We start from the raw sequence: 57,671 nt of genomic DNA on the forward strand, positions 1-57,671 counted from the left end.
TGTACACTGGACTTGGTAAGCTTAACCTGTAAGCTCGATCTGGCTGCCTCCAAATTAAAGGAATGGACCGATTCTAATGAAAAACATATTGCTGATTGAAGATGAGAAAAACCTGGCTCGCTTTATAGAACTGGAACTGCAGCATGAAGCCTACACGGTAAGTGTAGCCTACGATGGAAGAAACGGACTTGAACTGGCACTCGAAAAGGAGTGGGATCTGATCCTGCTCGATCTCATGTTGCCCGGCATTAATGGCGTAGAAGTGTGCCGAAGAATACGCAATATCAAACAAACGCCAATCATCATGATTACGGCACGGGATGGCGTTATGGATCGAGTCATGGGGCTTGACAGTGGAGCCGATGATTATATTCCGAAGCCTTTTGCCATTGAAGAATTGCTGGCACGGATGAGATCCTTATTTCGTCGTTCCAGCACGGTCAGCGAACATTCTTTACTTATACATCAAGGATTGCAGCTGGATCTGGAGGGACGCACTTTTCAGAGATACGGAGAGGCTGTTGAATTAACGAGACGCGAATTTGACCTGTTAGTGATCCTCATGCAAAATATCGGCCGTGTCATGACCCGGGAAATGCTGCTTGATCTGGTGTGGGGATACGATGCTGACGTGGAGACGAATGTAGTGGATGTGTATATCAGTTATTTGCGTAGTAAAATCGATGCTCCGGGTTCCCCCAGCTTTGTTCAGACGATACGCGGTTTGGGTTACGGGATTCAGAAATGATTCGCCGGATTCGAAAATATCTTCCCCGTGCCCATTGGTCTATTCGCTGGAAACTGACGATCTGGATTTCACTCTTGCTTGGCGCATTGTTTATTGTCTATAACATTGTCCAATACTTTGTCATCAACGAATGGCTCATTGTTCAGGAAAAGCAAAACATTGAGAAAAGCATGAATGAGATCGAAAGTTACCTGCAAGAGAAAGAAGTGTCAGCAGCGCAAATTGCAGATAACCGTTCTTTAATTACCAAGTTAAATCAGGAGAATCAGATGATCCGCATTCTAGACCAGAAAGGAACTGCACTGCTTGAAGTAACCGACCGCCTTCCTGAACAGTGGGTTGAGCCGCAAACGGTGCAAAAACGCATTTTGATCACTGCATGGCATTACGAAGATCACCTGCTTATTATGAGGTCTCCACTCATGACCACCAAGTTTAGCGGGACGATTGAAATCGTGACTAACCTGGAAACTACGGACAAATTAAGCGATATGCTGTTGCTGGTGATGTTTGCCGGGGGGATTGCAGCTGTGGGATTAAGCATCCTGGGCGCATTTCTGTTATCACGCCAATTCGTCAAGCCCATTATGACTATGAATGCAACGATGATCCAGATCCAGCAGAAAGGACTTCATGAGCGCGTCGATGTGCCCGATCAACATGATGAACTGTCCAATCTCGCCCGGATGTTCAACCGCCTGATGGATGAACTGGAGCTTTCGTTTCAGCAACAAAAGCAGTTTGTCGAAGATGCTTCGCATGAGTTGCGTACACCCATTGCCATCATTGAAGGACACATTTCCCTGTTGAACCGTTGGGGCAAGCATGACCCGGACGTCTTGAATGAGTCCCTGGATGTCTCGGCCGAGGAACTTAAACGGTTGAAAACCATTGTGAATGAACTGTTAATGCTCAGCCAATCCGAGTCCGGGCACATTGCAGTAGACACTGCGGTCGATCTTCGCCAGACTGTCCAGCATGCGCTCACCAACGTTGTGCAGTTGCACCCGGCCGCTGCCTTTGACATTGATCTGGAGCACCTATCCGGTATTGAAGTGGAGATCCTTCCTCAACATCTGGAGCAGATTCTGCGGATTTTGGTTGATAATGCCGTTAAATATTCACCGCTGACCAAAGAGATTCAGGTCTGCGGAACGCGACGTGACAACGATATCTGTATTCAGGTTGCCGATAAAGGCATGGGGATTCCAAGAGAAGACTTGCCTTTTGTTTTTGATCGTTTCTACCGTGTCGATAAAACCCGCAGCCGTGAACAAGGCGGTACTGGCCTGGGACTCGCCATTGCGGAACGTCTCGTCAAACGGTACAACGGAAAGATATTCATCGATAGCCGGGAAGATGAAGGAACTACCGTGACCATTCTGCTTCCCGCATACCTGCCTTCTGAAAGACGGCAAACCGAAACTGCTCATGCATAAGAGGGCTGTCAAACAGCCCTCTTATGCACCACACTCCAGCATGGAATCCTGATTCTGGAACAGCTGATCTGAAGCATCGGATGAACAGCATTTTATTTGCTTTTTTTTGAATGGGATGCATTGGCCTGTGAATGGATGACCAGCGCTGGAAGTTTCAACCAGATGAAGATCTGTCTGACTCCCCACGCACTTCCCACACCAAGGAGTGCTCCGGCAGCTACATCCGAAGGATAGTGTACGCCAGACCATACTCGGGCAAATGCAATACAAGCGGCAACGAAAACCCAACCCCATCGGTACCTGACGTGACCCAGCCAAAAGGCAGTGGCACATGCAAATGCAACCGTCGCATGATCACTTGGAAAGGAAGCATCCGCACTATGGCTGATTAATTGAATGACCGAATGAGTCACAAATGGGCGATCTCTGTACAGCAAGTGACCTATAATAAAACTGGCGGCGGTACCGGCACATGCTGCCAGAATGGCTTGCAGTGACATCAGGAGGTTTCTACGATTCTTCGATACCCCATACGCAAATATGCCCACCGGGAACATAAAAATCGCAAATTTCGCAAAGAATATCATGATGCCATTCAAGTATGTGAGCTGTCCCGACTGCAAGTTAATCCAGTGAAAAAGCTGGTAATCTATTAATATGAAAGACATAGGCAATCCCCTTTTCCCATTTTTAAAGAACCTGCATTTGATCATAGCCCTCTTTTCTGGGAACAGCTTTAAGGGGGGATTAGAGAACGATAAGAAAAAAGACACCCTGGAGGAACATAACTACGGATGCAAAATTTAAAAAAGAACATTTCCATCCCACTGCTCGCCGCAGCACTGAGCCTTGCTGTATTTGCAATCATTGCCCTGTCCATCAGCGATAACCAGATCCATCAATTTGACGATTCTCTGATTGCGTGGATTCAGGGCATGGAATCCCCCAGCATGACCCGGTCAATGGAGTTCTTTACCTGGATTGGCAGCGGCTTGCCCGTCATCGGTATTACAATCATTTCAATGATCGTGTTGTATGTCTTTTTGAGGCACCGACGGGAGCTTCTGTTTCTGGGCTGTGTCATCGCAGGTTCAGCGATACTGAACACCCTGCTGAAGCTCGTGTTTCAACGTGCGCGACCAACCATTCACCGTATCATTGAAGTAACCGGATACAGCTTCCCCAGCGGACACTCCATGGCAGCGTTCAGCCTGTACGGGGGACTGGCTTTTCTGATCTGGAAGCATATACCTACAGCAGCCGGACGTGTACTGATGATTATCGTGAGTGCAGGCTTCATACTGACGATTGGCATGAGCCGCATTTATTTGGGCGTGCATTATCCCAGTGATGTAGTCGGAGGTTACTTTTTAAGTGGATGTTGGCTTGCCACATGCATATGGTTCTACCAGCGCTATTTGGAACGAATCTCCCTGCTGCAGTCCAGGAAGCTGGCCTAGACCTTGTCTCTTTTCACAAGCACTTTTCAGGAGGTTTTACGCTAATCCGCCAGCGCACATCCTTGATTACACCCTTGTCGAATACAAAGAACCTCATGGGCAATCCTGCACCCGTGAGGTTCTTTTACGTCATTATGATTCCATTTTATCGTGGCAACTTAAAGCTCCTCGCCATTGGATTCAATGACTTTTTTGTACCAGTGGAAGCTCTTCTTCGGTGTTCTGCTGAGATCACCATTACCGTCATTGTCCTTGTTCACATGAATGAAGCCATAACGCTTCTTCATCTCGCCCGTGGATGCGCTAACCAGATCGATACATCCCCACATCGTGTAAGCGATAAGATCTACTCCATCGGCAACGGCTTCTTTCATTTGTTCAATGTGACCCTTCAAATAATCAATACGATAGTCATCCTGAATGGAGCCATCTTCCTCGACCACGTCCACTGCACCCAGCCCGTTCTCCACGACCATCAATGGAATCTGGTAACGGTCATACAGGTGGTTCAGGGTGTAACGCAATCCTTTCGGATCGATTTGCCAGCCCCAGTCGGAAGCCTCCAGATAGGGATTTTTGATACCGCCAAGAAGGTTTCCTTCTGTTTTCTCCAACGAATCATCAGCACTTTCAACCATCGACATGTAATAGCTGAACGAGTAGAAGTCCACGCATCCTTCACGCAGTGTTTGCTCATCTTCCGGCTGCATCTCGATCTGGATGCCCTGTTCCGCAAAGAAGCGTTTGGCGAAGCCGGGATACGCTCCTCTAACTTGTACATCGCCGCAGATCATGTTGGAAATTTGATCCTTCTTCTGTGCCAGCAAAATATCGTCTGGATTACATGTGTTCGGATAGGTTGTCATGAAAGCGACCATACAGCCGATTTGGAAATCAGGGTTGATCTCATGTCCCAGCTTCACCGCTTTTGCACTTGCTACAAATTGGTGATGCAGCGCCTGGAAGCGGGTCTGTGGATCATCAACGCCATCGATCAGTGTCTCTTTACCTTCAAACAGGATACCTGCAGCCATATAAGCCCCCATTGGCATCGTCAAACAGTTAATCTCATTGAAGGTCAGCCAGTATTTCACCTGATCTTTGTATCGGGTAAAGAGGGTTGTACAATATCGGATATAACAATCAATCACTTCGCGGGAAGCCCAGCCGTTATATTTCTGGGTCAGACCAAATGGCGTCTCGTAGTGAGAAATGGTCACGAGCGGTTCAATGTTGTACTTTTTCAACTCGGCAAAGACGTTGTCATAGAACTGCAATCCCTCTTCGTTTGGCTCCAGATCATACCCGTTCGGGTAGATTCGGGACCAGTTGATGGACATGCGGAACATTTTGAAGCCCATTTCGGCCATCAGGGCAATATCCTCTTTGTAATGACCGTAAAAATCAACCGCTTCGTGGCTCGGATAATATGTGCCCTCTTCCAGTACTGGTGTAATGCGTCGTGGTGTTGTGTGAGTACCACCTGTCATCATATCGGAAGTGCTTGGGCCTTTGCCACCCTTGTCCCATCCACCCTCAAACTGATTGGCAGCCGTTGCGCCACCCCAGAAAAATCCGTCTTTCATCGACATCATTCATTCCTCCTTATGATCTTCGTAACACTGTACATCCAGTGTACCACCCATACCCTGACACCTACTGTCATGGTATAATATCGGCATGGAAAATAACCGATTATTCAGAATGCTATTGCTGTTATTGGAGAAAAAGAAAGCTACCGCTCCCGAGCTCGCGCGTTTGTTCGAGATATCCGTGCGCACGGTGTACCGTGATATCGACAGACTGAGTGCAGCGGGTATTCCCGTATACACGACAACCGGAAAGCATGGCGGCATCCATCTCATGGACAACTTTGTCATGGACAAATCCTTGTTATCCGAGGATGATCAGAATGAAATTTTGCTTGGATTATATAGCGTCAGCGCCATCCCTCACCTTAACACTGCCCATATGCTCAAACGTTTAACCGCCCTGTTTGATCACAAGCTGGATTGGATCGAGTTCGATTTCTCACCCTGGGGCAGCATTCCACAGCAGGAGAGGGAACTGTTCAATCAGGTCAAGCAGGCGATCTTCACGAATCAATGGATTACGTTTCACTATGTCAATTCGGATGGAGAGAAGAGTGTTCCGACCGTTGAGCCGCTCAAACTTTTGTTCAAGAACAGTACCTGGTATTTCAAGGGGTATATTCACGACGAGCACGACCGGAACGAATTTCAGACATTCAAAATGAAACGCATTACCCAGCTGAAATTTCTGCCGAGGGTTCCCCGAAACAATATGAACATCGGATTACCGGAAAATGAGACTCAAGTCGCTATCAATCAAATCGCTCTGGAACTGTCGTTCTCCTACGCTATTGCGTATAGGGTGTATGATTTTTTTGAACCCTCCCGCATTGAAAAAGAGCCCGATGGCAGGCTGCGCGTTGCCCTTGAACTGAATGAGGGAGAATGGCTGTACTCCTTCCTGATGTCGTTCGGATCGGACCTGACCGTAGTCAAGCCTCCACACATTGGACAGGAACTGCTCAGACGACATATCAAAGCGGTAGAACATTTGCAACAGGTCGTTAACAATAGGTTGAAGAATGAATGATATAATTGAGCTCTGATCATCTGTTGATTCTTTTGCTTGGCTATCGATCCATTTCCTGAAGGAGGTTTGTCCATGCAAGACATTAGACGTAACAATGTGGAACGATTCAAGGGTTTCGGTACGTTATATGACCAGAACCGGCCTGCTGCGCCCACCGAGGTCGTGGATATTCTGACGAATTATTTGGGCAGCAAACCTCGCATGGTCGCAGATGTTGGCTGTGGTACCGGTTTATCCTCGTGGATTTGGCTGGATCAGGCAGAACGAGTTATTGGTGTGGAACCGAGCGACGACATGAGAGCTGTTGCGGAGTCCAAATGGGAGGCGGCAGGCAAGCCGGACCATCTTCGCTTTGTGTCCGGGCTGTCTCATGAACTGGGACTGCCCGATGGCAGTGTGGATATTGTAACCTGCTCACAGTCGTTCCACTGGATGGAACCCGAGTCCACACTACGCGAGTTCGCGCGTGTACTTCGTCGGGGAGGCATTTTTGCCGCTTACGACTGTGACTGGCCCCCTGTGCTGGATTGGCAACTGGAGCAAGCGTATCTACAGCTGAATACCGAAGCCGATCATCGAGCAGCCAGTCTGGCCCCCCATGAAAATCAGGCACATAAATGGAGTAAAGACGGACATTTGCAGCAGATTCAGCAATCCGGCTTATTCCGTTATTCGCGTGAAATTGTGTTTCATCACCGGGAAACATTCGATGCAGACCGATACGTCAATCTGGCCCTGAGTCAAGGAGGATTGCAAACGGCGGTTAAGCTTGGAGCCACTGATCTGCTCGCGGCAGCAGACGAGTTCAGACATTTGGCTGCCCGCATATTTTCCGGTGAATCCAGAGAAGTTTTGTTCTCTTATCGGATGCGACTTGGCATCGTCTGACCTCAAGCTAAGCTCATCCAGATTCCCCCTAAAATAAAATACACAAAAGAAACCTGCCCATCACTTGAATCGTGATGGTACAGGTTTTTTGTTCAAACAGCATCAGGATGAGAACAAATTGCTTAGTTGTTCTTCCTGTACACTCAGTGCCAGCATCAACTTTGACGGGTCCTGCTTCGAATAGATCACGTTAATAATATGACCTTGCTGAACCTGAGGTAGGACAGATGGATAAATTTCCTTCGGTATCGTCACCTTAAACGTCTCTCCATTTGACTTCGTTACACTAAGCGTTAGCTGAAGTTTTATTTTGCCATTACCTCCGCTTCCAAGTGGAGTAACATCCAAAATTTTGGCCATCGCTTTCTCGCCCGTTCGTGCAATATCCATCATCTCAGGTGCCACGCCATGCTGCACCATCTTCTCATTCAGCAATTGCTGTATATCTTCCTGCGATAGCCTCCCCTTCAGATCAAGCCCTACCTTGTGTTCATCCTTCACAGAGACCACTAAGGGAATTAAGCTGCCCGGCTGGAACTGAGCCATAGACGTTAACGGTATAATGGTTCTTAACTCGGTATCGTATTTCTCCCGTCCTTTGCGGGAAACGGTCAGAGCCAATCGAACTTCCGGCTGCTCATTAATATACGTTCCCGTCTGCTGGACGCTCTTAATGACACCAACCGCTGGTAAACCTGATTTCACCCGTCCTACGCCAAAGATATTACCCAAAATGGAGGGGATAAAGATCAGCCCAAATCCGGCAAAAATGGCCGGTGTATACCACCATGCCTGCATAATGATAAAAGGATCATTCCACAGCTGCTGTGCCAGAAACGGGGAGAACCCTACCCCAAATACAGTCAATACGCCAATGAATCTCAGGAATCCTACCATATCCCCCACCCTCTCTATCTCTCTTTTACACGTTGTTAATTGCATTATTGAACTAGTAGACTACCCTCTCGTAACCCGAGCACCTTCTAGACGGATAACAGTCCCATATAGATCAGCTCAGAGGGATTCGCTGGATTTTGGCCCAATCCTACCCGATCTCCCACGCGTGGAATCTGCATCTTGGACACCAGAGTCTCCAGTGTTCGCTGATACTGATTGCCGTTTGTCTCTGTCACATCCAGAACAAGCACAACAATCGGATCAAAATTGATCAATTTACCTGTATCCGTAATCGTGAGCACCGTGGCAGTTGCAGTTAATGGAAGAGCACCACTTGCTGCCAGTTGCGCCTGCTTCGCTGAATCCAGACTCTGATTGATGGCCTCCCGGTGTTCCTTCGATACAAAACCTTTCATCATCATGCCGGTGAGTCCTTTATTCATCATTTTATCCGCTTTGGCAATCGCATCTTCCTGCTTGTTCTTTTTACCAAACCATCCCATTGTGAACACCTCATTTGTTTTATTGTTGGTTATAGTTAAATTATAATCACGAGGGCTTGTCCTTGAATACCCTTCTGGCCGCATACAAAAGAAACGAAAAATTCGGCAAATGAAACACAGAATGATCGTCTCTTTTGTATACATTGGAGTTAATTCCGCAAAAAAAGAGCCGCTACACGGCTCTTGAATGAAGGATCAGCAACTATATTTTGTGCCAGATCCGTTGTTGACGTACAAAACCCACCCTGAAAATGGCCTTTTCAAGCTGATTTTCCATTTATTTTTTGCGTAACAGATAAACCAGCTTCCGATAGTACATGGCAGCTTCCTTATATTTACGCTGATCCTCAGACACCACGGCCATTCCCTCATATAACGGTTCAAGCCGCATGAAATGCTGTACGGACTCAAAGTAAGGCAGACATGCAAGTGCACGCTCCATAAACACTTCGCGATCTCCATGCGCTAGAGCCAGATGACTCTGGTAGAACGTTCCGCTCATCTGCTGATCCTGGGTCATTGCACATTTCAATAGTTGATCCACACTCTGCGCAAGTACACCCCAATTCTTCCGTGCCAGTGCCACTTCACACCGATACACACTCACTAACGGCTTCATGGCCTGCTGGGTTTCTTCGAGTTCCTGCTGCAAAAGGGATTCGAATCGCTCGATCTCCGACTGCGCCTGATCCAGCTCCCCCGTCATGGTTAACATGACAATTCGATTATTCGCAATGGCAGTGACCAGATCTCCCTGATTCCCGGCATACACCAGATTCGCCTCCGCCATCGTCAATGCCGAGAGCGCCTCCTGTACCAGTCCCATCGCAAAGCAATATCCGCTGTACGCCACATATAAGCCGGACAACCGATGAAACAGCCGCTGATCATAGACATGTCTCATGGTGAGATCGAACACCTGCTTGGCATCTTCGTACTGTTTGACTTGAATGTAGGCTTCCATCTTGATATTTTGCACAGACAGCCAGAATTCACTACCAGGAAGGGCCAATTCACTGAGCCTCGTTGCGTGCGTTAACACATCCACATAGGCAAGCTTGGAACGATAGTATTGCACTTTGTAATATAATAACGCCTTCGCTAACGGACGCGGCAGATCAACATCGTCAGGACGGCCGTATTTCTCCAAATAAAAATTCAAATAGGATGTATGTATATATTCATAAGCTGCTGCATCATTTAATTGCTGATAATAGACCGCCTTCATCAAGGCCGTGGTCAGCTCTACTGTCAGCGAATCATCCCGATCCTCCAGCCCGTGCACGATATCTTCCGATATAGCGGAAGCCGGAACTGACATTTGTTCAAAGATGGCTTCAGCCCGTTCCAATGTTTCATCATCCTGCGCTGAAGCATTCACCAAATAGGCTGGTTTAACGCCCAGCCGTTCAGCAATAGCTGCAGCCAAGTCTTCAGGGAGTGGATAACGATCCGCCAGAATATTGGCAAAGTGAGCCTGCGTGACCAGACCTTCTACAAGGTCTTTACGGGAGATTTGTTTTCTTTTGCTCAGAAATTCAATCCGTTCCTTCAGCATGGCTCGTATTCCTTTCGTTTCAATCCTTAGAATCTTCTATATAATATCATCCCGGAAGAGAAGCTGGAATACCTGGATGTAGGCCATATCCATCGAAACGGTTTCCGTTTCGGGGGCAATTGTTTTACAATAAGGAGGTATGTACAGGAATATGATCCATTAATGATGACAAGAGTTGACTATGAAAGGATGCAAATGAATGATTATTAAACCAAGAACACGTGGTTTTATTTGTACGACTTCCCATCCTGTAGGCTGTGCTGCACAAGTACAGGAACAGATTGATTATGTGAGATCCCAGCCAAAGCTGGACGGACCGCGTAACGTACTCGTTATCGGGGCCTCTACGGGATATGGACTCGCTTCGCGCGTCGTATCCGCATTTGGTGCCGGAGCCAACACCATCGGCATTTACCGCCCAAGCAGCTCTACAGAGAAACGTACGGCTTCAGCAGGCTGGTACAACTCTGCTGCATTTGAGAAAGCTGCGGAAGAAGCAGGACTGAAATCGTACAGCATCACAGGTGATGCCTTTGCCAATGAAACAAGAGAAAAGGCCGTTGAACTGATTCGCAGTGAACTCGGTCAAGTCGATCTGGTCGTTTATAGCGTAGCCTCCGCACGCCGTACCGACCCCAACACAGGTGAAGTATTCAACTCCGTGCTCAAACCGATTGGGCAATCGTACACGAACAAAACAGTCAATTTCCATACCGGAGAAGTGACGTCCGTTACGATTGATCCGGCATCCGATGAAGAAATCCGCCAGACGGTGGCTGTGATGGGCGGAGATGATTGGGAACTGTGGATGGATGCCTTGCAACAAGGTGGTGTACTCGCCGACAACGCAACAACCATTGCCTTTTCTTACATCGGTCCTGAACTTACGCATGCGATCTATCGTGATGGCTCCATCGGCCAGGCCAAAAACCATCTCGAAGCGACAGCACACAAGCTGAATGATCGCCTGAGTGCAACAGGTGGACGTGCTTACCTCACCGTAGCCAAAGCTCTGGTAACCCAATCGAGCTCTGCCATTCCTGTAGTGCCGCTGTATATCTCTGCATTGTACAAAGTCATGAAGGAAAAAGGCTTGCACGAGGGCTGCGTGGAGCAGTTACAACGCTTGTTTGCTGAACGCCTGTATGCGGGAGGAGAAGTTCCAACCGATGAAGCAGGGCGCATTCGTATCGATGATTGGGAGATGAGAGCAGACGTTCAGGAAGAAGTGGCGAAGCTCTGGAGCGAGCTGACCACAGAGAACATCTACGATCTGTCCGATCTGGAAGGTTATCGCCGTGAATTCTTCCAGCTGTTTGGTTTCGAGACCGACGGCGTGGATTATGAAGCAGATGTTGATCCAAACGTTGAAGTACCGCACTTGCGTTAATTGAAATGCATATTAACCTACGTGGGCTGGAGAAAAAGCAAGGTTTGCGTTTCATGGTGAAATAGTAATTAGAGGGAGCCGGCATGGCTCCCTTTTTAGTTTCATTTTACAGGACTGGTGTACACTCTTTTCATCCCGCTTTCTTGTTTTCCGCTACTTGAATCAGATTGACTTGAGCAGCTTTTTCAGTTCATTCGGGACTGTCTTCTCTACCGTAATAGAACGCGCTCCATGCATCGTTGCAAAGAATTGGAGCCCCTCCCGAAAATCCGCGATCCATTCCTCCACAGGCGGAGCGGCCTCTTCCATGGATAACAATCGAACCGTCAGCACGCCCGTTTTGCGATCCAGTCGCGGGTCCATGCGTCCAATCAGCCGATCTCCGTGAAGAATGGGCATCGCGTAATATCCGTAGGTGCGTTTCACCTCTGGTGTGTAAATTTCCCACTTGTAATGGAAATCAAATAAATCCACAATCCGTTCCCGTCTCCACAGCAGGTTGTCCAGCGGGGGCAGGAATCGTACCGGACCTGATGGATCAAAATGCGATTCTTCTTTTTCCATCTCAAGCAACAAAGCTTCATCTTCTGCACGGATGTAATAAGGCGTCGCAACGTCCTCTACCTCCAGCGGGATCATGCGACCATCTGCCACACGTGCAGCAATCTCATTCCGACGTTCAGCAGCCGTGGATTTCGTCCAGCCCAAGCGCGGATCTCGGACGTCCACAACCCGATAGGCGTGAATGTACTTGTCCATCAGAGCCTGCCTTTGAGTCAAAAGATCGATCTCCGCGGTCATGGATTGGCCCTGCTCCATCAATCCGGATTCCGTAATGTGAAAATAACGTTCATTCCCCTGCCTTGCCACAACACGAATGGCAGCTGAATCCAACAGCAAGTTCAACGCGAGTGTGGTGTCCTTCGTTTTCGGTACGTCGGGACTGTCCCAATATCCACTTACCCGTTCGACGGCACGAAAGGCTCTTGAGGGTAACGGTCCTTCTTCTTCCAAACGCTTCAGCACATGCTGGACAGTCTTCTCCAGCCTTTGCAGGGAAGGAGCCAGACGATCCCGTAATCGGGCACGCACAGGTTCGAACAAAGCATAGTCTTCAATCGGAATAACACATGCGGCATTGGCAAAATATTCGAACACTTGATGATTACTCAGCAAGGTATGTAAATACTCGGAGGTATAGCCCGGATCACGAGCGCCAAGCACCAAATGTTGATTTCCGGTTACGGCTGCGACTGGATCAATCTGAACGCAGCCAAGGGAGCGGATCAGCTGCATGACCTGTTCGGGTCCCGAGGGCAAGGTAGCGGCAGGCCAACGTGCCAATAAAGATTGCGTTTGCAGCAAAAAACGCCGAACGATTCTTTTATTCATGCGCAGCACTGTGGTCATATGTAGGGTTCTTCCCTTCAATTAAGATATGAGGAAATATAGCGGCAGCTATTCAAATTCAAATTCAAATTCAAAAGATATATTGATTTTAACAGTCCAAAGGGTACATTCCAACCAAAGGAAGAGCTTTACTATAATGATGCTACCCAGCCATTCGCACCCTAGAGACAAAATAAAAAGAAGCACCACCATCCTGGGTCCGCTTCTTGTGTTTGACCTTTTGCAATTTTTCCTGTTTCGTGGGCATGAGTCGAACATGCTGGGATAACGCTCCATAATCTCCGTTTACTCTTCGACTTTGCTCAGGGCACCATTGTCCTGACCGTTCTGCTTTGCGCAATGCTTTTTGCGTTTGTGTACGTGCCATTGTAATGAACACACTCCCTTGATTGGTATGCACTCAATATATCATGTGCAGCCAGACAAGTGAAGGTGATTAACGTGGAACTCTTTTGCGCCTCGATTGCCACGTTTCCACAGGTTCATGATCATCTTCCTCGATCAGTTCCAGTGCCTCTTCCATTCTTCTGGACTTAAACAACATGATCAGGTCTACTAAATCTTCCCGATCCAGCAGCTTCACCCCGTTGACCGCCGCCAGCGTGCGGCATGCTTCCGTATATCTGGCTGAGGTGAGCACGATGGAGCGGTCTGCCTCATAATAGCGCATGGACGTGTAGATTTCCTGCACTGCGCTTAGCCCTACCGGATGATTTGCTCCGTAACGCTTGGCCTGAATGACATTACGTCTGCCTGCTCTATCCACAAATACAAGATCCGCACCAAAATCCCGGCTGCTTGTCGTCTTATGTACTTCGTCATAACCGAGCTGTTGGAATAAGTGATACAGATACAGTTCAAACTCCGATCCATCCTGCATTTTATCGATATCCTTAATCGTAATCTTACGCGGATTCGCTTCACTTCGTATACGTTGCCCTCGACGAATCCCACGGCGAATGATCCAAGCGATGAGTAGTAAAAGGACAATTACACCAATACCCACAGTGGTCATATTTTCATTCCAGTTCATGTCTGTTCTCCTTGTCGTTCCTCTAATCTGTCTGGCTCTTGCCTGATTAGCCAATGTCACCGGACTAAATATAGCAGACTTCTCCCCCAACAGGAAGAAGATGAATTCCCTGTAACCGTTAAAATTCGCAAAACAACAATAATCATATATTCTAATGATAAAAGGTTACAGACACTCAGGTTGAATTACACATGCATGAAATGGTAGAATTCAACAATCGGTTCTATTTTGAATCGAAGAAAGGTGGTTTGTAACTTGCATACATCCAACAAACGAAAGTCCAAAACATGGGCTGCCCTCATTCTCAGCGGCACGCTCCTCTTCAGCCTGCATACACCAAGCTACGCAGCAGACTCAAGTGCCCCACTGCCAAAGGCTGCCTGGACCTCATCTTCACTCGCACTCACTGAAGTGAACACGGAGAAAGACGTCATCATCAAGGAATTGAATGCTGTTCCGTCCAAAAACCTGGTGTACGTTCATTCTTCACAGCCCGTGATCAAAACAAGCAGCAATACCAAACTGGATTGGCAGCTGGATTCGCTCCAGGCACTGGATGCCACGACAGGACAATTGAAGTGGAACGTTATTTTCCATGAGAAAAGCGGCCCTTATACGACGTACTCCAACTCCCTCTATTCCAGCTACGGCACAGCCTATGTATATATGGAATATTCCGATGGAACCAAGAAAGTATATTCGTATAATACAACCGGCAAAACCAACTGGGTCAAGACCCTAAATAATTCATCTTCCATCTACCTGCTGGATAATGATACATTACTGGTTGCCTCAAGCGCAGGTGTGCAATCGAATGGTTCTGTGCGTTCGGCTATCTCGCTATATGACAAAAAGGGCAAACTGATCACGGAAAAGACCATTAACGGCGCTGTGCTCAAAGCAGGCAGCAATCGAATCGTCGTAGACGCCAGCAAACAAACCAAAGTCGGCAACTTCTGGCAAGCAGCGGCCAATCCCAAAGTGGAGATCTATGATCGCACGCTGAATCGTCTTTCTTTCTATCAGTTCCCAAGTAATGCCAACACCCTGGGAGACGGCGGCGGTGAATCACTGGCCATTCTGGATGATGGCTCCGTGATCATGCGTGCGAATTTCGCGAACACAGGCAACAAACTGATGGGCTTTGGCACCGATGGCAAGATGGCCTGGGGCCGTGCCATTGCCGGTGATGCCTATGTTCAAACCGCTGGCAACGGATATACCGTGTTTACAGGTCAGAAGCTGGAGCTGTACACCATGAAGGGTAAAGTCACAGAGCGAACGTTCAAAGATCAGCAGGAAGCGTTGATGGTTGTTGAGCGTACACAGGATCAAAATTACAAACTGAATTTTGCCAAAGCAGGTTATATCCTTGATCCGCAGACATTGGACACCGAACATGAATATGTATTTGCTTCCTCTCCTGGATTGCTCGATGGATATTCAACGTACAATGATCATATCATCTATCAAATCAATAACGATGCATTATCCAAGTATGTATTGAAGACAACCTCAGCTAAATAGAAAATGGAGCGCTCTGGTTGACCGACTAACGGTTGGACAGGGCGCTCTTTTATTTCACAAACGGTGTAATCCCCTCTCTTTTATCCTCTCTGCGCAAACTGTTATAATAGTATCGTTAACTTTTTCACCCTACTCTTCATTGGCAAAAGGAGCGTAGCCCTCCCATGATTATTCAATTCATTCGGTACAGATAACTGCGGGCATAACATCAACCTCTTTTTTTTAAAATGTACGATATAGAGGTTTATTTGTTATGCCCTTTTCTTCAGTTATCCAGATCTGAATGAATGGGGTGCTATTCCATGTCAATCCATCGCAGAGAACGTAGTGCTGCGCTTATTCAAGCCTATATCCATATGCTTAAATGTCCCGTCTGTCATCGTACAATGACAATGATTAGTCGGGACCATATTCAATGCAGTTCCAGACACAGCTTTGATTTGGCAAGACAAGGCTATATCAATTTTATGACACGCTTTTTCAAGGGCAACTATGACAAACGTTTATTTACGGCCAAAAGGAATATTCTAACTCAATCTGCGATCTATACGCCTCTGATTGTACTCATTCGCAATTGGATTGAAGATTATACTACTGACAGCAGTCAGCCCTTGCATATTCTGGATGCAGGTGCAGGAGAAGGGACCCTGTTGGAGCAGATTACACAGAATACTCCGGCTGTAGGCTGGGGGATCGACATCGCCAAAGAGGGGATTGCCATGGCTTCCTCTACCTACGACCAGCAAATCTGGTTTGTCGGTGATCTGGCTTACAGTCCTTTTGCAGAGGGGCAGCTGGACGTGATCCTGAATATCCTCTCCCCTTCGAACTATGAAGAGTTTGGACGGATTATGAAGCCTGATGGCTTGATCATCAAAGTGATTCCCCGTGAGCAATATCTAATGGAACTGAGGGAGCTTTTGCTCCCGGAACGACAAGACCATATAGACAGCCGGGAGTATGTATTGGACCGCTTTCGCAACCATCATCACCTTATAGAGAGCATTCCGCTGACATACACCCTGCCCGTAACGGAAGTTATGGTGAATTCAATTATTCATATGACACCCCTCTCTTGGCATGGAACAGAAACAGCCATAGCCAGCGTTCAAAAGTCCTTGTCGCAGATCACCATTGATTTAGAAATACTTGTGGGGAAACGCAGATAAGAACTGTAGCCATTGAGGCTGGAACAAACATCCTCAGCATTCTCCTGTTCATTGAACAACCCAATAAAGCCGGGATAGTTCCTGTTGGAACTAATCCCGGCTTTTCCATGCAAGCTGATGACACCTGACTGAAGTACTGAAATCAATTATTTCCAGTTTTCTTCAATGAATTCATCCCGTCCGGATAACGCACGGTCTTCTTTATAATGCTTCTGATTCTTTTTGTGGTAATCTTGATGGTAGTCTTCTGCTGGATAGAATACAGCAGCGTCCCGAATCTCGGTGACTATCGGCTGCACGAATCGTCCACTGGCTGCAAGTTCCTGTTTGGACTGCTCAGCCAATTCACGCTGACGCTCGTTATGTACAAATACAGCAGTTCTATATTGAGTACCCCGGTCCTGGAATTGCCCTCCGTCATCGGTTGGGTCAATCTGAGGCCAGTACAGCTCCAGCAGTCTTTCGTACGGGAATACCTCTGGATCAAATGTAATTTCAACAACCTCAACATGACCGGTCTCCCCTGTTTTGACCTGCTCATATGTTGGATGATCGACATGACCGCCAGTATAGCCGGATACAATACCATGAATGCCTGGCTGCTCTTCAAACGGTGTAACCATACACCAGAAGCATCCCCCGGCAAATGTTGCTTTTTCCATTCAGATTCATCCCTTTCTTTTGTACATCTATATCTTAAAACAAAAAGAGGTTGATGGAAAGCCACCTCGTGGACTTCCATCAACCTCTTAAGATCATTTGTTACATTAACCGTCATTCAAATTGCTCGTTGCCGACTTGATATATATTCAAGAGATCTTGAATGCGTTACCCGCGGCTGCGACCCATGGAACGGAAGATCAAACTTACGATCGCTACAAGTACGATAGCACCGATTAATGCCGGCACAATGTAGAATCCGCCCATTTCAGGGCCCATATCTCCCAGAATCACTCCGCCTAACCATCCGCCGATAAAACCGGCAATGATGTTACCGATAACGCCGCCGGGAATGTCACGACCAACAATCAGACCTGCCAACCAACCAATGATACCACCGATAATTAATGACCATAACCAACCCATATCATTCACCTCTAATTAAAGTTTTTGTTGTTGTCTGTCTACTATTAACCGCTACAGAAGGATTTAAACAATTGGCATGAAAATTGTTGTATATTACCTTTTGTTCATATGCTCTTTCCTCTGTCATACAACATGTAACAAACCACTGAAAACAGTTCGCGTCACTTTCCGGCATCTTACACAGTTCAGGACTGCGATATGTACCTCCCGAAAGTCATTGTATGTTGGATCAGACAGCCTTAGTATACCCATTTGAGGTGATAATATTTTTGGTCTATTTTTAAAATTTAACATAAAAGCAAAGCAGCCGTTCCGGTTACAGTTACCCAAAAAATTTATAGTCTATTAATAAAAACCTGCACGTCCCTTGCCTGGCTGTGTCAACCAGTTATGTTTATGACTCTTATCCAGCTCTCCCCGCATCGACTGAATGATTTGCACAATGTCCGTATGTCCATTCTGATGCCATTCCAGGGCTGCGCTGACATACAGTTCTCCCAGCTGTGCCAGAGAGAAGGTATCCGTCAATCGGGCGGCTTCAAGCGTTCCCTCTTCCCCCGCAAAGGTTTTGAAACCGCGCTGATGCAAATACTGCAGACGCAGCGCTTCGTCCGGCAGCGGTATCTCATAAGCCCGATCAAACCTTCCGGCACGGTTCATGAGGCCAGGGTCTATTTTCTCCGGATAATTCGTTGTGCCAATCAGGAAGATCCCTTCTTTGGACGTTGCCCCATCCAGTGTATTCAGGAAAAAGGAACGCACTTCATCGGGCATGGAATCAATATCCTCAATGATCAGCACCATCGGTGCCAAACGTTTGGCTGCCTCAAACACTTCACGCACCGATTCACTGTTTGTGTATTCTGTAATTTGCCAATATGCAGCAGGCCCCGGTACGCTTCCCGCAATGGACTTCACAAGGGTAGTCTTGCCATTTCCAGGGTGTCCATAGAGCAGAATCCCCCGCTTATACGGAATATCGTAATCTCGATAAAAGGAGCGATCCGCCTCGAAAAACTGATCCAGCGAGCGGAAAATATCCTGTTTAATTTGCGGAGAAAGTACAACCTCATCTCTTCCCACAGCCCGGGTAATGGATTCGACATGACGGTCACTGCCATTGCGTGCATCCGTGTAAACCGTAACTTTTTTCATATTTTGCTGCCGTTCCCGTTCCCGCACACTGCCCAGAAAATCCTTTAATTCCTCTTCTCCTGTAGCAAACACAAAATCCTCTTGGTAGATCCCGTTCTCCCGGAAGAATGGAATGCGGACGAGCGCTACGCCCCACTGGGGATAGGCAAATACATTGTTACGAATCGAATAATGCACACCATACGATGGTGTATCTCCATCGTCCTCATAGTGCAGTGTACGCAGCTCAAGGTCTTCAAAAATCCGGGCAACCAGCTCCACTTCATCACTGTTGCTTTGCAGATCTTCTTTGAGTAGATCCCAGTATTCACTGTTCGGATCATCGCTGGCATAAAGTTCATAACGAACACCGTAACGATTGCCGAGCGCTTCAATGATGCCTCGAATCAGGCGGGCATATATGGCATAGCCTTCGTTTCGAATATGACTGTCTAGTTGCTCCTCATAGGAATAGATGACTTGATTATGATTCGTTTGTTCTTTCTCTATGGTCATTACTTCGCTCCCTTCACAGCGGCAAGTGGTTTACATTTGGCTACAACTTGAGCCAGACCTGCGCCAGTAACACTATCGATAATTTCATCGACATTTTTATACGCTTGCGGAGATTCATCAATAATGGATTCAAGTGAACGCTGATTCACCACGATCTCATCTGCTGTACCCACACCCAACGCCGTGGCAAAATCCTCAACGGTAACCAGACGCTTCGTGGCTGTACGTGAACGAATGCGTCCTGCACCATGGCAGATTGAATAATAGTTATCGGCTCCCTCGGGTTGACCCACCATGATATACGAAGCGGTCCCCATCGAACCAGGAATAAGAGCGGGATGACCTGTTGCCAGGTATGGCTTAGGATTATCCGGATGTCCTGCAGGCAATGCTCGTGTAGCCCCTTTGCGATGAACAAAGACCGAGCCTTGATCCGCGTGTGATTCCTCCCATGCATAGTTGTGCATCAGGTCATATAGGGTACGGAATTCGCATTTCGGACCAAACACATCCCGAAACGCTTCGCGAATGGCATAAGCAATCAGATGGCGGTTAACCACGGCATAATTCAGCGCAGAATACATCATATTGACGTAATGGCGACCTTCCGCATGTTCAAGCGGCGCAAAAACCAGTCTTGGGTCGGAAGTTCCCAGCCCATTTCGCTGCATCACTTTAGCTATAGCCGATGAACTGGTTTGGCTTACATACCCTCCCCAGGCCCGTGAACCGGAATGGATCATGACAACAATTTGTCCATCGTACAAGCCCCAAGTTTCGGCGATCTCTCGATTTTCCTCGGCAATTTCAATCGCTTGAATCTCGGCAAAATGGTTGCCTCCACCCAAGGTTCCCAGCTGACGATGAGCACGATGCCACGTCATATCTGGTACATGGTTTAACACTTCCTCATCATAGCTAAATTTACTGCTTTCTACATGGGTGATGGAAGTCGATTTTTTCGGTGTATAACTGTCCGGAATATATTTTTTGGGTAAGCCATGTAAACCCTTGCGTACAATATGCTCCAGACGGATATCCGAGTAATGACCACGCTGATTCGCCTCCATCGGCAGCACTTTTTCAATGGCTTTCACAAGTTTGCGGCGCAGCTTCACGTCTTTCAGATCGTCCTTATGCAAATTGGTCATATGCACCCGCATGCCACATCCGATGTCACTGCCCACGATGGATGGAGATACATAGCCACTCTTGGCGTCCCATACCGCCGTCGTTCCGATGCAGGTACCTACTCCGACATGCACGTCAGGCGTGTAACTCATGTAGGAGATGCCCGGAATTTGCAAATTGTTATTCGCCATTTCAAACACCTTGTAATCCAGCGAGGAGAACAGCTGTTGTGCCGCATAGACGGTTAAATCTCCAGCAGGCAGCTTGACTTCATGTCGGTAGCCACCTGAGATTTCATTTGGACTTGTAAATAAATGAGGTTGTGTATTCATAAATGTTTATTATTCCTTCCTGTACGTTCAGCTAATTCGGTTCATTTCAAAAATTGAACCTAACGTTCTTCCGAATTCATATCCATATTCAGTACAACAAAAAAAGAAGTCACGGACAGTTCGCCCGTGACTTCTTCATGACAATAACGGATAACAAAGCAGCATGAACATGCCGCGTCTGTTCTCCATTGCTATATAAGCCGAGAGTAGCATATCGATTAATAACGCTCCAACCATAAACGATATGCATCTTCCCCTATGTCGCCCGTATGAGGCCAAAGAGACGATGAACTGGATATACAATTGTGTCTGTGCTTCGTAGTGTCATTGTGGATTTCAAATCATAACCAACCATCATATCTCTCGGCCTCCCTTCATTAATATTATGTTTATATTAAGCGGACTCGTTTCAGTGTGTCAACCCTTTTCTTGGAAAGTCCCCTATTCTGCATATGTATTGGATTTAACCTTCGTGCCAATCAATTATATAAAAAAAGCAGGGTCTGTAAGGAACAGACCCTGCTTACTCAAGCATATCATGATGTTAGATATCGATTATTTAGGGTACATGTTTTGACAGATTAGACTTTACATCTTGTTATTTCCCTGCTTGTTTTTCCAGATCTCCCACAGGGTTCTCATCTTCTTTTTCAGGAACTTTGGAGGACAGGAACCAACCGCATACTGCAATGGTAATCAATACGATATAGAATCCAAATTTCCAAATTTTATTTTCCGGGAAATGCTCATCGAGTACGCCAAGTGATGGGTGTGCCAATGTAATGACTGCCAGCTTAACCCCAACCCAACCTACAATAACGAAGGCTGCAACTTCAAGCCCTGGACGGGAATGAAGCAGCTTGACGAAGAACGAAGCCGCAAATCGCATAATCACGAGTCCGATGAATCCACCAAGGAAAATGACGATAAACTGTCCACCGTCAAGTCCGCCAATAGGAGGCAATCCACTTGGTGGCAATGCCACAGCAAGGGCAACCGCTGCCAGTATGGAGTCAACTGCGAACGCGATATCCGCCACTTCCACCTTGAATACAGTCATCCAAAAACTGGATTGTTTTTTTGGTTTTTTGGGCGTGGAATCAGCCGCTTCATCTGTTTTGTTTCGGCTTCCCAACACCTTTTTGACAATGTGGTTTATTGAGATGTACAAGAGGTACAGGGCACCAATCGCTTGAACCTGCCACACGTCCACCAGGAATGAGATCAGGAACAGTGAACCCAATCGGAAAATGAACGCCCCCACCAAACCATAAAACAACGCTTTTTTGCGTTTATCATCAGGTAAGTGCTTAACCATAATGGCAAGAACTAGTGCATTATCCGCTGCAAGTAGCCCCTCCAGGACTACTAGGACGACAAGTACCCACCCATACTCCAATAATAATGATAACTCCAAAATTGACTCCCCCTTAGTTTCCTTATGATGTACAAAAAAAGGACCTTTACCATCGCTGGTAAGGTCCTTTATATTCACAAAAAGAGACCTTTACCCAGCATGAAAACTTGGTAAAGGTCTCGCTAACAACAAAATTGCTGCCAATAAAGCCGGGGATATAATCCCGAACTGACGACTTTACTGTGAAAGCTACTCCCCTTTAACATCAGGAAATATGTAGTTTTTAGTTGAAACGGGTTTAATAACCTGTTCTCATCATATTCATAACGATATGCAAAGTCAAGCTTTATTTGACTGTCTGCGATCCAACTTGCGAAAGACGAACCAATCATAGACAAAATTGCCCAGCGGGACAACCGAGACAAAAAATATAGCAATCGGACGGCGTAAACGCCACTTTTGCGTAGTATACAGACTAACCATAAATAACATATACATCAGAAATAAAAAACCATAAATATTGCCAAACCATACGACCGCCTGAGGCATAATCCCCGCATCACGTAAGGGAAAAGCAATAAACAACAACAGCACATATGAAAGGCCCTGCAACCACATCATCAGTCGAAAACGCCCAAGTGGTGAATGTAACATCATTTTCCTCCTGCTTCTCATACACATCACAAATTACTTGCAACCTGTTCAGTATATCACAAAAAGGCAGTTCCCTCATGCTTACCGATTTAGCATATTATCCCTTCCATATTGTTGCCATTTAGACTCTTCGTTCTTTTCAAATATTTTAATTTCACGCCCATATTTCATAGGAGCCAAATCCTCTCCTAACGCATAGGATACATGACGAAGATTGTTACGGATGTCGGACAAGGAGGAGCCTGTTGATGAAAATAGCTATGGTTGCGCCTGAAAAACTGCCTGTGCCGGGTAACGGTTCAGTCGAAATCTGTATTCTGGGTATTGCTCGCGAACTTGCACTCCATCACCAAGTGACAATCATTAGCCGTCAGATGCCAAACCTTGCTATCACAGAGCGAATGGACGGCATTACGATCCGACGCGTGCCCGCAAGCAGCCCTACCGAGTACACCAAGTCAGTCATCCGTTTATTGAAAATTCACCCCTTCGATCTTATCCAGGTAGACAACAGACCTTATAGCATGGCTGCCGTTAAACGCGCTTTTCCCCACTTGCCTGTGGTCCTCTATCTTCACTCGTTAACCTTTGCTCAACCTGGACCTGCAAGATTAGCGCTGTTAAAACAAGCCAATTGGATTGGCGTCAATAGTCAATCCCTGAAACAAAGGCTTGGTCGCAGATTTCCTTCCCTGAAAAGACGTATGGGTGTCGTACCCCTGGGCGTGGACCTAGACCGCTTCTCGCCTGCAAATAAAGGAGAACAGCAGCTTCTGCAGAAACAGTTCGGAATTACGGGGTCATCATTCTCCATACTATATGTGGGCAGACTGATTCCCGGGAAGGGCGTGGATGTGCTGATTCGCGCAGTATCCCTTCTTCAACCTCAGGTACCCGTACAATTGATCGTTGTTGGAAGAGGACCTCAAGCGTACGTTCGTAAACTGCGACAGCTTGCAAAAAAATTAAAGGTTGATGCATCCTTTCGGGGTCAGGTCGCCCATAAACATATTGAACGTTTGTACCGGGCAGCCGATTGCCTGGTTTGTCCCTCACAGGAGCATGAGGCCTTTGGACTGGTTAATGTGGAAGCCATGGCTTCCGGACTGCCTGTCATCGCTTCGGACAATGGGGGCATTCGTGAGATCATTACATCCGGAAGTAACGGATACCTGGTGAAAGAGTATAACGATCCCCACAGTTTCGCTACCTACCTGTACAAACTGGCAGACAATCCTTCACTTGCCCGTTCCCTTGGAGAAGCTGGTCGTGTTAGTACCGTTGAACATTTCAGTTGGGCCCAAACAGCTATGCATCTTGAATCAGCCTATACAAGACTCATCCGCGGATAAATGTTGGTGCACCTGTGCTTTTCGTCAAGCTTTTTCACGTGACTGCCAATCTGAAATAAAACGGTCCATATGCGGAACAGGCACATACATCATTTCAATTAACTCCACAATAATCATATCTTTCATGGCAAACCTCACTTTAGCACAGGTCTGTTGGCGGAAAGCATCATAGATTCCCGAGCCTGTCCAGCAGCCGTGAGGAGTAAGATGTGGATGATTAACAATATATCCAACCGTCCCAATGGGCGGAACTACGACCTTAATGGCTTCGCGGTCCACTCGATTATCGGGATCTTTGACCAGAAAGAGGGTATCGCCTACATTTAAAGCTTCTACGCCATGATAATGTTCCATTCCATACATGGCTGCAAATAATTTGGTACTCATCACAAAAGCTCCTTTTACCCATTTTTTTTCGAATTTAGAAGGGGTTGAAATTATTGATCTTCCTCATAGTGCTTCATCCACTCTATGAGTTGTTTACGAATTTCTTTACGATATTCTCGGGGCTCAAGGACCTCCGCTTCGGGACCAAATTGATATAACCATTTCAGAAATTCACGACTACTGTTCAGCGTAACTTCGAATAACAATCCACCATTCGGCAAATCCGTCATTCGTGGACGAACAAACATCTCTTCTTCTTTTATGTAGGGGGCCACTTTCTCAGTGAATCTTACTTTGAAATGAATAAGTTTATCCCCACGATCAATGGACCATGTGTTTTTCATGAACTGCGTTATGTTGAAATCACCCATTACAAAATGGGTATTGGTATGTACAACGTCCAGAAAGCGACTGAGCCTAAACAAACGTACTTTCTTCAGCAAGTGGCAGTAACCAATCAAATAGAAACGCTGATCACGCGGAATGAGGAAATAGGGATCAATGTCCCGGACCGTAATTTCATTTTTCGTAAGCGTGTGGTACTCGGTTCGAATCGTTTGCTGGTCCAGAATGGCTTCAATAACTGGAATAAGCAGATTCGGATATTTCCCTTCTTCCCGATATGCAGGCGTGCCCATACGAATAATACCTGCAATATTCTCTACTATTTCGCTGTTTCTCGTTTTTAATTTGGCGTGGGCTGACATTACCTTATCAAAAGCCGAATCGAATTCAGCGGGAAGTTGTGAGGTATCCACTACGGATGGAAGCATGGAGAAGACCATCGCTTCCTGTTCCGTAAAATCCAGAGGATACATGGCAAATTCACCAATAAACCGATACCCCTTGCCATAACCTTCGTTCATAATAGGGGCAACCCTGTCCAAAATTCGGAGATCGCGATAAATCGTGCGTACAGTTGTACCGCATTTCAACGCCAATTCTTTGGCGGAAATTCCGGGATTCGCTTGTATAGCCTGAAGTATACGCAGCAGACGAATTAATTTCTCTGTCATGTCGTTTCTCCCCTTCGATATTTTATCGGCAAGGAAAACTAGTTCCTTTAGTACAGTACTAAATCTTTAGTCCCAAATTCATTTTCGCAAATTCACCTTACATGTATAGTTCAATCGGACTTATTCGGCTTATTAAATATACATTCTCTTACTTGCTTGCGTAAAATGTTAACCTCAAGTCCTTATACCTACGCCTGATAGCCTATGTAGAATTCAAAAAAATGAAAAAAGTCTTGTCTCTTTAACCAGAGACAAGACTTTTTCCGTTGTTTAATTGTGCAATTGCAATAATTCATTCAGCACATTCACCATATGTTCGCACAGAGCAGGGACATCTCCCATCTGATCTTCATTCACACTGCGGTCAAAATGGACTTCAGCTGTGACATCATACGTTGCTGGCTGCTCTTCAAATATATAATGAATATGCTGCACCCTTCGTTGTTCCGGCCAGCTCTGTTGTAATACAGAGTTAATCGCCGGACACTGGATCTCCGGCTCCTTAATCATCATGCCAAACCGCAATTGCAAACGGCAACCCGCTTGGCCACCCGATATCTCCAGAATCTCAGTTGCCAAGTCCTCGAGCGAGGTGCTCAGTACTACTTCACCTGTGACTTCCGGGCAATCTCTCAGGCAGAACTGCAACGTGAACTCTCTGGACATGTGCGCCATCTCCAGCTGATCCTTACGATCCGTTATGGAAATAAGTTCATCCAGATTATCGAGATCATACAAGTGATTTTCAAAGCCTACTTTCAAATTGTCATATATCGTTGGATCAAACATCATGTGAAACCTGCTTTCCTGTGAAAATTATACCTGGTTACTCCGATCATCATATACGGCAACGTTATGCTCGTAAATGACGTCCGTCCCCAAACAAAGCTCAAGTCAACAATTAACCACCTGCGGGAATGATACATGTATCTAAACCATCATAACGAATAATGCGACTGTGCAGCAATCTGTCATCACTCAAAACCACATCTCGATCCATCCTTTCCCCGGGCTCCACGTAAGGCCTGCTCCAACATAAAAAGCCCGGTCATCATGACCGGGCTTGCGTAAAGTACAGCATATTGGACATGCTGATCCTCTATTCTTCTTTGGCTGTTTCCGCTTCTGCTGCCGGTACAGCTTCATCAGCAGAAGCCGTAGGCTCTTCCTCAGCTGCTTGTGGAGGCATCACGGAAGCGATGATGGAATCAGCTGACGTCACCAGAGTCAGACCTTTATCCAGCTTGATATCTGCCGCCGTCAAGCGATCACCAATTTCCAAGCCGCTAACATCCACCTCAATGGAGGTTGGCAGATCAGCTGGAAGCCCTTCGACCTCCAGTTGAGTTTCCTGTGTTTGGAACACACCGCCTGCTTTGGAACCAGCAGCGGTACCTTGGAAGTCGATCGATACACTTACACTGATCGGCTTGTTTTTGGAAATTTGCAGGAAGTCCACATGCAATAGACGTCCATTACGTTCCTGCTGATCCTTGATCAGCACCGGAACCGTTTTGCCACCCTCCACTTGGAGATTGAACATCTCGGAGCGGCCTGTACGTGCTACTTTCAGCATTTCTTTTTCATCCACATGTATCGCGGAACCTTCCAGTCCCGGGCCATAAACGACAGCCGGAACGCGTCCGCCTTGTCTTAACAGGCGCAATGCTGCACCTTTCTTTTCAGTTCTTGGTGTTGCCGTAAGTTGAGCCATTTTTCCGTTGGATTTCATGATTGAACATCCTCCTTCAAGGGATCCTTACTTCATATTTGGTAGGAAGCATAAGCTTCTCTCTTCGACCAGAATGGCCTTTGAATGCTGTGGCCGAATCTGGGGCCATATCTATATTTACCCCAATGATAGACCATCTCAAACACTGGCTTGTATAGTTTTTTTATTTTCCCGGGCAACATGTGCCCTTTTGTTGAACAAAAAGGCAGCCGGAATACCATCCGACCGCCTGTAAATTATGCACTCTTAACCCCTGTATAGAGCTATAGCCTAGCCATTTTAAGCGCTGTTACGATCTTCCTCTTCCCCGCTTTCACGGATAACTTGCATCTGATCCGATCCGCTGTGAACGACAATCTGCACATCTCCGTCTTCAGGAACAATGTCTACATATCGATCTCCGCAGGTATCCTTGGCCTCCCACTCGTTCAGCCGAATAATGAAGCCCAGATGTTGCAATCCTGGAGCCACCCGAAAGCGGGCTTCTGCTCCATGGCCCACTCGCTCCAGCGGGAAAGCTCCATCCTCCATGCCTGTGCCCCATACCCAGACATCCCATCCCTCATAACGCTGATCTTCCCGTTCATATCGGAGTGTGACAATACGCGAAATCGGTTTGTGGATCTTGATATTCAGTGATGCCTGAATCCCACCAGCCTCCGCGATAATCTGAGTCTCCCCTGCTGCCAAAGCACGAACAATTCCTGCTGTACTGACAGCAGCATGATCTGGACGAGTCGAGCTCCATCGTATCTTCATGCCTTGCAAAGGCTGGCCGAATTGATCCAGAACCAGAGCACGGAATCGACTGACACGTGTTGTGTACATGACTGATTCCCCTACTATTTCAATTCGTTCCGGGTGGAGGTGATCGACCTGCAACGAACACTCTGAAGTGATCGCACCACATTGGACGCTAATGATCGCTTCCCCGGTCTCCCCCGTGTGAATGGTTCCATCAGACTGAATCTCGATAACGTGCGGGTCCGAAGATCTCCAGGTCACAGAGGCGTTCTCCATCACATTGCCGAGGCTGTCTTTTACCAATGCTCGCAATCCGGCAATCTCTCCGGAATTGTATACTAGACGGGGCGCGTGGATCTCAATTACAGCGGGCTCGGCACTCACAGCATACTCAGTGTCATACAGTACCATCAAGGACCATCGTTCAACCAACACAGCACCCGTCACGGTCTCAATTAAGTCCGTTCCCGCCTGATGATCATTCACCACGACATGCCAATTCCCTTCCGGCAGACTCACCTGCTGTTGCTGCCCTGTTCCGTTGTAGATCACAACGATCTGATTCCAGGTATCCTGATTCGCTCCGTCCTCCAGGATAAATGCAATTACATTTCCTTCTGCACGCATGATGCGAAGATGATTCCGTACCTGCTCGGCGTTAATCATCCGAAAAGCAGGATGTGTGCGGCGCAGATGAATCAGGCCGCGATAATAGTCAAAAACAGGTCTGAAGCGAGCTTTGTTAGCCCAAGTGATCGTATTCACGGCGTCCCCGCTGCGATAGCTGTTGTGATCTCCTGCTTTGGATCTCAGCATCTCATCCCCTGCATGGAGGAATGGGATTCCCTGTGAGGTAAGCAAAATCCCTGAGGAAAGCAAGGAACGACGGACCATCTCATGATTAAGCACATCATCTGCATCAACATACCGATAGGGATCTGCTGCTTTTACCGCTGATTCCGCACTTCCGCCCTCCAACGGCTGCCCGTCTCTCCATACCGGGAACCCAAGAGCATGTCTGAGATTCATTGTTGTCGCGATTTTGTCCCAAAGGTTCAGATTATCATGGGCTGTCACATAATTGACGGATTCCACAGGAGAAGATGTAAAGTCATCCAGCGCTCCGGCTACACCCATCGCAATCTCGTACTCTTTACCGTCCGCTCCAGTAACAAATCCTTTACCGAAACCATCACTATCCCCTTTGATGGCACTGCGGAAATGGTCATTAAAAACGGCAAATCCCTGGCCGCGCTGTGTTCCTTTTAACGTTTTCCGCTCCAGTGGTGAATCTCCGCCTGTCCACGGTTCTCCGTAGATCATAAAAGCTGGATCAATCTGTTCTCGCAACTCGCGGGTCAGTTCATTCATGGTGTCCGTATCGATCAGACCCATCAGGTCAAAGCGAAATCCGTCCACATGGTATTCCTCTGCCCAATACAAGAGGGAGTCCAGAATATATTTTCGCACCATGGGCCGTTCCGTAGCCAGTTCATTGCCTACACCCGAACCATTGCTCAGTGTCCCATCCTCACGGTAACGATAATAATAACCTGGTACAATTCGTTCAAAAGGACCCTCATCTACGCCATAGGTATGGTTGTAGACCACATCCAATACGACGCGAATGCCTTGTCGGTGCAGAGATTGAACCAATGCCTTGAACTCCCGGATTCGGACCGCAGGATCACGCGGATCAGTCGCATAGGAGCCTTCCGGCACATTATAATGCTGCGGGTCATACCCCCAGTTGTACGGGACTCTGCCATTCAAACCAACGTCCATTGTTGTCGCCAATTCATCAACCGTCTGATAATCCGCTATGGGCAGAAGATGCACATGGGTGATACCAAGTTCGACAAGATGGTCTATACCAATGCGGTTACCACCTCTGTCCGTCAATCCCGAGGCGGTAAATGCTAAATATTTACCCTTATATGGAATTTCAGCATGGGGGTCGGAAGAGAAGTCGCGCACATGCAATTCATATAGAACAGCATCTGCCTGACGCAGAAATACGGGCTTCACATCCTCTTCCCAATCCACTGGATTGGTTGTACTGGGATCGATTATAGCCATACGCTGTCCATTGGCCGATACTGCACGAGCGTAAGGGTCTGGTGCCACTTCAACTCGCTGATCATCATGCATAATGTGATACATATAATAATGTCCTGCCCAATCCCCTTCAAGCTGTACGCTCCATATTCCATCCGGGTCACGGGTCATCGACCTTTTCTGTCCGTCATCATGTTCGGTTACTTTCCCACTTGCATCGTAGTTGCCTTCATTCTCAAAAATGAGTATGGATACCTGCTGTGCTGTAGGTGCCCACACCTTGAATGTGCTTGCCGCACGAGTATATGTTAAGCCAAGATCGTTGCCTTCATAACAAAAAGATGTCCATTCCGGCATCGTTCCCACCGCCTTTATATCCATTGATTTCGTGTTGTCCCGATGTTACGGAGCGAGACGTCATTTGTCAACCCGGGGTTGTCTGTACTCAACATATCGGTTGAACAGAGGCTTTCAATTAGCATTTTAGAATGCAATGAACATACTCATAGCAATCGCTTTCAAGATACATCATATGTAAACAAGCGCCATAGATTGACAGCATTTGTACTGTCCTGATGAAAAAAGATGCAGAAAAGAAGAAACACCCTCGCTCCACATGGGAGGAAGGTGTGGTACGAATGCTCACTCACCTGAGTACATAACTGTCATGGATAAAGGGTGAACGCTGACCTGACCGTCTTTGATCGTACGCAGCGTCTGTACACCTGCTTTTCCTTGCTCTACAACCACATTCCATGCATGTGGGGAAACAGAGATGGTACGCATCTCTTTGGCAGCATTGTAGATGATGACCAGCCGGCCCCAGGAATCTCCGACAGGCGCGCCCGCCAGTTCATAGGCCAGCATTCCTTTTCCTTTTTCAAGCCACCGAACATGCTGCTCAATCTCTTCCCGGGTGCGGAGGCGAAAAGCAGGATGCTCGCGCCGAAGACGGATCAGGCCACGATAATAATCGTATACAGGTTTAAACTGCTGCTTTTGTTCCCACCGAATGGCATTGACTGAATCCCCACTCTCATGACTGTTGGCATCGCCGTATTTGCTTCGCAGAAATTCATCTCCAGCAGCAAGCAATGGAACCCCCTGGGAAGTCAATACGATGCCATTAGCAAGCAGACAGCGCCGGACCGTTTCGTTCTCCAGTATGCGATCCGGGTCAACGTGCAAATACGGCTTCGCCTGCTGTACAGCCTCTTCCACGCTGGCGCTGCCTTTCACACGACCATCCTCGCTATATGTTATAAATCCCAGCGTATCGTGCAATCCTTTTGTCTGGGCGACTTTGTCCCACAGGTTGAGATTATCATGTACGGTGACATAATTAATCGTTTCCGATGGGCCCGCCGTAAAATCGGTAATGGCTCCCCGTACGCCTGTCCATATATCCTCTTCCTTTCCCTCCGCTCCTGTAGCAAAGCCGGTTCCCGTTCCATCACTGTCGCCTTTGATCGATCCACGTAAATTATCGTTAAATACCGCAAATCCGGCTTCACGCTGATCTCCCTTAAGTGTCATCTGATCCCCAAGCGGTGATTCCAGCGCTCCCCAGGGTTCACCGTACAAGAGGATGGAAGGAGAAACCTCGGCATGCAGTTCTGCTGCGAGCTCTTTCATCGTTGCCGTGTCAATCAAACCCATCAGGTCAAAACGAAACCCGTCCACATGGTATTCCTCTGCCCAGTACCTTACGGAGTCGATAATAAACTTGCGCACCATCGGGCGCTCAGTTGCTACTTCATTGCCTGTACCCGATCCATTGCTGTACGTGCCATCCGAATTGTGACGGTAGTAATACCCTGGTACAAGCTTTTCAAATGAGCTGCCAGCGGTGTCAAACGTATGATTGTACACCACATCCATAATGACCCCGATGCCCTTCTCATGAAGGGCGAGTACCATCGATTTGAACTCACGAATTCTGGTCTCCGGCTCGTCTGCACTTGAAGCATAGGAGCCCTCGGGAACGTTATAATGGAGCGGATCATACCCCCAGTTATAACGTGAGCAATCGGAAGTCCCGTCATCTGCCTTCGATTCATCCACTGTCGCAAAATCAAATACCGGAAGCAGATGTACATGCGTGATTCCCAGCTCAACCAAATGGTCGAGCCCCAGCGTATTCCCGTTTGAATCGTGCAGACCTGTCTCGGTAAAAGCCAAATATTTTCCTTTGTGCCTCATGCCGGATGACTCATGGATCGAGAAATCGCGCACATGCAGCTCATATAAGACAGCATCTACCGGGCTCTCCAGTTCTGGACGAATATCCTCATTCCACCCCTTGGGGTGGGTCTGTTCCAGCCTGACGATGACACCCATTTCTCCATTCATGGTCACTGCCCGTGCATATGGATCAACCGCAATCTCCTGCCGTCCGTCATCAAAGGTGACCCTGTACATAAAACGATAACTGTTCCATTCGCCTTCGAGCTTCAGGAACCAGATGCCTTGATCCTCCCTGTTCATAGGTATTTCTTGCTGTACCTCCTGATTCTTCGGTTCATTGGGACTTCCCCCTGTTGAAGGCGGGTAGATCAGTACATCCACCTGCTTTGCGGAAGGCGTCCACACTTTGAAACTACAGGCTTGTGGTTCCATCGTGACACCCAGATCTCTTCCTTGGTATGTATCCCATGCTGCAAGCTTGTGATGGTCGTGAATCATGATGTATACTCCCCTCTCGATAAGCAATATAATGGATGCGGAACGAATGCTCCTTACTTTTTATACCCCTTCTGTCCCCTAACCATAATCCCGGGGTGAAAAAGACTATAAAAAAACAAGCCATGTTTTACGTCGTTCCACGTAAAACACAGCTTGCTCCATTGTGCCTCTATCACTTTCCGTTCAGCTCCGCATACGATGCTTCCAATTCGGTGATGAGCTGGTCGCCACCGGACTTTCTCCAGTTCGCCACTTCCTGCTCCCAGCCGGCATCATCGATTTTGCCCATAATGTACTTGGTCTGTGCATCCCAGATCATCTGGTCCAGCTCCTGGCCACGCTCGGTATAGATGGCAGAAGACAAGGTCAACGCCGGATTCGGAATGGCATACTGCTCATTTTCTCGCGCCATCTTGGTGCCCTTCATACCGATCGGTACATCGACAAGTTCAGGCACGTTATAGCCTTCAATGCTTAGTAGGTTGTCACGATAAGGCTTCACTTCGCGTTGATAGGCGTCGAAGTCTTTGAGTTCGGTTTTGCCATCAGCAGTCTTGGTGTAGTGTACATCGAGCAGTCCGCGCAGCTGCAACGTGCTCAGTTCCTCATCCATCAGCTGATCCAGGAATGTGAGCACTTGCTTCAATTGCTCTTCGTCCGGTACAGACGCCTTTGGTATAACAAGCATTCCGTAGTTCCCCGGCTCCCCGGCTATGCGAATACCATCCGTCCCCTGGAACGGAGCCACATCGATCTCTCCATCCGGTACATTAGGCGTAAGGCGCTGCTGTGAGGACTTTCCATTCTGTGCTACACCGTTCAGCTTCATCCCGATCAGGCCCGAGTCCATTTTTTTGTCCGCATCGGAAGGATCAAGTGCAGGAAAGTCACTGTTAATCAGCCCCTCACTAAACAGTCGCTTGAACAGCTTCATGGTGTCCACATATTCGGTGGTCAGGAATTCAGGTGTAAGTTTGCCCGCATCGTCCACACCCCACTTGTTCACCCCACCAATACTTACGGCAATCCGCGTCAGCGGAGAGGATACGCCTTCGTTGTACTTTTTGAATAATACCGTTCCATACGTATCTTCCTTGCCGTTGCCATCAGGATCATCCTTGCGAATGGAACGCATCACTTCGTACCAGTCATCCAGCGTTTTTGGTACATCCAGCTTTAATTTGTCAAACCAGTCCTTACGGTACACGATAGCTGTACGCCCGATATCGCGGAAGTTGGGTACCCCGTAGATTTTTCCCTCAATTTTGATATTGTCAAAATAAGCCTCGGATTGGGCAGACAGGTTTTTGTAATCTTTCAGGTAAGGTCCAATTTCCCAGAACAGCCCCGTTTTGGCTGCGTTAAATGTTGTGGGCACATAGTTCACTCGCATGATGGTCGGCATCTCGCCCGAAGCTACCATGACGTTTACTTTATCATCAAAAGCAGACTGCGGAATCCACTGTACACTGACATCCGTATTGGTATATTCCTCAATCTTTTGTTCAATTCCGTTCTCTTTGGCCGGCACATCACCTACCTGCATCAAGGAGATCGAAATGGGAAGCTTGCCTTCCCCTGCCGCAGGCGCTTTTTCTCCCCCACAGCCTGCGAGCAGTCCGGCGGACATTGCACCAACCACAACCAAACCGCCTAAACGGGACATCCGACTTTTTGGACTCATGAACCATCTCTCCTTTGGATAACCAAATTGTTCAGTAGCACACACGTGAATGCGCTATCATTAATGAGTCTGAAGATACACTCTAGCGTATCGCCAGCTCCATCTCCACTCCTGCCAAAATAAACGGAGCTACCGATTTCGGATCATTAATCCGAATCGATTCAGTCACATAATACTCGTATGACCCGTCACGATACGGAGTACCACCGAGACCCGCACCGCCGTTACATTGCGTCAGGGACATTACGCCCTCCCGATCGGTTTGCAGCAAATGCAGCAACAGACCCTGATACCCCTTTTCTGCAATCGCCTTGAATTTGCCACTCAGGTAACCCTTACGTACTCCCTTCGCCAGTGCGTACACAAACATTGAGGTTCCCGAAGCCTCCAGATAATTGCGTTCACGCCCTGGCTGATCGAGCAACTGAGGCCATAATCCGGATTGTTGATCCTGAACATGTACAAGTGCATTCGCCACACGTTCGAAGATTCCCACAATCTGTCCGCGCTGCTCATGATCTATAGGCAGATGATCCAGTGTATCCACTACCGCCATCACATACCAGCCCATCGCCCGGCTCCACACATGTGGAGAACAACCGGTTTCTCCCGAGCTCCAGCGCTGCTCCTTGCTCTCATCCCAGGCATGGTACAACAGACCACTGCGTGAATCACGTGTATGCTTCTCCACCAGCAGCAGCTGTAATGCCGCCTTGTCAAACCACTTCTCCTCGCCAGTAACCGCGCCATACTGCGTGAGGAACGGAGTCGCCATATACAATCCGTCCAACCACATCTGGAACGGGTATATTTTCTTGTGCCAGAATCCGCCCTCACTCGTACGGGGCTGTCCTTTAAGCTGGACCATGAGCAGATCTGCGGCTTTCCGGTATTTTTCTTCCCCCGTTTTATCCAACAACAGGAACAGTGAATTTCCCTGGTTAATCTGGTCCAGATTATATTCCTCGACTGTATAGGAGCGAATTGACCCATCCTCCTGAATAAAGTGATCCATCAGCTCCCGGATGTAATCGAAATATTTTTGTTCTCCAGTATGGGTGTACAACTCTTCCAGCGCTTTCAACAGACAACCATTCTCGTAATGCCAGGTGGGATACAACTCATGATTGCGATAACTTTCCATGAACTGTTCGGCCATCCGTACCGGTGTGAATTGCAATGTTTCTTTCATGGGGTTCCTCCGCTTCCGGCTCTTTATTGAGCCTGTTTTTTGTAGTCTTCCGCATATTCCTCACGAATTTTGGTTCCGCCCGCGTTAGCCCAATTCTCGATTTCCTGTTTCCAGCCATTTTCATCGATTTTGCCCATAATATATTTGGTCTGTGCATCCGCAATCATCTGATCCAGATCCGCACCGCGATCACCATAAGTAGGCGAGTATAATGTCAGCGCAGGATTCGGCACAGCATGCTCTGCCAGCTCTTTGGCAAGATCCGTACCTTTCTCGCCGAGCTCAGTATCCTTCAACTTCGGAACATTGTAGCCTTCAACATAAGGCAGGTTATCACGATAAGGCTTCACTTCACGCTGAAACGCATCGAAGTCACTCATCTCCACCTGATCTTCGCCAGCTTTCTTGTAATGTTTGTCTTCAATGCCACGCATCAGCAGGGTCGCCATCTCAGGGTCCATCAATTTATCCAGGAAAGACAGGAGGTTTTTCAGCTCTTCTTCCGACTTCACCGTCGCTTTCGGGAATGCCAGAATACCGGAGTTACCCGTCTGCCCTGCCACACGATCTCCATTCGCTCCCAGCAAACCGGCGATATCTACAACACCATCCGGGTCGTTCTTGGACAGACGCTCTTGTTGGCTCTTTCCGTTCTGGGCCACACCAACGCGCATGCCAACCACGCCTGAATCATACTTTTTCTCCGCTTCCGTAGAGTCAAATACGGCAAAGTCCTGATTCAGCAATTTCTCGCTATACAAACGTTTCAGCAAATCCAGCACCTGCATGTATTCCGGTGTCATGAATTCAGGCGTAAAGCTGCCGTCATCCTCTACCTTCCACTTGTTTGGTGCACCAAAACTTACGCCAAGACGTGTGGTGAAGGAGTATTGATCCTCATTATATTTTTTGAAAAGCATCAGTCCAAACGTATTATCCTGACCGTCTCCATCCGGATCGGAGGTCGCCAGCGTTTTGATCGTTTCATACCATTCATCCGGCGTCGTTGGCACCTTGAGATTGAGCTTTTCAAACCAGTCCTTGCGGTAAATTACCGTTGCCCGGGCAATATCAGAGAAAACCGGAACCCCGTAGATTTTGCCTTCCACCTTGATATTGTTAAAGAAACGCTCGTTCTGCGCCGACAGATTTTTATAATCCTTCAGCAAAGGTCCAACTTCCCAGAATACATCGTTACGCATCGCACTGGTTACGGTTGGGTTATACTGTACTTTCACAATTTTGGGCATATCGCTCGATGCAATCATGACATTAATTTTGTCATTGTATGCCGAAGCCGGAATCCACTGAATGTCCAGTTTGGTATTCGTGTACGCCTCAATCTTCTGCTGAACCTCATTGCCTTTGCTCGGCACATCTCCTACCTGTGCAATTGCGATGGACACATTCTGAACACCGCCCTCGGCAGCCTGACCTTCATCCGATCCGCATCCTGCCAGCAGACCTGTAACCAGTGCCATTGTGCTCAGGACAGCTACGGCTTTCTTTTTTGCTGCTTTCATTAAACGAAAACCTCCCTTTTTCTTAGTGATAACCGTTCCAGTATTCAAGCTATTGCAATCTCAGCCTTTCACCGAACCCAGCATCACTCCTTTGGCAAAGTGTTTTTGCAGGAACGGATAGACCAGCATGATTGGAATGGTGGAGAACACGATAACCGCCATGCGAATGGTGAGCGGCTGAATCTCGGTCTCTTCGATACTGGTATCCCCGATCCGGCTCTGGGCCAGAATGACAATCTCGCGCAGCCACACCTGTACAGGCCACTTTTCACTATCATTGATATAGATTACGGCGTTGAAGAAGCTGTTCCAGTGAGCCACCGCGTAAAAGAGGGAGAATGTAGCCATTGCTGGCATCGACAAAGGCAGAACAATTCGGAACAATACGCCCACATCGTTACATCCATCGATTTTGGCAGCATCCTCCAATTCATCCGGAATGGCCTGGAAAAAGTTCTTAAGTACGATCAGGTTAAACGCACTGATTGCGGTAGGCAGCATCAGGGACCATAACGTATCGGTTAGATGCAGGGATTTGACGACAAAGTAGGTTGGAATCATCCCGCCGCTGAACAACATCGTGAACAGTACCCCCAACAAGATGGGCTGACGTCCACGCAAATATCTTCTCGAAAGCGGATACGCCATGAGCGACGTGAATAGCAGGTTAAGCAGTGTTCCAATGACGGTGATATAGATCGATACGCCCAGACTGCGAATCAAGGTGTCTGTAGAGAAAATGTAGCGATAAGCGGCAAGCGAGAATTCTTTAGGAAAAAGAATGAAGCCTCCCTTGGCCACTTCATGAGGGCTGGTAAACGAGACCGCCAAAATATAAATGAACGGGATGACGGTTACGATTCCGATCAACAGCAGCAAGCCATGATTGACAATATCAAAAATCCGGTTGCCCCACGTTTTATCCTGTTGCATCTTAATGTTCACTCCTGTCTGGTGAAGAACGTCTGCTGCCAAGTGTTAGTAGACGCCTTCCTCCCCGAATTTTTTGGCCATCGTATTGGCACCCAGTACAAGCGCCAGCCCGACAACTGATTTGAACAAACCGACAGCAGCACTATAACTGTATTGTGCCTGTGTGAGACCTTTGGTGTAGACATAGGTATCGAATACCTCACCCACATCCCGGTTCGTCGGTGTCAGCATCAGGAAGATCTGTTCAAAGCCTGTATCCAGGAAGTTGCCCAGACGCAGAATAAGCAAAATAATGATCGTACTGCGAATGGCAGGCAGCGTAATGTGCCAGGTCTGACGCCAGCGATTGGCGCCATCCATCCGCGCAGCTTCATAGAGCTGTGTGTCTACACCGGACAGGGCCGCCAGGAAAATAATGGTTCCCCAACCTACCTCTTTCCAGATGGATTGTCCAACAATCATCGTTCGGAACCAGCCAGGCTCAAGCAGGAAAGCTACTTTTTGTCCCGTTAGGCTGTAGAGCAATTCGTTAATGGCACCGCCTTCAGTTGTGAACAGCATGTAGAACACACCAACCACAACGACCCAGGAAACAAAATGCGGAACATATACAAGAGTCTGTACAAATCGTTTGAACCGTTCGCGGCGAACTTCATTCATCATGAGCGCTAGCACAATGGGCAGCGGGAAGAAGAACACCATGTTATAGATTGCCAGTAAAAATGTATTCCGGAATAAGGTCCAGAACTGTGGTTCTCCGAAGAAACGCTGGAAGTGTTTGAACCCTACCCAGTCACTGCCCAGAATGCCCTTGTAAGGCGTGTAATCCTGAAAAGCCATCGTAATGCCATACATGGGTATGTATTTGAAAATAACAAAGTAAAGCACACCCGGTATCAACATAATGTAGAGCCACCGGTTTTTGATGATGTCCCTCCACAGCAAGTTTTTGTCACTGCGGGTAGCGGGCCGTGTCCGAGCCGCCGTTTCGGCTTTCATAGTGTCTTCCTCCCCACTTTGGAAACGATTACAAAATATCACTTCCTGGATTCATGTCTTTATTGTGGAGGATAAACGGATAACTGGCTATCGTCTCGTTTTAGCTTCCTGTTTTCCCTTATGCAGCAAGGTTTCTGGGCATTATCGAAATCGGTTAACACTCATCGATGAACCGCATTTAACCCCGATACTCCTGTCTTAACTCTGTTCCATTGATGCAACGAAGCATCGCCAGGAACAAAGAAAAACCTGCCTGCCATAGCAGGCAGAGCAGGCCTTTCGTTTATCGCTGCTGTTCCCGATATTTTCCGGGAGTGGTTCCTGTAATTTTACGAAATGTGCGAATAAAAGCGGTAGGGTTCGTGTAATTGAGTTTCTCGGCAATCTCTGATATTTTCAGATTCGTTGTCTGCAGCCAGGTCTTCGCTTTTTCCATACGGTACTGTGCGAGGTATTCGGTAAAGTTTACTCCGGCTTCCTTCTTGAACACACGGCTCAGATAGACCGGATGAAAATTCAGTTCTTCAGCGCAGGCTTCCAGCGATAATTCGCGATCATACCGTTCCTCGATCAGTCGTATCATGCGTCGGGCAATGTTCAGATATTGTGATTCTTCCTGCTCGCGCCAGTATCGAATGACAGGTTGAAATAAACATTTGCGGAACCAATTCGTCATCTCATCCAGTGTGGACAACTTCAGCAGCCGTGCCATGGATGCTTTCTCGCCCAATACTTCAGCGACATCTCCTCCTTGCTCCTGAACGAGCTGATACACACGGGATAACAGTTGAACCATAATCACGGGGTACTCGCTAAAATGCAGCTTCTTGTCTGCGAGCAGACCCAGATATTGTGTAAAGTATGCATTGGTTTTCTCCTCGTCTCCTTGCTTGAGCGCTGAAGCCAACTGATCTTCAATCATCCTGAGCTGTGTATATAACGCTGCCTCCGTCTGACCTCGCGGTTGAATATCCTCGTAATGCAAAATAATGCGACTGCCCAGACTTACCCTGCCCTGAAGGGCCTCCCGGCTTTCCTGATAAGCTCTTGGTGAATCTCCTATCTCTGCATAGGAGCGGCTAATGCCGATACTTACAGGCAGATTGAGATAGGTTACAACCCGCTCACGGATCAATTCAGCCTGGGTATGCATCCATTCTTTGAGCTGTACTTCATCAACCACCACCGATGCAAGTATCGTAACCTGGGCGTCATCAATCATGACAGGGGCAAATCGAATATCCGAAGGCAGCAGTTCACCGACCATATTGTTTAACGCGAACAACAGCAGGTCCCGGTCCTGCTCTTCATACCTTGTCCCTTCAAGGGTATCGATTTGAAGCGTGAGCACCCCTAACCGTGACCATGATGTCGGGAAATCATACAGCTCTCCCTGATATCTGAAGTCCTCTTCCGATATTTTGCCTGTTAGCAGTTTGGTCATAAAGAATTCCTGCAAATGAACATGCTGACCCTTCATTTGCTCGCGCATCGTTTTTTCCGAGCTGAATAAGGTCGTTAATCGCTCTTCGATGTAGATAAATTCATCCTGACGGCGTCCTGACGGGGCCAATGGGGAATCCAGTCCCTTGGTAAACTGCAGCAGTCTAGATATCGGAGAATACATCCGTCGACTGCCGTAGATGGCGACCAGTCCCGTCATACATAACATGATCAGTGTAGCCACTCCTGTAACCAATGCAATTTTTTGCGACTGAGCGGTAATCTGCCCCAGGGACACCACTGAGACATATAACCAGCCATTGAGCGGCGACTTTCTGTAACTAACCGCAACCTGACTTCCCTCCACCTCAGCGTTGAAGAATCCCTCCGCTAGACCCGTCGTCTCCACTTTCTCATGAATTTCCTGATTGAGCATATCGTATTTCCCGTCTTGTTCCATATCATTCAGAAAATACTTCTGGTCCCGATCGAGCACATACATATCACCAGAATTCGGATTTCGACTTAGAAATGTGCTAAGCTCCGCATCCGCAAGATCGATCACGAGTAGACCCTTAGGTTTCACATTAGTAGGCACCATCGGGATTTTGAACACCATGCTCACCACATTGTCCGATGATATAAGAGTAGGCGGGGGTTCCTGTGCTGCTTCACCCATTCCGGCAGAAACCGGAACACTTTCTTTGGCTGAGCTCCTATTTTGAGTGACCCAGAACAAGCTGTTTGTATATTTTAAATAGGAGCCAATGCGGTCCCGGATACTGAAATCATCCACTTTTCCAAATGATCGCATTGAAACGACCCAATCTTCATCCAGATTGACGAGATAAGCCTGATCGATATTGGTAACCGCCTGCAGATTGTTGAATCCGGACGTCAGATCACGTATTTCCTGAAATTCGCTGCTGTCCAGCGGTTTCTTCATCGCTTGTAATACCAATGGAGAATTCACATATTGGATGGACGACAATTGCAGGCTGCGCAATACTTGCTCTACCCGCATTTGGGTCTGATGCAAAATCTGCAGATTACTCTCACGCACCTTCTGTTCAATGTCACGCGAAGCAATCGAATACGAGACTGAACCAATCACAATCACCGGAAGGGCTCCAAGGATCATGGTAAAACAAAGCAGACGCAGCAAGTATTTAGGCAAAAAGAGCATCCTCCTTTGTATGTATTTTGCATTATTTAAGCGAGAACGCTTTCGGAATGGACTTCCGGTGCAATGCAAAAAGGTTGTATAATATCGCTTTCATTGGATTAATTTACTATTGTTATTTTAAAACCCATTGTTATTCAAGTCCACTATTTATTCTTGAAGGTTGACTTAAAGGTTATTTCCAGTTTATATTGGTTGCATATTCCTCAATCAAAGGAGAGATTTTGATGTCGGTGAGCGTTCTTAACTAACCAAGTTTCATATTCAGGAGTTTGGCCTTCGATTCACTTGTGCCTTATGGCATACGTGTGTTTCATGATGCGCCGTAACCCCTGTACTTAGTTAAGAACAGCGGATATCATAAATCGCCTCCGGGATTGTACGTGTCCGGGTCTATTTCCGCGCTGTGTTCAGCGTGGATTTTTTTGTATAGACCTGTAATGGGCCCTGCTTTCCCCTACGTTAAGGGCGGAGAATGACGTTTGTTCATTCTCCGCCCTTTTTGCGTTTTTCCAGGAATATGTTCCATCGCTTTAACCGTACTTCCATTTTAATTCTCAAGGAGAGATCAAGAATGAATGAAAACACGCTAAACAGTCTGGGTTACCCCCAAATCCAAAAAAATCTTGCAGCCTGTGCCACATCCTATTTGGGCAAACGTTACGCAAGAGAAATGAGACCGATGCTTGATGCACGTCTGATTGAAATCCGTCTGGAAGAGACGGCTGAAGCCGCAGCTTTGATTCGCTTTGGCGCCAGTGTTCCTATTCCTTCACTGGAAGGGATGGAAACCATTATGGACCTGCTCGGTACCGGTTATTTATTTAGTGAACGTGATTTCAGCCATCTCTCCCAATTTCTGCGCAGCTGTGTACAGCTTATGAAGTACATGGAAGCGAAGTCCGAAGCTGCTCCCACAGTCAGCCGTTATGCTGCATCAATGATGGGAATGGAATCCCTGTTAAGCGAAATTGAACGCTGCATCCACAGTGGACGCATACAGGATCAGGCCAGCAAAGAATTGGTTCGCATCCGCAAAAAAATGACAGTAAATGAAGAACGCATGAAACGCAAGCTGGATTCTCTGGTAAGCAAACACCGCTCCATCATGCAGGAAAATGTCATTAGCCAGCGCGGTGGAAGAACCGTGCTTCCCATTAAGAAGGAGTTCCGCAAGCTCGTTAAAGGCAGTGTGCTGGATGAATCAGGAAGCGGTCAGACCGTATATATTGAACCCGCTGAATTAGTAGGTTTGCAGATGGAACTGGCTTCCCTTCAAGCCGAGGAATCACGAGAGGAAATGAAAATTTTAGGTGACTTGACCTCTCTGGCAGAGTCCTATCATCGTGAAATTGCGCTAAATACTGAAACGATAGGTATTCTGGATTTCCTGTTTGCCAAAGCGAAATATGCAGCGACGATGGACGGTCGTATTGTACACGTAAATGCCAATGGAAGGGTTCGGATACAGAATGCCCGCCATCCGTTCATGGGCGCATCCATGGTTCCGCTTGATTTTGCAATCGGTCACACCTATTCCTCCCTCATCATTACAGGGCCGAATACAGGCGGCAAAACGGTCGCCCTCAAAACATTGGGCCTGCTCACCCTCATGATGCAATCCGGTCTGCTGGTGCCTGTTTCTGAAGGTGGCGAGATGGCGGTATATCGCGAGGTTGCCGTTGATATCGGCGATGGACAGAGTCTGGAGCAAGCACTCAGTACCTTCTCCGCTCATATTCGCAATATGATCGGCATCCTGGAGCAAGCCGATTCATCAACGCTTGTGCTTATTGATGAGATGGCTTCCGGCACGGACCCCGGTGAGGGAGTAGGCCTCTCCATCGCCATGCTGGAGGAACTGCATCACCTTGGAGCTACAGTGGTTGCCACAACCCATTTTGGTGAAATTAAACATTTTGCGGCTGCTACGCCGGGTTTTGAGAATGCACGAATGGAATTCGATACGGTCTCGCTCCAGCCTCTTTATCGATTGCGAATTGGAGAAGCTGGGGAAAGTTACGCCTATTCCATCGCGTTGAAGTTGGGAATGCCACAGCGCATTATAGAACGCTCCAAAGTCGTTTCAGATCAGGGTGTCTCGCGACATGTGTCTCCCAACCTCACTCCATCCGTGCCCATTGTGAACTCTGCGCCATCGCCAAGAAGCAGCACAATGGAACAAGAGCACTTAAATAAAACAAGGAACACAGTGAAATCTGTCAACCCGTCCGCACAAACTGGAACAAGAAAGCAATCCGATAGGTCTGAAACATTAGAACCCACTTCCCCTGCCAAAGCATTCCGTAAAGGAGATCGCGTGTATGCAGCCTATCTGAACCAGTCAGGAATCGTCTGTGATCTGGAGGACAGTCGTGGCAACATCGGAGTTATGCTGCGAGGACGTAAAGTCAAAATTCACAAAAAACGCCTGACTCTGCATATATCCGCACAGGAACTTTATCCAGGCGACGACTATGACCTCGACATTGTGCTGGAGACCAAGGAAAACCGAAAGAAACGAAAACTGATGGGTCGCAAACATGTGGAAGGACTGAAGATTGAATTGCCTCCTGAAGAATAATCATAGGATTGGTATAATAGGTTGAGTCAGTATACAGTAATTAGCCTATCGATCGTTAGTGGTTAACTATTCACAAGGGGGAAGGAAGACCCGTATGTCTATTGAGCAAGATACAAAGAAGGTGACACCAGAAGTCCTTGTATGTCCTTTATGCGGTGAAGCTAATGGCTGTTCCTATGCAGCAGGCCGTCCTCACTCAGAATGCTGGTGTAACGAAGCCGTGTTCCCAGAAGGGGTATTTGACCGCATTCCAGCAGAACAACGCAGGAAGTTCTGTATATGTAAGACATGTCTGGATACGTATAAAAAGAAAGCAGAACAAGAAGAAGAGCCCCACAGTTAACCCTGTGAGGCTCTTCCTCTGTCCATATTACGTTGTATTGGAATGAACATTGTTACTTTTTCATTTGATGATAGTGCTCTACAGCCTGCTTCAGTACAGGATGGCTCTCTTCCATGGACGTATACTGGCTAAGTGCTGCTTCAATCCCTTTTTGCTGGATCGTAGTCTGAAGTTCCACCGCTTCCGGGTCTTCGGGAATATCAAACTTGCAGGCAGCTGCCATTCCCATCGCCAGATGCGTTGTCTCCGTTCCATACTCGTAAGCCTGGAGAGCCGGACGAACCAGGCGGTCATTCGGGGACAATTTCCGCAGCGGTGAACGTCCTACACGAGTTACCTCATCCGTCAGATGCGGGTTAACGAAGCGCTCCAATATTTTGGCAATGTACAGCTGGTGATCATCCGCATTGAATCCAAAACGCTTCACCAAAACTGCCCCGGTTTCCTGCAAGGCCCCATATACAATAGATTTGACTTTTTCATCGGCAATAGCCTTCTGAATTGTATCAAACCCGTTCTCATATCCAATATAGGCGGCAATACAGTGTCCAGTATTTACGGTAAACAGCTTCCGTTCGATATAAGGCTCCAGATCATCAACATACATTACACCCTCAACCGGTTTGAACGCAGGAGCCATTTGTGAACGGTCAACGACCCATTCATAGAAAGGCTCTACCTGTACATGCAACGGATCTTCATGATGCTGAATCGGTACAATCCGGTCTACGGCTGAATCTGGAAAGTATACGTACTGATCAGCAAGTTTGCGGATATGCTCATCCAGCAAGCCATATACATGTTCTTTCAACTGAGTGCTGGCTCCGATTGCATTTTCACAGGCAATAATGTGAAGAGGCTCGAAGACATCCCCCGTCCCCAGTCTGGCCGTAAGACCTTTGGCTATACCGGGAGCAATATGTTTCAGTATGCCTACACCCACTGCGGTTGTGATCAGTTCAGCTTCTGCAACATTTTGAGCAACGGTATCCAGATTGGTTCCATCGATTGCGCTCACACCAGTGACGTTCTCCAGATCCTTGGCCTCGTTAGCCAGTTCAACGGTGTACTCTCCGCGCTGCTGTAAAGCCGTAACCAGCTCCTGATTAACGTCCGAGAATACTACCTTGTATCCTGCACGGGACAGGATCAAACCGATGAAGCCACGTCCAATGTTACCTGCTCCAAAGTGAAGGGCCTTCATAGTTCCATTTCACTTTCCAAAATGGTGATGACTTCTTCGGCAGTTTTGGCCTGACGCAGTGCTTCCATATTCTCTTCCTCCGCACAGATCACTGCAATGCTGGTCAAAATCTCCATATGTTCCCCGCCCTGAGCGGCGATACCGATCACCATATATGCTTTTTCTTCCCCAAAATCAACACCCTGCGGGAACTGGATCACCGATATACCTGTGGACAGGATAAAGGATTTGGATTCCTTCGTGCCGTGTGGAATTGCAAGTCCATTTCCGACATACGTGGAGACAATTTCTTCACGCTCCAGCATTTTGTCAATGTATTCAGCGGTGATATGACCTGCGTCTTTCAAAATCTGACCTGCCATGCGAATCGCTTCATATTTGTCCTGAGCCGTTGCATTCATGATGACTTTATCTTTCGTTAACACACTCATGTTTGTATACCTCCAATTTCGATTTTGCTGCGGTAAAATCCCGCAAGCTCTCGGGATAAATAATGAATAAGATCATCCCGGTTCCCTTTTTCAAGTAATGCAATCATTTCTTCCTGTAACAGCAGCGCACTGATCTCACTTAGTACCTCCAAGCTTTCCTTGGACAACTCTCTGGGCCCAAGCATCAAGAGCACGTGACTGACACCTGCCGGGTCTTCGGGGGTACGCAGAAGCGGCTCTGACAACTGGAAGAGCGTGATCGAAGGCCTGTAAATGCCATCACTGCGTGTATGGAACAGCGCGAGCGAAGTCCCCGGAATTTTCTGGCTTCCAACTGCTTCACGCTCCTCCAGCAGCCTGGCAATCTCTTCTGGGTTATTCAACACACCGGATTGATGCAACACGTTGCACATGGCGTTGGCCGTTTCATAAAATCCAATCTCCTGATTATCCAGCGGGAACACCTGAAATTTACCAATAATCTGCACGATTTCAATCAGTGTAGCCTCCAGTCCAACCGGATCGGCGATACGGCCTGTTGTCCTTGAAACCGCTTCAGGTGGGGGACTATGTTCCCGCTGAAGCGTCGTTGTCCTGATGAAATGCCTTAAGCGTTCACTCTCTTCTGCTGTCAGCAGTGGGCTTACCTTGTAGTATTGATGTTTATCCATTGGCAGATCGACTGTAGAGAGAACCAGATCATATTCCGCCTTCGGTATACGAGCTGCTTCATACCATGACACGCTGTCCACAATTCGAATTTCGGGAATTTCCTTGGACAGACGGCTCGATAACATCCGTGAAGATCCGATCCCGCTGGTACAGACGACGACAGCCCTGACTTCACGCTTTAGTACCCGCAGCCGTTCAATGGAAGCACCGAAGTGCATCACCAGAAATCCAATCTCCTCATCTGGCACATCCGTATTGGGCCAAGCCAGTTGGACCGCTTCTTTCACATCCTCAAACAATGATTCATAATCCTTGCGGATTTGCTGAAGCAATGGATTACGGATGTGCTGACGTCCCTCCATGCGTTCCAGCACCGGCTCCATATGGGCAATCAGACCTTCACGGAGCAGACGATCCTCATGGAACAAATAATGGGTCTTCTCCTGCATCCGATCTGTGAGGGAACGAACCATATCGAGTAAGACCAAATCGTCTATAGGCAGCAGACGCGAGGAATGAATTGATTGCTCAATTTCAATCAGCAACCTGTGAAAATAGGCCTGTTCCTCTTTGGCAAACTCAAGTCCAAGCTGGGCAGACAGAACACCGCACAAGCGGGAAGCCAAGTATTCCGGTACCTTCTTCTCGCCATCCAGCAGATATCCGCCGTTCTTATTGTCCTGATGAAGACTCCGCCCAATGCCAAAGCCTTTGCGGATACGAACAACCGCTACGGACAATTGAATCAACAGCTTCATGTATTGCCGCTCCGGGATATTTTCTAACCAATCGATATCCGGTTGCCACAACGCATTTTCTATTGTAAGTACATCCTTATGCCCTATCATTCCCAGAAGTTTGCTGTTTACCTTGGAGACTCCCTGCTCCACATGTCTTCCGAACAGATCGGATTCATCCAAGTATTCAAGAGCGAGCGCAGATATAGCCATGCGATGTGCTATTTCGCTTCCATTGATCTTGACCCCATATCCGCGCCTGCGAACCAGCTTCAATCCCGCCTGGAGAATACGTGGTTCAAGGTCATCCAGATCATTGCTTGCCGTAGACACAGTAACCTTCAGATCTGAGGCCAGTGCTAGCAACTTCACAGGCTCAGCTTCATCCAGCAGAATACAAAGCATGAAGAGTTTACGCTCTTCGGGCGTAAACTCCACATATTCGTTCAGCTCAAGTTGTTGTCGCAATACAGCCAGATCATCGGAACCGGGATCGATTCGGACCCCGGTTCCCGATTTTTTTTCCAATTTCATGCCAAGGGGCTCAAGCCACTGTTCAATCATCTGCAACTCCCGATGTACGGTACGGGTACTCACTTTGACCGCAACAGCTATTTCGCCAGCAGTTACCTCATGCGGGTGCTCCAGCAGGAACTCCACGATTTCACGCTGTCTCCTTGTAATATTGCTCATCAGGAGTCGGATTTGAGGCGCTCCACCAGTGCCTCATATTCAGGACTCTTCAGGAAGTTATCGATGGAAATATGCTCTGCATTTGGAGCCACCGTTTTGGCCCGCTCTGTCAATGTTTTCTGTGTGATGACAATGTCGGCATCTTGCGGAATTTCACTGATTGCCGTGTTGGTTACAGCGACATCCACACCGGCTGCCTTCATTTTCTTCCGCAGAATCGAAGCTCCCATGGCACTCGAACCCATACCTGCATCACAGGAGAATACAATTTTATTGATATCCGTTTTTACTGCCGAAGAAGCAATATCGGCTGCACGGTCAGCTTCCCGATTGTCTTTATCAACGGTGAGGTTACCCGTTTTGCCCTGGTTTTTCATATCCTTCATACGGTTAGAAGCACTATCCAGATCTTCGTCGTCCTTCTGTTTACCTGTTTTGAGCAGTACGGATGCCACAAGGAAGGAGATAATCGCAGCTACAGCTACCCCTGCCAGCATGCCAAGATATCCACCCTTAGGTGTTAACAACGAGTAGGCAATAATACTTCCCGGTGACGGTGCTGAAACCAAACCAGCTCCTGTCAGCATGAAGGTCAATGTACCTGCTACACCACCAGCCATCGCAGCCAGAATCAGTATCGGTCTCATCAGAATGTAAGGAAAATAAATCTCGTGAATCCCGCCAAAGAAATGGATAATTACAGCACCTGGAGCAGAAGATTTAGCTGACCCCCGACCAAAGAAGCAGTAGGCCAGCAAAATGCCGAGTCCAGGTCCTGGATTGGATTCAAGCATGAATAAAACGGATTGACCCAGTTCTCTTGCTTGATCTGTACCAATCGGTGTCAAAATCCCATGGTTGATGGCATTGTTCAGGAATAATACTTTTCCTGGCTCAATGATCAGATTGACCAGCGGGAGAAGACCGGCATTCATCAAGGTTTCTACCCCGGCCGATAACACCTTGCTAATTGCTTCAACGAAAGGACCGATGCCTTTAAGGGCCAGAAGGGCCAAAATCCCACCAATAATACCAGCGGAGAAGTTGTTAACCAGCATCTCAAATCCGGATTTGATTTTGCCCTCGACAGCCTTGTCAAATTTCTTAATGACCCAGGCTCCCAATGGTCCGGCAATCATGGCACCAAGAAACATCGGAATGTCACTGCCCACAATCACCCCGATGGTCATAATCGCACCGACTACACCACCACGTTGGCCGTGTACCATGGTACCGCCTGTGTAACCGATCAACAAAGGCAGCAAATATTTGATCATTGGATCAACCAGCAATGCAAAATCTGCGTTAGGGAACCATCCTTTTGGAATGAACAATGCCGTAATCAGACCCCAGGCGATAAATGCACCCATGTTCGGCATAACCATACCGCTCAGGAAACGTCCAAACTTCTGAACGCCGACCCGTATTCCTCCGCTTTTTTCGGATTTTGCGTCCACTGAACTCATATCGAAAACCTCCTCAACATATTAAACCTTCATTCTACTGAATTTTTGACAATGATGATGATCCAGACGAACAAGGTATAAATCTGAAATAAATCTTCATTTCACAAACATATCGTAAATGAAAACGGTATCTTCCACAACGAAATGAAAACCTACTTCCGTCATGAACGTTGATGACAAGATTTAAATTTGAAGGTTTGTCCGATTGATTTATCCTTTTAGCTGAAATGAATCTGTCATATTCCCTTTCATGTATCATTCCCACGAATAACCCCATTTTAATGACGTGTAAAATGTAAATATATGCCACGCCCATGCTGCGCGAATAACGGAAAAAAGGCGCAACTGCTCATCCTGTTTCAGATGAAGCAATTGCGCCTAAACTATGGTCAAATCATCAGTATCACTAACTGCACATATTTCAATGGATTACTCTTTTCACGTTAAACGGGCGTTCGTATCAAGCTCTAGCTTAGCTCTTCACCCTGGAATCGTAAAATAATGTAAAATAATATTATTCCGTGTGTTTACGATATGCGTCCGCATTCATCAATGTGGACAGTGCTGCTGTCAGATCGCCCTCAACACGGATCTCAATCATCCAGCCTTCCTCATATGGAGAGTTATTAACTAGCTCCGGGGAATCCTGCAATGCGTCATTCACAGCCACAATGGTTCCACTTACAGGAGAAAACAAATCCGAAACGGTTTTGACGGATTCAATCGTTCCAATGCTGTCTTCTGCCTTTACATCCGATTCAAGGTCAGGCAATTCAACAAACACAATGTCACCCAGCTGATGCTGCGCGAACTCGGTAATGCCAATACGTACGGTATCCTCCCCTACGGTCTGCACCCATTCGTGCTCTTCACTGTACAGGAAATCACTTTTCAATTCGCTCATCGATATCCGCCTCGCTTTTCATTAATGAGTGCATGCGCTTCTTTGACCTTAACCTTTTTCCCAGAACATAGCGTATGATATTTCCCAATCAAATGTCAAGATACCTTACAAATTATTTGATTTTCTTTCTTATATGCCTGTAACTCAAATGAACACTCCCTACATATAATGGTGAATATTAGAAAAGTAAGCGCACTCTTTAAAAATATACGAACATTATAATTTAAATTAATAATATCATTCGGATTTTTTCTCAATTTCTATGATATCGTTCTTGACATCAATAGTCGATTCAGGCTTTAATGAGAGTAGTAAATGTGTTTATTGGTCTATGCAATGCCCGCGGATGAATGTAAAGGGAGAGATTACCCTTGACACCCGAATCAGGGTGTACATGCGGTAACGCCGAAGGAGTAAACCACCGACAAGCGGAGGTGAATCTCTCAGGCAAAAGGACTTTTACGGGACGCAACTCTGGAGAGCATCTATTCGCCCTGTGTGGGCGTTACGATCACCCAAGGGGAAACCTGCTGCATCATGCGGCGGGGTAACTCTCAGGTACCAAGGACAGAGCCTAAGAATACAGCGTGCTTCTGGCATGCCTATTCTTTGGCCTGTCCTTTTCCTTTTTCCCAAAAAAAACGAAAACAGGTTATAGAGCGGCACTGCCTATAGCGTCTTCACCTTACTTTTATAATAAAAGTTGATGCCAGATTCATTGCTCCACGGTTATACACTCGGCCGGTTGACGGCCCATAACGAGGTGATTGGATGTCCGATTTGCTTAGAACCCCACTCTTTCCACTCTATCAGCAATATGAAGGCGTACGATGCATTGATTTTGGCGGCTGGGAGCTCCCGGTACAATTCAGCGGAATTCAGAAAGAACATGAAGCGGTGCGAGAACGTGCCGGACTGTTTGATGTATCCCACATGGGTGAATTCACTGTCCAAGGGGAACACGCGGAAGCTTTTCTACAGCACATGACCACCAATGATGTAACAACACTCGTTACCGGTCAAGCCCAATACACGTTAATGTGTTATCCGGATGGCGGCGTGGTCGATGATCTGCTGATCTATAAACTGAAAGACCAGCATTATATGCTAGTGGTTAACGCCTCCAACATCGACAAGGACTGGGCATGGCTGCAGCAGCACATGATGCCAGGCGTAACAATGACCAATGATTCAAATCAGACGGCGCTCCTTGCTCTGCAAGGTCCGCTAGCAGTGGACATTCTCGGGACGGTGACAGATACCGATGTGTCTTCGATAGAGCCCTTCCGTTTTGTGTTGAATGCGGAGGTATGTGGGGTTACATTGCTGTTATCCCGCACCGGATATACCGGTGAAGACGGCTTTGAGCTCTATGTTCCTGCCGAACAGGCCGCTGCGGTCTGGAATGGATTGATGCAGGCGGGAGAAGGTCATGGACTTGTCCCGGCAGGACTGGGTGCCCGGGATACGCTGCGCTTTGAAGCCAAGCTTCCCCTGTATGGGCAGGAATTGTCTGCAACCATTTCGCCGCTGGAGGCTGGTGTGGGCATGTTTGTGAAGCTGAATGCCGAACCTTTTATCGGACATGAAGCCTTATTGCGACAAAAAAATGACGGGCCTGTCCGCAAGCTGGTCGGTATCGAAGTACTGGAGCGCGGCATTCCCCGCCCCCATTATCCGATTTACGCCGAAGGCGCACAGATTGGTGAAGTGACTACAGGCACCCAATCGCCTACGCTGAAACGCAATCTGGGGCTGGCCTTGATTGACAGCAAATATGCTGCACTGGGTACCCCACTGGAGATTGAGATTCGCGGCAAGAAATTGAAAGCCGAGGTTGTGAAGACCCCTTTTCATAAACGGACACGTGCACCAAAGACACCTACTCAAGGAGCTGATCAAGCATGAGCAAGCACCGCTACATTCCCATGACTGAGCAGGATCAGAGTGCCATGTTGGCAACCATCGGTGTGGAAACGATGGAGGATCTGTTCCATGACATTCCACAGGAGATTCGCTATCAGGGCGAACTGCCTGTTTCCTCCAAACTCGATGAATATGCACTGACACGTCATATGTCGAAGCAGGCGGGAGCGAATGCCAACTTCGAGACACACGCCAGCTTCCTGGGCGCAGGCATTTACGATCACCACGTGCCCTCTGTCATTAATCATGTCATTTCCCGTTCCGAGTTCTACACTGCCTATACGCCCTATCAACCCGAGATCAGCCAAGGAGAATTGCAGGCGATTTTCGAGTTTCAATCTTACATCTGTGAGTTAACAGGCATGGCTGTAGCCAATGCCAGCATGTACGATGGTGCAACTGCATTTGCGGAAGCAGGCAATCTGGCCGCAGCGGCAACCCGCCGCAAACAGCTGATTGTATCGCGTACCGTGCACCCCGAATCCCGTCAGGTATTGCAAGCTTATGCACACGGCCTCAATTTGGAGATTGTTGAGATCGGGTACCAAAATGGTGTAACAGACTGGGATGCCCTGCAAGCTGCCGTGTCCGATGACACCGCAGCCGTTATGATTCAGAGCCCGAACTTCTTCGGCGCCGTGGAAAATGTAAAACAGGCCGCAGACCTGGCGCATGCGCACAAGGGTCTGCTCGTGGTCAGTGCCAACCCGCTGTCGCTGGGTCTGCTGGAAGCCCCAGGCAAGCTGGGTGCTGACATCGTCGTTGGCGACGCGCAGCCTCTTGGCATCGCCGCTTCACTCGGCGGTCCAACATGCGGATATTTTGCCGTATCCCAGGCTCATATGCGCCGGATTCCTGGCCGAATTGTAGGCCAGACCACGGACCGCAACGGCAAGCGTGGCTTTGTACTCACGCTGCAAGCACGGGAACAGCATATTCGCCGTGAAAAGGCGACGTCCAACATCTGTTCCAACCAGGCTTTACTCGCGCTGAGCGCCTCTGTCTATATGTCCATTATGGGTAAACAAGGCATGATCGACGTCGCTGATTTGAATTTGCAAAAGAGTCATTATGCCCTTAACACGCTTACCGCAATTCCAGGGGTTTCTCTTACGTTTACTGCACCTACCTTCAATGAGTTTGTTGTCCAACTGCCTGAAGGAACGAATGTGGATGCCCTGCAACTGAAATTGCTCGATGCAGGTTACATTGGCGGCTATGAGCTTGGACGCGATTATCCAGAGCTCGCCGGACATATGCTCATCGCCGTTACTGAACGACGCAGCAAGGAAGAGATCGACGAATTCGCACGTGTAATGGAGGGATCGCTGTGACTCAAGAAACGACAACAAAGACAACGACGACAACTTCAGCAACAGGCCACTCGGAAACAGTAACCTCAGTCTCCACTTCGGGCCAAACTGAAACAGTTACGAACATCTCTGCCCAAGCTGCCTCTCCAGCACCGGAGCAATCATTGATCTTTGAACTCAGCAGTCTGGGTCGGGTCGCGTATTCCTTGCCAGAATGTGACGTTCCCCGGCAAGCTGTCGATTCGCTGATTCCCCGGGAAATGCTGCGGTCGGAAGCAGCAGCGTTGCCTGAGGTTTTTGAAGTGGACGTCATTCGTCACTACACTGCCCTCTCCCGTCGCAACTTCGGGGTAGATAACGGATTCTATCCACTTGGCTCTTGTACGATGAAATATAATCCGAAGATTAATGAGGATGTCGCCCGTTATAACGGATTCGCGAAAATCCATCCATATCAGCACGAATCCAGCATTCAGGGTGCACTTGAACTACTCTACACGTTGCAAAATGACCTTGCAGGCTTGACGGGCATGGATGCTGTTACGCTGCAACCTGCTGCTGGTGCACATGGCGAATGGACCGGGCTCATGATGATCCGTGCCTACCATGAAGGTCGTGGTGAACAGCGCACCAAAGTCATCGTACCGGATTCTTCTCATGGCACCAACCCGGCAAGTGCAACCGTAGCAGGTTTCGAAACGGTAACGATACCATCCCGCGCAGACGGTCTGGTAGATCTGGAGGCACTTCGCGCAGCTGTTGGTTCGGATACCGCAGCGCTGATGCTGACCAACCCGAACACACTCGGACTTTTTGAAAAAGACATTCAGGAGATTGCCTCCATCGTGCACCAGGCTGGTGGCTTGCTGTACTACGATGGAGCCAACTCCAACGCCATTATGGGTATTACCCGTCCTGGCGATATGGGCTTCGACGTAGTGCATCTGAACTTGCATAAAACGATGAGTACTCCGCACGGCGGAGGTGGACCTGGGGCCGGCCCGGTGGGCGTGAAGAGCCGCTTGATTCCGTTTTTGCCAAAACCGATGGTCATCAAAACGGATGAGGGTATGTATGCATTCGATCGCGAAGGGGATCAATCCATTGGCAGGGTCAAAGCGTATTACGGCAATTTCGGTATTCTGGTGCGTGCCTATGCCTACATTCGTACCTATGGACCAGAAGGCTTGCGCCGGGTATCGGAATGTGCGGTGCTCAACGCCAACTACATGATGGCACGTCTTGCTCCTTACTACGAGATTCCGTATCCAGGCGTGTGCAAACATGAATTCGTGATGTCTGGCCGGGGATTAAAACAGTATGGTGTACGCACACTGGACGTCGCCAAACGTTTGCTTGATTTTGGATATCACCCGCCAACCGTGTACTTCCCGCTGAACGTTGAGGAGTGCATCATGATCGAGCCGACGGAAACCGAGAGCAAAGAAACACTTGATGGGTTCATCGATACGATGATTCGCATTGCCAAGGAAGCAGAAGAGACCCCTGAACTGGTACTCAATGCCCCTTATGGCACACCGGTTACCCGTCTGGATGAAACTACAGCAGCCCGTAAGCCTGTTCTGAACTGCGCTTGCAGTTAATCAAATCATTGTTCTCACGAAAGCTCTTGCTGATAATTCCAATCAGCAAGAGCTTTTCGAGTTGACTCCTCTTTACTAATGTCACGGTTCCTGCTCATCTTCATCCTATTAGTGCCTGTCTCATGTTCAGGCAAGCTATGCTCCGATGTATACCAGCGTCCAGGTCTGGAAGCCCGGACTTTCGGATGCCTGCGACGGATAGCCTGTGACGGATAGTACCAAGCCAGAAAATGTTCTAACGAACCCAGGATGTCTTATTTGACCTCCGCAGGCGACTCTTTCAATTCTTAGAAACATCAGACACGTTATTTCTCTAAATACCCTCACAAAAATGCTAATAATGGCTGTAGATTCCGACATAGCGTGTATCAGGTTCTTTAGATATCTGCAGGTACTTCAAATCCCGGAATAAGATGTCACAGATTCCTTTGCACTAAGCACCTATTACTGAAAGCTTCCCCCCAGTGCTAATCTCTTAGCTTTTATCCCTTAGCTTTCCTCTCTTAGTTCTTTGCACTTTCGCTTATGAAGTACGCATCACTCTCCTACTGAAGAACGCAACCTCGTATTTCAGAATATAGCGCATTTGTTTACTTTAACCACGTTCAGTCGCCCTTCAGTTCTCAGACCGAGGTTTAAAGACAGTTTGATTACACACTAGAGTCCGAATCACATTGTCCTGTTTATCACAAAAAAAGCCGATATCCACAATGAATCGCGGATACCGGCAAAACCGCTGCACGACTGCAGCACTTTATCGGAAAAAGAAACCCTTAAAATCGGGTGGAAACCCCATAAAATTACATTACGCTTGAATGCTTTGAACCAATTCAACAACTTGTTCAGCCGTTTGCATATCCAGAGCTTTGGCAGCCAGTTCCTGCATATCCGCACGGGACAGCTTGGTGATCTGACTGCGAGCTGGCAGAATGGAGGTTGCGCTCATGCTGAACTCATCCAATCCAAGACCAAGCAGCAATGGAATTGCTGTTGCGTCTCCAGCCATCTCTCCGCACATGCCAGCCCACTTCCCTTCACGATGCGCTGCATCGATTACCATCTTAACCAAACGCAAAATGGCAGGGTTGTAAGGTTGGTACAGATAGGAGACACGCTCATTCATACGGTCAGCAGCCATGGTGTATTGAATCAGATCGTTCGTTCCGATACTGAAGAAATCAACTTCTTTGGCGAATTGATCCGCAAGAACTGCAGTCGAAGGAATTTCGACCATGATGCCCAGTTGGATGCTGTCTGATACCGCAATACCTTCAGCTACCAGTTTTTCCTTCTCTTCGAGCAGGACTGCCTTCGCTTCACGGAATTCGCCCAGTGTTGCGATCATTGGGAACATGACACGCAGGTTACCATGTACGCTTGCACGCAACAAGGCACGCAATTGTGTACGGAAAATATCCTGACGGTCCAGGCACAGACGAATTGCACGGAAGCCGAGGAATGGATTCATTTCTTTTGGCAGATCCAGATATGGAAGCTCTTTGTCTCCACCGATGTCGAGTGTACGAACGACAACAGGTTTGCCCTCCATTTTTTCCAGTACCGCTTTGTAAGCATTGTACTGAATGTCTTCGGAAGGGAGCTTGTCTCTGCCCATGTACAGGAATTCGGTACGGTACAGACCTACTGCCTCGCCGCCATTCTCCAGAACACCAGTTACATCATTCGGTGTACCGATGTTGGCTGCAAGTTCAACATGAACGTTGTCCACTGTTACGGTTGGTTCGTCACGCAGTTTTCTCCACTCGGCACGTTGTGCATCATACTGCTCCTGTTTGGAACGATACTCCGCAATGACCTCATCCGTTGGATTAACCAAAACATGACCATCCAGACCGTCAACGATAATCATATCGCCTTGTTTGGCTTGAGCCAGAATGTCCTTGGTACCCACAACAGCCGGGATTTCAAGAGAACGAGCCATGATTGCCGAGTGAGAAGTACGTCCACCAATGTTGGTAGCAAAACCTTTAACATATTGACGGTTCAAT

General features: G+C 47.8%; 46 protein-coding genes and 2 riboswitches (1 of these 48 cut by a window edge). Of the genes, 14 read left to right on the forward strand and 32 right to left on the reverse strand.

Translation table 11 applies throughout. The annotated features are described in order from the left end of the window. Window positions 1–76: 76 nt before the first annotated feature. Window positions 77–748 (forward strand): response regulator transcription factor, encoded by a 672-nt coding sequence (locus tag JNUCC31_RS07090; protein ID WP_192270017.1) that lies wholly within the window; start codon window positions 77–79, stop codon window positions 746–748. After that, entirely contained in the window at window positions 745–2,187 is a 1,443-nt protein-coding gene (locus JNUCC31_RS07095) for a HAMP domain-containing sensor histidine kinase (protein ID WP_192270019.1), read from the forward strand. The genes JNUCC31_RS07090 and JNUCC31_RS07095 overlap by 4 nt, the downstream gene beginning before the upstream one ends. Before the next feature lie 92 nt (window positions 2,188–2,279). Here JNUCC31_RS07095 and JNUCC31_RS07100 read toward each other — a convergent pair whose 3' ends face one another. Then, window positions 2,280–2,855, reverse strand: coding sequence for an undecaprenyl-diphosphatase (locus JNUCC31_RS07100; RefSeq protein ID WP_192270021.1), 576 nt, complete (start codon window positions 2,853–2,855; stop codon window positions 2,280–2,282). Window positions 2,856–2,981: 126 nt separating this feature from the next. Between JNUCC31_RS07100 and JNUCC31_RS07105 the strand changes: the two genes are divergently transcribed. Beyond that, complete coding sequence (locus tag JNUCC31_RS07105; RefSeq protein ID WP_192270023.1) at window positions 2,982–3,647, forward strand: phosphatase PAP2 family protein; 666 nt, start codon at window positions 2,982–2,984, stop codon at window positions 3,645–3,647. A 158-nt stretch (window positions 3,648–3,805) separates the two neighbouring features. On the opposite strand, the gene JNUCC31_RS07110 is transcribed toward JNUCC31_RS07105, so the two are convergent. Then, window positions 3,806–5,239 (reverse strand): glycoside hydrolase family 1 protein, encoded by a 1,434-nt coding sequence (locus tag JNUCC31_RS07110; protein ID WP_416234426.1) that lies wholly within the window; start codon window positions 5,237–5,239, stop codon window positions 3,806–3,808. Between the two features lie 112 nt (window positions 5,240–5,351). Between JNUCC31_RS07110 and JNUCC31_RS07115 the strand changes: the two genes are divergently transcribed. Together JNUCC31_RS07115 and JNUCC31_RS07120 are read left to right on the forward strand one after the other, a co-directional pair. Beyond that, the gene (locus JNUCC31_RS07115; RefSeq protein ID WP_192272837.1) at window positions 5,352–6,269 is read left to right on the forward strand and encodes a helix-turn-helix transcriptional regulator; all 918 of its coding nucleotides are present in this window, start codon (window positions 5,352–5,354) and stop codon (window positions 6,267–6,269) included. A gap of 72 nt (window positions 6,270–6,341) precedes the next feature. Continuing rightward, window positions 6,342–7,157: a class I SAM-dependent methyltransferase gene (locus JNUCC31_RS07120; protein WP_192270027.1), complete on the forward strand. Its 816-nt coding sequence runs from the start codon at window positions 6,342–6,344 to the stop codon at window positions 7,155–7,157. 102 nt (window positions 7,158–7,259) lie between these two features. Here the strand turns inward: JNUCC31_RS07120 and JNUCC31_RS07125 are convergent, their stop codons facing one another. The 3 genes from JNUCC31_RS07125 to JNUCC31_RS07135 all read right to left on the reverse strand — a co-directional run bounded on the left by JNUCC31_RS07125 (window position 7,260) and on the right by JNUCC31_RS07135 (window position 10,115). After that, window positions 7,260–8,054, reverse strand: coding sequence for a hypothetical protein (locus tag JNUCC31_RS07125; protein WP_192270029.1), 795 nt, complete (start codon window positions 8,052–8,054; stop codon window positions 7,260–7,262). A gap of 86 nt (window positions 8,055–8,140) precedes the next feature. Continuing rightward, entirely contained in the window at window positions 8,141–8,557 is a 417-nt protein-coding gene (locus JNUCC31_RS07130) for a hypothetical protein (RefSeq protein WP_192270031.1), read from the reverse strand. Between the two features lie 277 nt (window positions 8,558–8,834). After that, window positions 8,835–10,115: an XRE family transcriptional regulator gene (locus JNUCC31_RS07135; protein WP_192270032.1), complete on the reverse strand. Its 1,281-nt coding sequence runs from the start codon at window positions 10,113–10,115 to the stop codon at window positions 8,835–8,837. 199 nt (window positions 10,116–10,314) lie between these two features. Here JNUCC31_RS07135 and fabV point away from each other — a divergent pair, with 199 nt between their 5' ends. Then, a complete protein-coding gene (gene fabV, locus JNUCC31_RS07140; RefSeq protein ID WP_192270033.1) occupies window positions 10,315–11,505 on the forward strand; it encodes an enoyl-ACP reductase FabV in 1,191 nt (396 codons plus the stop codon). 162 nt (window positions 11,506–11,667) lie between these two features. Here the strand turns inward: fabV and JNUCC31_RS07145 are convergent, their stop codons facing one another. The 3 genes from JNUCC31_RS07145 to JNUCC31_RS07155 form a co-directional block, all read right to left on the reverse strand. Beyond that, window positions 11,668–12,897, reverse strand: a complete 1,230-nt coding sequence (locus tag JNUCC31_RS07145; RefSeq protein ID WP_228469562.1) for a DNA glycosylase AlkZ-like family protein — start codon at window positions 12,895–12,897, stop codon at window positions 11,668–11,670. Between the two features lie 160 nt (window positions 12,898–13,057). After that, window positions 13,058–13,282 (reverse strand): hypothetical protein, encoded by a 225-nt coding sequence (locus tag JNUCC31_RS07150; protein ID WP_192270035.1) that lies wholly within the window; start codon window positions 13,280–13,282, stop codon window positions 13,058–13,060. 69 nt (window positions 13,283–13,351) lie between these two features. Then, entirely contained in the window at window positions 13,352–13,948 is a 597-nt protein-coding gene (locus tag JNUCC31_RS07155; RefSeq protein WP_192270036.1) for a restriction endonuclease, read from the reverse strand. Window positions 13,949–14,203: 255 nt separating this feature from the next. Here JNUCC31_RS07155 and JNUCC31_RS07160 point away from each other — a divergent pair, with 255 nt between their 5' ends. Together JNUCC31_RS07160 and JNUCC31_RS07165 are read left to right on the forward strand one after the other, a co-directional pair. Continuing rightward, the gene (locus JNUCC31_RS07160) at window positions 14,204–15,475 is read left to right on the forward strand and encodes a hypothetical protein (RefSeq protein WP_192270037.1); all 1,272 of its coding nucleotides are present in this window, start codon (window positions 14,204–14,206) and stop codon (window positions 15,473–15,475) included. Window positions 15,476–15,777: 302 nt separating this feature from the next. Beyond that, entirely contained in the window at window positions 15,778–16,644 is an 867-nt protein-coding gene (locus JNUCC31_RS07165; RefSeq protein WP_192270039.1) for a putative RNA methyltransferase, read from the forward strand. Window positions 16,645–16,790: 146 nt separating this feature from the next. Here the strand turns inward: JNUCC31_RS07165 and msrA are convergent, their stop codons facing one another. The 6 genes from msrA to JNUCC31_RS07195 form a co-directional block, all read right to left on the reverse strand. After that, the gene (gene msrA / locus JNUCC31_RS07170) at window positions 16,791–17,306 is read right to left on the reverse strand and encodes a peptide-methionine (S)-S-oxide reductase MsrA (RefSeq protein WP_192270041.1); all 516 of its coding nucleotides are present in this window, start codon (window positions 17,304–17,306) and stop codon (window positions 16,791–16,793) included. Window positions 17,307–17,472: 166 nt separating this feature from the next. Beyond that, window positions 17,473–17,730 (reverse strand): GlsB/YeaQ/YmgE family stress response membrane protein, encoded by a 258-nt coding sequence (locus JNUCC31_RS07175; protein ID WP_017686880.1) that lies wholly within the window; start codon window positions 17,728–17,730, stop codon window positions 17,473–17,475. 345 nt (window positions 17,731–18,075) lie between these two features. Next, window positions 18,076–19,380 carry an AAA family ATPase gene (locus JNUCC31_RS07180; protein WP_192270044.1) on the reverse strand — a complete coding sequence of 435 codons (1,305 nt, stop codon included), beginning with the start codon at window positions 19,378–19,380 and terminating at the stop codon, window positions 18,076–18,078. Then, the gene (locus JNUCC31_RS07185) at window positions 19,380–20,843 is read right to left on the reverse strand and encodes an RtcB family protein (protein WP_228469563.1); all 1,464 of its coding nucleotides are present in this window, start codon (window positions 20,841–20,843) and stop codon (window positions 19,380–19,382) included. The genes JNUCC31_RS07180 and JNUCC31_RS07185 overlap by 1 nt, the downstream gene beginning before the upstream one ends. 598 nt (window positions 20,844–21,441) lie before the next feature. Continuing rightward, entirely contained in the window at window positions 21,442–22,260 is an 819-nt protein-coding gene (locus JNUCC31_RS07190; protein ID WP_192270046.1) for a TerC family protein, read from the reverse strand. Window positions 22,261–22,539: 279 nt separating this feature from the next. After that, a complete protein-coding gene (locus tag JNUCC31_RS07195; protein WP_192270048.1) occupies window positions 22,540–22,857 on the reverse strand; it encodes a DUF3817 domain-containing protein in 318 nt (105 codons plus the stop codon). Between the two features lie 245 nt (window positions 22,858–23,102). Between JNUCC31_RS07195 and JNUCC31_RS07200 the strand changes: the two genes are divergently transcribed. Continuing rightward, on the forward strand, window positions 23,103–24,206 hold the full coding sequence (locus JNUCC31_RS07200) for a glycosyltransferase family 4 protein (RefSeq protein WP_192270050.1): 1,104 nt from the start codon (window positions 23,103–23,105) through the stop codon (window positions 24,204–24,206). Window positions 24,207–24,230: 24 nt separating this feature from the next. Here JNUCC31_RS07200 and JNUCC31_RS07205 read toward each other — a convergent pair whose 3' ends face one another. The 12 genes from JNUCC31_RS07205 to JNUCC31_RS07260 all read right to left on the reverse strand — a co-directional run bounded on the left by JNUCC31_RS07205 (window position 24,231) and on the right by JNUCC31_RS07260 (window position 41,779). After that, window positions 24,231–24,593 carry an HIRAN domain-containing protein gene (locus tag JNUCC31_RS07205; protein ID WP_192270052.1) on the reverse strand — a complete coding sequence of 121 codons (363 nt, stop codon included), beginning with the start codon at window positions 24,591–24,593 and terminating at the stop codon, window positions 24,231–24,233. A 50-nt stretch (window positions 24,594–24,643) separates the two neighbouring features. Then, window positions 24,644–25,609, reverse strand: a complete 966-nt coding sequence (locus JNUCC31_RS07210; protein ID WP_192270054.1) for a helix-turn-helix transcriptional regulator — start codon at window positions 25,607–25,609, stop codon at window positions 24,644–24,646. A 270-nt stretch (window positions 25,610–25,879) separates the two neighbouring features. Next, window positions 25,880–26,401 (reverse strand): hypothetical protein, encoded by a 522-nt coding sequence (locus JNUCC31_RS07215; RefSeq protein WP_228469564.1) that lies wholly within the window; start codon window positions 26,399–26,401, stop codon window positions 25,880–25,882. A 307-nt stretch (window positions 26,402–26,708) separates the two neighbouring features. Continuing rightward, on the reverse strand, window positions 26,709–27,341 hold the full coding sequence (locus tag JNUCC31_RS07220) for a 50S ribosomal protein L25 (RefSeq protein WP_192270056.1): 633 nt from the start codon (window positions 27,339–27,341) through the stop codon (window positions 26,709–26,711). Between the two features lie 279 nt (window positions 27,342–27,620). Next, entirely contained in the window at window positions 27,621–30,500 is a 2,880-nt protein-coding gene (gene pulA, locus JNUCC31_RS07225; protein ID WP_192270058.1) for a type I pullulanase, read from the reverse strand. A gap of 285 nt (window positions 30,501–30,785) precedes the next feature. After that, complete coding sequence (pulA, locus tag JNUCC31_RS07230; RefSeq protein ID WP_192270060.1) at window positions 30,786–32,828, reverse strand: type I pullulanase; 2,043 nt, start codon at window positions 32,826–32,828, stop codon at window positions 30,786–30,788. A gap of 172 nt (window positions 32,829–33,000) precedes the next feature. Then, on the reverse strand, window positions 33,001–34,512 hold the full coding sequence (locus tag JNUCC31_RS07235) for an extracellular solute-binding protein (RefSeq protein ID WP_192270062.1): 1,512 nt from the start codon (window positions 34,510–34,512) through the stop codon (window positions 33,001–33,003). Window positions 34,513–34,594: 82 nt separating this feature from the next. Next, window positions 34,595–35,704 (reverse strand): glycoside hydrolase family 88/105 protein, encoded by a 1,110-nt coding sequence (locus JNUCC31_RS07240; protein WP_192270064.1) that lies wholly within the window; start codon window positions 35,702–35,704, stop codon window positions 34,595–34,597. A gap of 23 nt (window positions 35,705–35,727) precedes the next feature. Beyond that, window positions 35,728–37,227, reverse strand: coding sequence for an extracellular solute-binding protein (locus JNUCC31_RS07245; RefSeq protein ID WP_192270066.1), 1,500 nt, complete (start codon window positions 37,225–37,227; stop codon window positions 35,728–35,730). A gap of 60 nt (window positions 37,228–37,287) precedes the next feature. After that, entirely contained in the window at window positions 37,288–38,160 is an 873-nt protein-coding gene (locus tag JNUCC31_RS07250; RefSeq protein WP_192270068.1) for a carbohydrate ABC transporter permease, read from the reverse strand. Window positions 38,161–38,205: 45 nt separating this feature from the next. After that, a complete protein-coding gene (locus tag JNUCC31_RS07255; RefSeq protein WP_192270070.1) occupies window positions 38,206–39,159 on the reverse strand; it encodes an ABC transporter permease in 954 nt (317 codons plus the stop codon). A gap of 283 nt (window positions 39,160–39,442) precedes the next feature. Further along, entirely contained in the window at window positions 39,443–41,779 is a 2,337-nt protein-coding gene (locus JNUCC31_RS07260; protein ID WP_192270072.1) for a helix-turn-helix domain-containing protein, read from the reverse strand. Window positions 41,780–42,359: 580 nt separating this feature from the next. On the opposite strand from JNUCC31_RS07260, the gene JNUCC31_RS07265 reads away from it, so the two are divergent. Both JNUCC31_RS07265 and JNUCC31_RS07270 read left to right on the forward strand, forming a co-directional pair. After that, a complete protein-coding gene (locus JNUCC31_RS07265) occupies window positions 42,360–44,369 on the forward strand; it encodes an endonuclease MutS2 (protein WP_192270074.1) in 2,010 nt (669 codons plus the stop codon). A gap of 94 nt (window positions 44,370–44,463) precedes the next feature. Continuing rightward, window positions 44,464–44,712, forward strand: coding sequence for a cysteine-rich CWC family protein (locus tag JNUCC31_RS07270; protein ID WP_192270076.1), 249 nt, complete (start codon window positions 44,464–44,466; stop codon window positions 44,710–44,712). 52 nt (window positions 44,713–44,764) lie between these two features. On the opposite strand, the gene JNUCC31_RS07275 is transcribed toward JNUCC31_RS07270, so the two are convergent. The 5 genes from JNUCC31_RS07275 to gcvH form a co-directional block, all read right to left on the reverse strand. Next, window positions 44,765–45,916: a mannitol-1-phosphate 5-dehydrogenase gene (locus JNUCC31_RS07275; protein WP_192270078.1), complete on the reverse strand. Its 1,152-nt coding sequence runs from the start codon at window positions 45,914–45,916 to the stop codon at window positions 44,765–44,767. Next, window positions 45,913–46,347, reverse strand: coding sequence for a PTS mannitol transporter subunit IIA (locus JNUCC31_RS07280; RefSeq protein ID WP_192270080.1), 435 nt, complete (start codon window positions 46,345–46,347; stop codon window positions 45,913–45,915). The genes JNUCC31_RS07275 and JNUCC31_RS07280 overlap by 4 nt, the downstream gene beginning before the upstream one ends. Then, a complete protein-coding gene (locus JNUCC31_RS07285; protein WP_192270082.1) occupies window positions 46,344–48,449 on the reverse strand; it encodes a BglG family transcription antiterminator in 2,106 nt (701 codons plus the stop codon). The genes JNUCC31_RS07280 and JNUCC31_RS07285 overlap by 4 nt, the downstream gene beginning before the upstream one ends. Continuing rightward, a complete protein-coding gene (locus JNUCC31_RS07290; RefSeq protein WP_192270084.1) occupies window positions 48,449–49,915 on the reverse strand; it encodes a PTS mannitol transporter subunit IIBC in 1,467 nt (488 codons plus the stop codon). Before JNUCC31_RS07290 ends, JNUCC31_RS07285 begins: the two co-directional genes overlap by 1 nt. A gap of 514 nt (window positions 49,916–50,429) precedes the next feature. Then, a complete protein-coding gene (gene gcvH / locus JNUCC31_RS07295) occupies window positions 50,430–50,819 on the reverse strand; it encodes a glycine cleavage system protein GcvH (RefSeq protein ID WP_192270086.1) in 390 nt (129 codons plus the stop codon). 346 nt (window positions 50,820–51,165) lie between these two features. Next, window positions 51,166–51,288: riboswitch (glycine riboswitch) on the forward strand. A 3-nt stretch (window positions 51,289–51,291) separates the two neighbouring features. Then, window positions 51,292–51,392: riboswitch (glycine riboswitch) on the forward strand. A 198-nt stretch (window positions 51,393–51,590) separates the two neighbouring features. Here gcvH and gcvT point away from each other — a divergent pair. The 3 genes from gcvT (at window position 51,591) to gcvPB (ending at window position 55,662) form a co-directional block, all read left to right on the forward strand. Beyond that, window positions 51,591–52,727, forward strand: a complete 1,137-nt coding sequence (gene gcvT / locus JNUCC31_RS07300; protein ID WP_192270088.1) for a glycine cleavage system aminomethyltransferase GcvT — start codon at window positions 51,591–51,593, stop codon at window positions 52,725–52,727. Then, the gene (gcvPA, locus tag JNUCC31_RS07305; protein ID WP_192270090.1) at window positions 52,724–54,079 is read left to right on the forward strand and encodes an aminomethyl-transferring glycine dehydrogenase subunit GcvPA; all 1,356 of its coding nucleotides are present in this window, start codon (window positions 52,724–52,726) and stop codon (window positions 54,077–54,079) included. The genes gcvT and gcvPA overlap by 4 nt, the downstream gene beginning before the upstream one ends. A gap of 104 nt (window positions 54,080–54,183) precedes the next feature. Beyond that, on the forward strand, window positions 54,184–55,662 hold the full coding sequence (gene gcvPB / locus JNUCC31_RS07310; RefSeq protein WP_192272840.1) for an aminomethyl-transferring glycine dehydrogenase subunit GcvPB: 1,479 nt from the start codon (window positions 54,184–54,186) through the stop codon (window positions 55,660–55,662). Between the two features lie 805 nt (window positions 55,663–56,467). On the opposite strand, the gene ptsP is transcribed toward gcvPB, so the two are convergent. Further along, window positions 56,468–57,671, reverse strand: the 3' portion of a protein-coding gene (gene ptsP / locus JNUCC31_RS07315; protein ID WP_192272841.1) for a phosphoenolpyruvate--protein phosphotransferase. The gene runs 509 nt beyond the window's last position; the window shows 1,204 of its 1,713 coding nt (coding positions 510–1,713); the start codon falls outside the window, past its right edge; it ends in the stop codon at window positions 56,468–56,470.

It is taken from the genome of Paenibacillus sp. JNUCC-31, from assembly GCF_014844075.1.
Classification (GTDB): domain Bacteria; phylum Bacillota; class Bacilli; order Paenibacillales; family Paenibacillaceae; genus Paenibacillus.

What these genes read in the sequence shown, in the direction of transcription:
- JNUCC31_RS07220 (WP_192270056.1), bottom strand. Translation starts at nt 27,341, where the DNA reads ATGAAATCCAACGGAAAAATGGCTCAACTTACGGCAACACCAAGAACT.
- JNUCC31_RS07100 (WP_192270021.1), bottom strand. Translation starts at nt 2,855, where the DNA reads ATGTCTTTCATATTAATAGATTACCAGCTTTTTCACTGGATTAACTTG.
- JNUCC31_RS07110 (WP_416234426.1), bottom strand. Translation starts at nt 5,239, where the DNA reads ATGTCGATGAAAGACGGATTTTTCTGGGGTGGCGCAACGGCTGCCAAT.
- JNUCC31_RS07210 (WP_192270054.1), bottom strand. Translation starts at nt 25,609, where the DNA reads ATGACAGAGAAATTAATTCGTCTGCTGCGTATACTTCAGGCTATACAA.
- JNUCC31_RS07290 (WP_192270084.1), bottom strand. Translation starts at nt 49,915, where the DNA reads ATGAGTTCAGTGGACGCAAAATCCGAAAAAAGCGGAGGAATACGGGTC.
- JNUCC31_RS07175 (WP_017686880.1), bottom strand. Translation starts at nt 17,730, where the DNA reads ATGGGTTGGTTATGGTCATTAATTATCGGTGGTATCATTGGTTGGTTG.
- JNUCC31_RS07145 (WP_228469562.1), bottom strand. Translation starts at nt 12,897, where the DNA reads ATGAATAAAAGAATCGTTCGGCGTTTTTTGCTGCAAACGCAATCTTTA.
- gcvH (WP_192270086.1), bottom strand. Translation starts at nt 50,819, where the DNA reads ATGAGCGAATTGAAAAGTGATTTCCTGTACAGTGAAGAGCACGAATGG.
- JNUCC31_RS07095 (WP_192270019.1), top strand. Translation starts at nt 745, where the DNA reads ATGATTCGCCGGATTCGAAAATATCTTCCCCGTGCCCATTGGTCTATT.
- gcvT (WP_192270088.1), top strand. Translation starts at nt 51,591, where the DNA reads ATGTCCGATTTGCTTAGAACCCCACTCTTTCCACTCTATCAGCAATAT.
- JNUCC31_RS07285 (WP_192270082.1), bottom strand. Translation starts at nt 48,449, where the DNA reads ATGAGCAATATTACAAGGAGACAGCGTGAAATCGTGGAGTTCCTGCTG.
- JNUCC31_RS07250 (WP_192270068.1), bottom strand. Translation starts at nt 38,160, where the DNA reads ATGCAACAGGATAAAACGTGGGGCAACCGGATTTTTGATATTGTCAAT.
- msrA (WP_192270041.1), bottom strand. Translation starts at nt 17,306, where the DNA reads ATGGAAAAAGCAACATTTGCCGGGGGATGCTTCTGGTGTATGGTTACA.
- JNUCC31_RS07135 (WP_192270032.1), bottom strand. Translation starts at nt 10,115, where the DNA reads ATGCTGAAGGAACGGATTGAATTTCTGAGCAAAAGAAAACAAATCTCC.
- JNUCC31_RS07180 (WP_192270044.1), bottom strand. Translation starts at nt 19,380, where the DNA reads ATGACCATAGAGAAAGAACAAACGAATCATAATCAAGTCATCTATTCC.
- JNUCC31_RS07270 (WP_192270076.1), top strand. Translation starts at nt 44,464, where the DNA reads ATGTCTATTGAGCAAGATACAAAGAAGGTGACACCAGAAGTCCTTGTA.
- JNUCC31_RS07115 (WP_192272837.1), top strand. Translation starts at nt 5,352, where the DNA reads ATGCTATTGCTGTTATTGGAGAAAAAGAAAGCTACCGCTCCCGAGCTC.
- JNUCC31_RS07240 (WP_192270064.1), bottom strand. Translation starts at nt 35,704, where the DNA reads ATGAAAGAAACATTGCAATTCACACCGGTACGGATGGCCGAACAGTTC.
- JNUCC31_RS07125 (WP_192270029.1), bottom strand. Translation starts at nt 8,054, where the DNA reads ATGGTAGGATTCCTGAGATTCATTGGCGTATTGACTGTATTTGGGGTA.
- JNUCC31_RS07245 (WP_192270066.1), bottom strand. Translation starts at nt 37,227, where the DNA reads ATGAAAGCAGCAAAAAAGAAAGCCGTAGCTGTCCTGAGCACAATGGCA.
- JNUCC31_RS07235 (WP_192270062.1), bottom strand. Translation starts at nt 34,512, where the DNA reads ATGAGTCCAAAAAGTCGGATGTCCCGTTTAGGCGGTTTGGTTGTGGTT.
- JNUCC31_RS07275 (WP_192270078.1), bottom strand. Translation starts at nt 45,916, where the DNA reads ATGAAGGCCCTTCACTTTGGAGCAGGTAACATTGGACGTGGCTTCATC.
- JNUCC31_RS07105 (WP_192270023.1), top strand. Translation starts at nt 2,982, where the DNA reads ATGCAAAATTTAAAAAAGAACATTTCCATCCCACTGCTCGCCGCAGCA.
- JNUCC31_RS07165 (WP_192270039.1), top strand. Translation starts at nt 15,778, where the DNA reads ATGTCAATCCATCGCAGAGAACGTAGTGCTGCGCTTATTCAAGCCTAT.
- JNUCC31_RS07185 (WP_228469563.1), bottom strand. Translation starts at nt 20,843, where the DNA reads ATGAATACACAACCTCATTTATTTACAAGTCCAAATGAAATCTCAGGT.
- JNUCC31_RS07215 (WP_228469564.1), bottom strand. Translation starts at nt 26,401, where the DNA reads ATGATGTTTGATCCAACGATATATGACAATTTGAAAGTAGGCTTTGAA.
- pulA (WP_192270058.1), bottom strand. Translation starts at nt 30,500, where the DNA reads ATGCCGGAATGGACATCTTTTTGTTATGAAGGCAACGATCTTGGCTTA.
- gcvPA (WP_192270090.1), top strand. Translation starts at nt 52,724, where the DNA reads ATGAGCAAGCACCGCTACATTCCCATGACTGAGCAGGATCAGAGTGCC.
- JNUCC31_RS07280 (WP_192270080.1), bottom strand. Translation starts at nt 46,347, where the DNA reads ATGAGTGTGTTAACGAAAGATAAAGTCATCATGAATGCAACGGCTCAG.
- JNUCC31_RS07090 (WP_192270017.1), top strand. Translation starts at nt 77, where the DNA reads ATGAAAAACATATTGCTGATTGAAGATGAGAAAAACCTGGCTCGCTTT.
- JNUCC31_RS07255 (WP_192270070.1), bottom strand. Translation starts at nt 39,159, where the DNA reads ATGAAAGCCGAAACGGCGGCTCGGACACGGCCCGCTACCCGCAGTGAC.
- JNUCC31_RS07205 (WP_192270052.1), bottom strand. Translation starts at nt 24,593, where the DNA reads ATGAGTACCAAATTATTTGCAGCCATGTATGGAATGGAACATTATCAT.
- JNUCC31_RS07120 (WP_192270027.1), top strand. Translation starts at nt 6,342, where the DNA reads ATGCAAGACATTAGACGTAACAATGTGGAACGATTCAAGGGTTTCGGT.
- JNUCC31_RS07155 (WP_192270036.1), bottom strand. Translation starts at nt 13,948, where the DNA reads ATGAACTGGAATGAAAATATGACCACTGTGGGTATTGGTGTAATTGTC.
- JNUCC31_RS07265 (WP_192270074.1), top strand. Translation starts at nt 42,360, where the DNA reads ATGAATGAAAACACGCTAAACAGTCTGGGTTACCCCCAAATCCAAAAA.
- JNUCC31_RS07195 (WP_192270048.1), bottom strand. Translation starts at nt 22,857, where the DNA reads ATGATGTTACATTCACCACTTGGGCGTTTTCGACTGATGATGTGGTTG.
- fabV (WP_192270033.1), top strand. Translation starts at nt 10,315, where the DNA reads ATGATTATTAAACCAAGAACACGTGGTTTTATTTGTACGACTTCCCAT.
- JNUCC31_RS07130 (WP_192270031.1), bottom strand. Translation starts at nt 8,557, where the DNA reads ATGGGATGGTTTGGTAAAAAGAACAAGCAGGAAGATGCGATTGCCAAA.
- JNUCC31_RS07150 (WP_192270035.1), bottom strand. Translation starts at nt 13,282, where the DNA reads ATGGCACGTACACAAACGCAAAAAGCATTGCGCAAAGCAGAACGGTCA.
- pulA (WP_192270060.1), bottom strand. Translation starts at nt 32,828, where the DNA reads ATGATTCACGACCATCACAAGCTTGCAGCATGGGATACATACCAAGGA.
- JNUCC31_RS07200 (WP_192270050.1), top strand. Translation starts at nt 23,103, where the DNA reads ATGAAAATAGCTATGGTTGCGCCTGAAAAACTGCCTGTGCCGGGTAAC.